Genomic DNA, 57140 nt, shown 5'->3' on the forward strand with positions numbered 1-57140 from the left:
GCGGCGTGCCTCGACCATGGCCTGGTTGTCACCGGGGTCGCGGCTGTTCTTGTGCTGCACCGGCAGCAGGTTCAGGTAACCCTGGCGGGCGCGGTCGAAGCGGTGGCCAGCCGGGCACACCACACCATTGTCGAGCCGGCTCAGCGGCGCCTGGCAAAGCGGGCAGGCAAGCATCAGGCGAGCAACCGGACCAGGGTCTGGTAGTAGATTTCGGTCAGCAGATCGAGGTCGCTGGCAAGGATCCGCTCGTCAACCTGGTGGATGGTGGCGTTGACCGGGCCGAGTTCGACTACCTGGGTGCCCATGGTTGCGATGAAACGGCCATCGGAGGTGCCGCCGCTGGTGGAGGGCTGGGTTTCGCGACCGGTGACGCCCTTGATGCTGGCCGCCACGGCGTCGAGCAGCTCGCCTGGTTCGGTCAGGAATGGCAGGCCCGACAGTGCCCAATCGACCGACCAGTCCAGTTCATGCTTGTCGAGAATCGCCGACACTCGGGCCTGCAGGCCTTCGACGGTGGACTCGGTAGAGAAGCGGAAGTTGAACAGCGCGGTCAGCTCGCCCGGGACCACGTTGGTGGCGCCGGTGCCGGAATTGACGTTGGAGATCTGGAAGCTGGTTGGCGGGAAAAACGCGTTGCCTTCGTCCCAGTGCTCGGCAGCCAGTTCCGCCAGGGCCGGGGCGGCCAGGTGGATCGGGTTGCGCGCCAGGTGCGGATAGGCCACATGGCCCTGCTTGCCGCGTATGGTCAGCTTGGCGCCCAGTGAACCACGGCGGCCGTTCTTGACCACGTCGCCCAGCAAGGTGGTGCTGGACGGTTCGCCGACGATGCACCAGTCCAGGCGCTCGTTGCGCGCTTTCAGGCGCTCGACTACCGCCTTGGTGCCGTGGTGGGCCGGGCCTTCCTCGTCGCTGGTGATCAGAAACGCGACCTTGCCGCGATGGTTCGGGTAGTCCTGCACAAAGCGCTCGCTGGCGATGACCATGGACGCCAGGCTGCCCTTCATGTCGGCGGCGCCACGACCGCAGAGCATGCCGTCGGCGTCGATCAGCGCCTCGAACGGTTCATGCTGCCATTGCTGGACCGGGCCGGTGGGCACCACGTCGGTGTGGCCGGCAAAGCACAGCACCGGGCCTTCCTGGTTGCCGTGGGTGGCCCAGAAGTTGTCGACGTCTTCGATGCGCATCGGCTCCAGCTGGAAACCAACGGCGCCCAGACGGTTCATCATCTGCGCCTGGCAATCGGCATCGACGGGGGTGACCGAGGGACGACGGATCAGGTCGCAGGCCAGTTGAAGGGTAGGCGAGAGCTCGGCAGGGGCCGTCATGGGGGACTCCGGGGCAAGGCAAGGCGGGGAAATCTGAGGGGCGTTATCTTATATCAAATGGTTTCGGGCAGCACGGCCCATTCGCGGGCGTGCCCGCTCCACCAGGTACCGCACAGCTCTGAATGCCTGTGCCAGGCCTGTGGGAGCGGGCGTGCCCGCGAATGGGTTGCACAGGTCAGCCCAGGCAACTTCAAGCCTGCTGCGCTTCGGCAGCCTTTTCTGCGGGCTTGGGCAGCGACGACAAGAATGCCATCACCAGCGCTGCCACATATGGCAACGACTGCACCAGCAACATCGCCACCCAGAAGCGCATGTCCGAGCTCGGCAGCCCCTGCACCAGGTAGATGCCCAGCGCCGCGCCCCACAGCAGCACCATGATGAACAGCTCTTCACGCGCTTCGGAAATTGCCACCAGCAACCCATGGCTGTCAGCATTCTTCGGCGTGCGGAAGAACGGCATGCTGCTGGTGAAGAAGCCATACAGGACCGCCTTGGCGATGGTGTGCGACAGTGCCAGCCCGGCCAGTGCAGCTGCGAAGGCATCCTTGAGGTTCACCCCCACCGCTCGGCGGTACAGGAAGACGATCTTGCCGACTTTGAAGAAGAACAGCGCCAGCGGCGGGATGGCGAAGATCATCAGTGGCGGGTCGACCCGATGCGGCACGATGATCATCGCCGCCGACCACAACAGCGCGCCGATGGTGAAGAAGATGTTCATGCCATCGGCGATCCACGGTAGCCAGCCGGCCAGGAAGTGGTAGCGCTGGCCACGGGTCAGCTGGCTGCCTTTGCCGCGCAGCAGCGCACCGGCGTGGTGCTTGATGATCTGGATGGCGCCGTAGGCCCAGCGGAAGCGTTGCTTCTTGAAGTCGATGAAGGTGTCGGGCATCAGGCCCTTGCCGTAGCTGTTGTGGGCGTAGGCGGCGGACAGGCCTTTCTCGAACACGCGCAGCCCCAGCTCGGCATCCTCGCAGATGCACCATTCGGCCCAGCCCAGTTCTTCCAGCACACTGCGCCGGGTCATGGTCATGGTGCCGTGCTGGATGATCGCGTCACGGTCGTTGCGGGTGACCATGCCGATGTGGAAGAAGCCCTTGTATTCGCTGTAGCACAGCTTCTTGAAGGCACTCTCGTGCTGGTCGCGGTAATCCTGCGGTGACTGCACCACGGCAATTTTCGGATCGGCGAAGTGCGGCACCATGTGCTTGAGCCAGTTGCGGTCGACGCAGTAGTCCGAGTCGATTACCGCGATCACTTCGGCGTCCTTGGCCGTGTGCGGGATCAGGTAATTCAGTGCACCGCCCTTGAAGCCGGCCAGAGGCGCGACGTGGAAGAACTTGAAGCGCTCGCCAAGCTTCTCGCAGTGGGCCATGAGCGGCTCCCACACGGCCGGGTCCTTGGTGTTGTTGTCGATCACCAGTACTTCGTAGTCGGGGTAGTCCAGGGCGGCCAGGGCGTCGAGGGTTTGTTTCACCATCTCAGGTGGCTCGTTGTAGCACGGCACGTGCACCGACACCTTGGGCCGGTAGGCACTGTCGGCCTGCACGGGCAGGAATTCGCGGCGGCGCTTGTGTATCCAGACCGCCTCGGCCAGCTCGTGGGCTTCGGTGAGCAACACGATGAACACGCCCAGCGCGCCGAGGGCCAGCAGCACGCCCACGGTCAGGCTGAACCAGGTGCTGTATTGCTGGCTGTAGTCATAGGCGATCCACACCAGTACCGACCCGCACAGGAAGGTGATGAACGTCAGGAAGGTACGGCCACGCTGGCGCAGGGCCGAGCCATCGATGAACAGCACCATCAGGGCGATCATTGCCAGCACCACCGACGCCACTGCCAGGGCCCGCCACTGCGGGATCGCCACCACGGGGCCGTCGAAGTTGAACTTCTGCTGGCGCTCGGCGTTGTAGACGCCCCAGTAGGCGCCTACCGAGCCTTCGTCGCTGGCCTTCCAGGGTTGGTCATAGGCTTCAATGACAAAGTAGTTGTAGCCACGGCGGTTGAGGGTATTGACCAGGGTGCGCAAGTAGATGGCCTGGTCGGCCTGTGTGGCATCGGCACCACCGCGCATGCGGCCGTTGCTCGGCCAGCCGACTTCCGACAGCAGCAGGGGTTTGCGCGGGAACTGGTGCTTCAGTTCACGGGCGCGGTCGAGGACGAACTCGACCGAGTCCTTCATTGGCACGAACTCCCAGTAGGGCAGGATGTGCGCGGCAATCAGGTCGACGTGCCTGGCCAGCTCAGGATGTTCCTTCCAGATGTGCCATTGTTCACTGGTGGTCACAGGCACCTTCACGGCTGCGCGTACCCGGTCCAGGTATTCGATCAGGTTTTCCGGTGTGACTTCTTCACGGAACAGCGCCTCGTTGCCGACCACCACCCGCACCACGCTGCGCGAGGTATTGGCCAGCTGGATGGCCGTGGCGATCTCGCGCTCGTTGCGCTCCAGGTCCGGGCTGATCCATATCCCCAGCGTCACCCGCAGGCCGAACTCTTCGGCCAGGCGCGGGATGTCGGCCTGAGTGCCCTCCACGGTGTAGATACGGATGCTGTCGGTCAGTTTGCTCAGTTGCTCCAGGTCCTGGCGCAGTTCTTCGTCAGTGGGGTACTGACCCTTCTGCGGGCTTTCGCCCAGGCGGAACGGCGAATACGAAAAGCCAGAAATCTGTTCTGGCCAGGCGGGGGCGAAGACCGGGCGGTTGATCAGTGCCCAGAACCCGGTGAACAGTGCGGCGATGGCCAGCACCACTACCAGGTTCAGGCCGAATTTACGTGAAGACATCGTCGTCCATTCGTGGCGAAGTGGTAGGACATTAAAGCAGTGTTGGTAGTCTCTTTCCTAACGATGCAGGCCTTGGGGCTGCTGGCATATAATGCGTGCCGGTTTTTTGGGGTATGAACATGAGCACAGAAGATCCACGCTTTGCCGGCGTTGCCCGGTTGTATGGCGACCAAGGGCTGCAGCGGCTGGGCCAGGCCCATGTGGGCGTGGTCGGTATCGGCGGGGTGGGCTCGTGGGTGGCCGAAGCGCTGGCCCGCAGCGGCGTGGGCGAAATCACCCTGTTCGACCTGGACGATGTCTGTGTCAGCAACACCAACCGCCAGGCCCATGCGCTGGAAGGGCAGGTGGGGCGGCCCAAGGTCGAGGTCATGGCCGAGCGCCTGCGGGCGATCAACCCCGGGTGCACGGTGCATGCGGTGGCCGACTTCGTCACCCGCGAGACCATGGCCGAATACATCACCGAGCACCTCGACTGCGTGATCGACTGCATCGACAGCGTCATGGCCAAGGCGGCGCTGATCGCCTGGTGTCGGCGGCGCAAGATTGCCATTGTCACTACCGGTGGCGCGGGTGGCCAGATCGACCCGACGCAGATCCAGATCGCCGACCTGAACAAGACCTTCAACGACCCGTTGGCGTCACGGGTGCGTTCCACCCTGCGCCGCGACTACAACTTTTCGCGTAACGTCAGCCGCAACTATGGCGTGCCGTGCGTGTTCTCCAGCGAACAGCTGCGTTACCCCAAGGGTGATGGCAGCGTTTGCTTGCAGAAAAGCTTCGTGGGTGAGGGCGTGCGCCTGGACTGCTCGGGTGGCTTTGGTGCAGTGATGATGGTGACCGCGACCTTTGGCATGGTAGCGGCGAGCAAGGCGATCGAGAAGCTGGTGGCTGGAGCGCGCCGGCCGTCGGAACGGGTCAAGCCTGAATAGACCGCGTGGGCGTCTTCGCGGGCCCGCCCGCTCCCTCAGGTACTGCATCTCTCTCAAGCATGACGCCGTACCTGTGGGAGCGGGCAGGCCCGCGAAGAAACCGGCGCCGATTCAGCGGTTGGACGCCAACTCCGTCATCCGCTGCAACACCGCATGCAGCCCATTGCTGCGCGACGGCGACAATTGGCGTTCCAGCCCGAGCTGGGTAAACCACTCGTGCAGATCAATCCCGGCCAGCTCCTCACTGGCCAGTCCCTGCACCCGCACCAGCAACAGCGCCAGCAGCCCACGCAACAAGCGGGCATCGCTGCTGGCCTTGAACCGCCATACTCCCTCGATCTGCTCGGCCACCAGCCACACCAGGCTCTCGCAGCCATGCACCCGGTTGGCCTCGGTCCTTTCGGCATCAGCCAGCGGCTCCAGGCGGTCACCCCACTGCATCAGCAACCGAGCACGCTGTTCCCAGCCTTTGCCCTGTTGAAAAGCTACCAGCGCTTGATGCGCCTGTTCCGGCAGGCTCATCGCAACAGCTCCAGGCCTTGATCCAGCGCGTCGAAGAAATGTTGCAAGTCATCGCTGTCGTTGTACAAACCCAGCGACACCCGTATCGCGCCCTCTAGCCCCATCCCCTTCAGCAGTGGCATGGCACAGTGGTGACCGGCACGCACGGCAATGCCCTGTTCAGTCAGCAGATGAGCGATATCGGCGTTGTGCACGCCCTCGATGACGAAACTGGCCAGGGCCGTCTGCGGTGCACCCAACACCCGCACACCTTCGCGGTCGCCCAGGCCACGCAGCAGGTGCTGGTGCAGGTTGGCTTCATGCGCTGCGACCGCATGGGCATCGAGGCTGGCCAGGTAGTCCAGTGTTGCGCCCAGGCCTATCACTCCGGCAATGGGCGGCGTACCCGCCTCGAATCCCAGGGGCGCGGGGCGGAAGCTGGCGCTGTGGTATTCGGCCAACTGCACCATCTCGCCACCGAACTGCCAGTGGCGCAACAGCTCCAGGGCCTGGGCGCGACCATAGAGCACGCCGACGCCGTCTGGACCATACAGCTTGTGGCTGGAAAACACATAGAAGTCGCAGCCCAGTTGCTGCATGTCATGGCGACCATGCACCACGCCTTGGGCACCATCGACCACAGTCAGCGCGCCCTGGGCGCGGGCATGGGCCAGTAGCGCTGGTAGCGGCTGCCAGGTACCCAGCACGTTGGACAGCTGGCTGACGGCGAGCACCCGGGTGCGCGGGCCGATCAGTTGCAGTGCCTGTTCCTGGTCGATACGGCCATGGGCATCCAGCGGCAGCACCACCAGGCGCAGGTTGCGCCGGTGCGCCAGCTGTTGCCAGGGCAGCAGGTTGGCATGGTGCTCCAGGGCACTGACGGCAATTTCGTCACCGGCTTCGAGGCGGTGCTCCAGGCCATAGGCCAGCAGGTTCAGCGCCGAGGTAGCACCGTGGGTGAACACGATCTGCCGCGAGTCTGCGGCATTGAGCCAGGCGGCGACCTTGTCGCGGCTGGTTTCGAAGGCCTGGGTCGCCAGCGCGCCGGGCAAATGTTGGGCGCGGTGCACGTTGGCCGCGCCATGGCCGTAGTAATGGCTCAGGGCGTCGAGCAGGGCTTGCGGCTTCTGGGTGGTGGCTGCGCTGTCCAGGTATGTCTGGTGCTGCCGTTGCAGGGCGGCGATGGCGGGAAAGTCGGCACGCCAGGGAGAGGGCTGAAACATGTTTGCGAGGCCTGGAATGAAAATCGGGTCTGGTGCATTGGCGCCAGACCCGATCTTAACACCTCAAACCCGGCAAGGTTCTCAGTTGTGAGCGTGCAGCGCTTCGTTCAGCTCGATGGCCGACTTGTGGGTCTTGCACTCAACTGCGCCGTTGAGCGAGTTGCGACGGAACAGAAGGTCGGTCTGGCCGGCCAGATCGCGGGCCTTGACCACTTTGACCAGCTCGTTGTTCTCGTCCAGCAGGTTCACCTTGGTGCCTGCGGTGATATACAGGCCGGCTTCGACGGTGTTGCGGTCGCCCAGCGGAATACCGATGCCTGCGTTGGCGCCGATCAGGCAGCCCTCGCCAACCTTGATGACGATGTTGCCGCCACCGGACAGGGTGCCCATGGTCGAGCAGCCGCCGCCCAGGTCCGAACCTTTGCCAACGAATACGCCAGCGGAAACGCGGCCTTCGATCATGCCCGGGCCTTCGGTGCCAGCATTAAAGTTGACGAAGCCTTCGTGCATGATGGTGGTGCCTTCGCCGATGTAGGCACCCAGGCGCACACGGGCGGTGTCGGCGATACGCACGCCGGCTGGTACCACGTAGTCGGTCATTTTCGGGAACTTGTCCACCGAGAACACTTCCAGCAGCTCGCCCTTCAGGCGTGCTTCCAGTTGCAGCTCGGCCAGCTCGCCCAGGTCGACTGCGCCCTGGTTGGTCCAGGCCACGTTTGGCAGCAGCGGGAAGATGCCGGCCAGGCTTACGCCATGCGGTTTGACCAGTCGGTGCGACAGCAGGTGCAGCTTGAGGTAGGCCTCTGGAGTCGAGCTCAGAGCGGCGTCTTCGGCCAGCAGGGTGGCGACCAGCGGCTTGTGGCTTTCGGCCAGGCGGGTCAGCAGGGCGGCCTGGGCGGCGTCCACGCCTTTTACGGCTTCGGCCAGTTGCGCGGCCTGGGCGTTGCTGAAGGCGATGGCCTGGTTGCCACCTTCGTAACCGAGAACAGGGGCGACTGCAGCAACCAGTTCGGCGCTCGGGTTGAGCAGCGGTTGTGCGTAGAACACTTCCAGCCAGGCGCCCTGGCGGTTCTGGGAGCCGACACCGAAGGCCAGGCTGAACAGGGTATTGGACATGTGATTACCTCGTGCGAAATAGGGTGGGGGCTCAGGCCAGGGCAGCGGCGTACAGGTCGGGCTTGAACCCGACCAGGGTACGCGCGCCAAGGTCGAGCACCGGGCGTTTGATCATCGACGGCTGGGCCAGCATCAGCTCGACGGCCTTGGCCTGGTCGAGGTCTGCCTTGCTGGCGTCGTCCAGCTTGCGGAAGGTGGTGCCGGCACGATTGAGGATGACTTCCCAGCCGTGTTCGGCGCACCAGCGGTTCAGGCTGTCACGGTCGATGCCTTGGGTTTTGTAATCATGGAATTCGTAGGCGATGGCGTTGTCTTCGAGCCAGGTACGCGCCTTTTTCATGGTGTCACAGGCTTTGATGCCGTAGAGCGTGTAGGTCATTGTGTACATTGGGGTTACAAGTCGCCCCAATCTCTCCGTTTTTCGATGTCAGTCGCGGGATTATGCGGGAACGATCCTCGCGGCGCCACGCCCGTGGCGCCCCTGTTTATTGATCAGGATGTGTTCAAGCGACCAGGCGCTGGACCGACCCGATGATCTCATCGCCGTGTTGCTGTTCGGCTGTGCGCAGGTCGAAGGCCGTCTGCAGGTTGAGCCAGAACTCAGGGGTGGTGTCCAGGCAGATGGACAGACGCAGTGCCATGTCGGCGGATACACCGCCCCGTTCGCGCAGGATGTTGTTGACGGTTGGCGTTGCTACACCCAACGCCCTGGCCAGAGCCGCGGCGCTGAAGCCCATTTCCTTCTGGAAGTCCTCCCGCAGGATTTCACCCGGATGGATTGGACGCATACCGTTCTTGAGCATGATGCACCTCAGTGGTAATCGACAATTTCAACGTTAACTGGCCCGTGTTCTGTCCAGGTGAAGCACAACCGCCATTGGTCATTTACACGGATACTGTGTTGGCCGGCGCGGTTGCCGCTCAGTGACTCGAGGCGATTGCCAGGTGGCGACCTAAGGTCTCGCAACTCTGTTGCGGCATCGAGCATGGCCAGTTTGCGCTCCGCGACTGACTTGATATCTGACCAACGCCGTGTCTTTCCCGTTGTGAAGAGCGCTTCCGTGTCGGCACAGCTAAAGCTTCGAATCATGAGCCTGAATGCTTAACGTTATTCGTTAATGTCGATTATACGACGGGATCGCTGTAGTTCAAGTCTTCAATAACGGGGCACGCGACTCGCAAGCTCCGGTCACATCTGCTGGGTATCATCATGTTACATATTCACCCGTCACCTGCGACTATCGTGCAGCGGCCCCGAACCGTCGGTCGCCGCTAACATATTGTTTCAATGGCGATGCCTCGCCTTGATATAGTTTCTGGTTCACAAAGGAAGCTTTCCCGGATGCAGTCCGCCTACACCGTTCTCATCCTGCTGACGCTGGTCAGCCTGTCGAAGCTGGTCGGCCGTGTGATTCCGCTGCCATTGCCGCTGGTACAGATTGCCGCCGGTGCCTTGCTGGCGTGGCCGACGCTGGGCCTGCATGTAGCCCTTGACCCCGAATTGTTCCTGTTCCTGTTCCTGCCTCCGCTGCTGTTCGCCGACGGCTGGCGCATCCCCAAGCGTGAGTTATGGCGCATTCGTGGCCCGGTAGTGGCGCTGGCCGTGGGGCTGGTGTTGTTCACCGTGGTCGGCGCCGGTTACTTCATCCACTGGTTGTTGCCGAGCATCCCGTTGCCGGTGGCCTTCGCCCTGGCCGCAGTGCTTTCGCCGACCGACGCCGTGGCCGTTTCGGCCATTGCCCAGGACCGCCTGCCCACTCCCCTGATGCACATGCTGCAGGGCGAGGCGCTGATGAACGACGCGTCGGGCCTGGTAACCTTCAAGTTCGCCTTGGCGGCGGCGATCACCGGGGTGTTTTCGTTGGCTGACGCCGGCTTCAGCTTCGTGTTGGTCGCACTGGGCGGCCTTGCGGTGGGCGTGATACTGAGCTGGTTGATCGGTCGCCTGCGCATGTGGATGATCACCCGGGGCTGGGACGATCCGGCTACCCATGTGGTCTTCATGCTGCTGCTGCCGTTCGCCGCCTACGTGCTGGCCGAGCGTGTGGGTGTTTCGGGCATTCTCTCGGCGGTGGCGGCCGGCATGATGCAGAGCTGGCTCGACCTGCTGCCGCGTCAGACCAGTACCCGCCTGCTCAACCGCAGTGTGTGGTCGTTGCTGGAGTTTGCCTTCAATGGCCTGATCTTCCTGTTGTTGGGCTTGCAGTTGCCAAACATCATCAAGGCTGTGGTCAGCCACGAAGCGACCCTCTGGCCGACATTGGCCTACCGCTGCCTGGACGTGGTGGCGATCTTTGCCGCACTGATTCTGTTGCGGTTCATCTGGGTCCAGAGTATCTGGCGCTCGATCGGTGTGGTCCGTCGCTGGCGCGGCAAGCCGGCACTGGTGCTGATGCCTACGGCGCGTTCCTGCTGGTTGCTGACCTTGGGTGGTGTGCGCGGCGCTGTCACCCTGGCGGGTGTCATGTCGATCCCGTTGCTGATAGGGGCTGGTACAGCTTTCCCGGAGCGTGACCTGCTTATCTTCATTGCTGCGGGGGTAATACTGCTGTCGTTGATCAGTGCCTGCCTTGCCCTGCCGCTGTTACTGCGAGGGGTGACCAAGAGCCCTGACGAGCGCTTGCACCAAGAGGTGCAGGAAGCCTGGCGGCGCACAGCCGAGGCGGCGATTCATGCCTTGGAGGCAGAAGAGGTGATCGACAGCAACGCACCGCAGGATGCTGCGCAGGCAACCTTGGCGACCGAGTTGAAGGCGCGCTTGATGGCTGAATACCGGGATGAGCTGGAAAGCTACGACGACAGTGCCGAAGCCAAGGCCCTGGCCGCACAGATGGACTTGCTGGAGCGGCGTTTACGCTTGCGTGCCCTGAGGGCCCAGCGGCTGGAACTGTACAACCTGCATCGTCAGCACCTGGTGGGCGATGAGGTGGTGCGGCAAGTACTGGGTGAGCTGGATATGAGTGAGGCGAACCTGGGTTCAGTCAAGTAGACCCTATCAAGGCCCTTCGCGGGCGCGCCCGCTCCCACAGGTACTGCGCTGCGCTTGAAATCAGCGCAGTACCTGTGGGAGCGGGCGTGCCCGCGAAGGGGTTGATCAGCGGTTTTGCAGGAAGGCGCGAATCCGCTCCGCCGCCTCGATGCATTCGGCCAGTGGCGCAACCAGTGCCATGCGCACGCGCCCGGCACCCGGGTTCACCCCGTCCACTTCACGCGACAGGTACGACCCCGGTACCACGGTCACATGCTGGGCTTCGAACAGGTCACGGGTGAACTCGGCATCGTCGCCCGGTACCTTGGCCCACAGGTAGAAACTGCCGTCCGGGCGTTGCACGTCCAGTACCGGCTGCAGAATATCCAGCACGGCATCGTACTTGGCCCGGTATTGGTCGCGGTTGTCGCGCACATGCGCCTCGTCCTGCCAGGCGGCGATGCTGGCCAGTTGGGTTTGTACCGGCATCGCGCAGCCGTGGTAGGTGCGGTACAGCAGAAACGGCTTGATGATCCGGGCATCGCCGGCGACGAAGCCCGAGCGCAGCCCTGGCAGGTTGGAGCGCTTGGACAGGCTGTGGAACACCACGCAGCGCGCAAAATCGCTACGGCCTAGCTCGGCGCATGCCGTCAACAGGCCTGGCGGTGGCGCGTCTTCGTCGAAGTACAGCTCGCTGTAGCACTCGTCGGCGGCGATCACGAAGTCGTGCTCGTCAGCCAGGGCAATCAGCTTCTTCAGGGTGTTCATCGGCACCAGCGCACCCGTAGGGTTGCCCGGCGAGCACAGGAACAGGATCTGGCAACGCTTCCACACTTCGGCCGGTACGGCGTCGAAGTCCGGGTTGAAACCGTTGTTCTCCAGGCACGGCAGGTAGTGCGGGGTGGCGCCGGCCAGCAGCGCTGCGCCTTCGTAGATCTGGTAGAACGGGTTGGGGCTGATCACCAGGCCGTCATCGGTGCGGTTGACCACGGCCTGGGTGAAGGCGAACAGCGCTTCACGGGTGCCGTTGACCGGCAGGATGTGGCGGTCGGCGTCCAGCCAGCCGGCTGGCACACCAAAGCGTCGTTCGCACCACTGGCCGATGGCCTGGCGCAGGGCTGGCAGACCGATCGTGCTGGGGTAGACCGCCAGCTTGTCGAGGTTGTCGGCCATGGCCTGGGCGACGAACGCCGGCGATTCGTGCTTCGGCTCACCGATCGACAGGGCGATGGCGCGTTTGTCCGCCGCGGGCTTCACGCTGCCCAGCAGGGCACGAAGCTTTTCGAACGGATAGGGCTGAAGCTGGGTCAAGGCATGGTTCATCGGCGCGAGGTCTCGTCAATCGTCTAATCGTTAAATGGTCACGCGGGTCTGGCTGGTGTCGCTACCTTGGCCGGCCTGCAGTTGCTGCACGATGGCTTCCTGCAGGCGGCTGCACAGTTGCGGGTCTGACAGCGGCTGGTTGTCGGCATCGGTAATGAAGAACACGTCTTCAACCCGCTCGCCGAGGGTGGCGATCTTGGCGTTTTGCAGCGACAGGTCGAACTCCAGGAAGATCCGCCCCAGTCGGGCCAGCAGGCCCGGGCGGTCTGGCGCGGTGATTTCGAGGATGGTCACCGGCCGCTGGGCATCGTTGAGGATGGTCACTTGCGGCGGGAAGTCGAAGTGCTTGAGCTGCCGCGGCACCCGGCGCTGGATGATGGTCGGGTAGTCCTCGGGGTTGCGCAGCGCATCGGTCAGGCCGTCGCGAATCTGCTTGACCCTCTGCGGGTTGTCGCCGATCGAACCACCGTCGTTGTCCAGCACAATGTAGGTGTCGAGGGTGAACTGGCTGCTCGACGTGATGATCCGTGCGTCGTGGATGTTCAGGTTCAACTGTGACATGGCCGCCACCGTCACGGCGAAGAAATCGTGCTGGTCGGGGGCATAGATGAAGATCTGCGTGCCGCCTTCGAACTCGCGCTGGGTGGTTTCCTTGATCAGCACCAGCGGCCCGCCGTCGGCCGGTTGCTGCAGGATCGCATCCGTGTGCCAGGCCACGTCGGCGGCTGTGTGCTTGAGGAAATAGTCATCGCCCAGTTGCGCCCATAGCTGCTCGACGTCGTCCGGGTCGGTGCCCTCGCGCACCAGGATATCCAGCGCTGACGACTGGGTCTGGCGAATCTGCTCTTCGCGGTCCAGCGGGTTTTCCAGGCCGCGGCGCAGGGCGCGCTTGGTCTCGGTATACAGCTGGCGCAGCAGGCTGGCCCGCCACGAGTTCCACAGGCTCGGGTTGGTGGCGTTGATGTCGGCCACGGTCAGCACGTACAGGTAGTCAAGGCGCGTCTCGTCGCCCACGTGCAGGGCAAAGTCGTTGATCACCTGTGGGTCGGACAAGTCCTTGCGCTGGGCGGTAGTCGACATCACCAGGTGGTTCTGCACCAGCCAGACGATCAGGCGGCTGTCCCAGGCCGGCAACTGGTGCCGTTCGCAGAACTTCTGCGCGTCCACCGCACCGATTTCCGAGTGGTCGCCCTGGCGACCCTTGCCGATGTCGTGGTACAGGCCGGCCAGGTAGATCAACTCGGGTTTGGGCAGGCGCCCCATGAGCTTGCTGGCCAGCGGGAATTTCTCGGACACCGGCGTGTATTGCAGCTTGCGCAGGTGCTTGATGAGGTTGAGGGTGTGCGCGTCGACCGTATAGATGTGGAACAGGTCATGCTGCATCTGCCCGACGATCAGGCCGAACTCTGGCAGGTAGCGGCCAAGAATGCCGTAGCGGTTCATCCGGCGCAGGTTGCGGTGGATGCCGATTTCGCACTTGAACAGCTCGATGAACAGGCTGGTATTGCGGATATCAGTGCGGAACGTGTCATCGATCAGGTGGCGGTGTTCGCGCAGCAAGCGCACGGTATCGGCACGCACCCCCTTGATCTCGGGGTGTTGGGCCATCAGTACGAAAATTTCCAGCATGGCGAACGGCGTGCGCTTGAACACGTTCGGGTTGGCGGCCTCTATATAGCCGTCATGCAGGCGGAACCGCGCGTTCAGCGGCTGGGTGCTGCCACTCTCCTCGTCGGCGAGGATAACTTCTTCGAAGTGCTGGATGATCAGGTCGCACAGCTGGCTGATGCTCATCACCACCCGGTAGTACTGCTGCATGAACTGTTCGATCGCCCGCTTGGGGTTTTCATCGCTGTAGCCCAGCAGCGTGGCGATGCTGCGCTGGTGGTCGAACAGCAGGCGGTCTTCGGCGCGTCCGGCCAGCATGTGCAGGGCATAACGGACTTTCCAGAGGAAGTCCTGGGACGAAGCCAGCAGTTCATTCTCGCTTTCCAGCAAGAAGCCTTCGCCGGCCAGTGCATGCAGGTTGAGCGTCCCGTACTGGCGGCGGGCCACCCAAAGGACCGTCTGGATGTCACGCAGGCCGCCTGGCGAACCCTTGACGTTGGGTTCGAGGTTGTACTCCGTGTCGTTGTACTTGTGGTGGCGGGCCTTGAGTTCGGCGCGCTTGGCCAGGAAGAATTCCTTGCTCGGCCACATTTGCGCGGTGCTGGTGACTTCCAGCATGCGCTGGCGCAAGGCCTCGGGGCCGGCGATGGTGCGGCTTTCCATCAGGTTGGTGATTACCGTCAGGTCGGCGCGGGCCTGTTCGGCGCACTCGTCGACGGTGCGCACGCTCTGGCCGACTTCCAGGCCAATGTCCCACAGCAAGGTCAGAAAGCGCTCAATGGCGTCGCGGTACTGTTCGTGCTCGGCCGCGCCCAGCAGAATCAGCAGGTCGATGTCCGAGTGCGGGTGCAGTTCACCGCGCCCGTAGCCGCCCACCGCAACCAGGGCAATGCCGCTCTGGTCGCCCCAGTCGAACTGGTTCCACGCCTGTTGCAGGATATTGTCGACGAGCCAGGCGCGGGCCTCGATCAGCGGGCGGATGTCGCTGCCGGCGCTAAAACGTTTGTCGAGCACCTCGCCGGCCAGGCGGATGGCTTTCTTGAAGGCGGCGATGGGGCTCGCCTTGAGGGCCAGTTCCGCCTGGAACTGGCCACGGTCGAACAGCTCGGGGTCCACCTGGGGCATCGCGTCACGTTCCTGTCGTGGGGTGGCCTGTCGGGGTGCGGTCAGGCCGAAGTGCGCGGGATGGTGTCGTCCTTGCGCAGGGTGAAGATCTCGTAGCCGGTCGCGGTCACCACCAGGGTGTGTTCCCACTGGGCCGAGAGCTTGCGGTCCTTGGTGATGGCGGTCCAGCCGTCGCCCAGCACCTTGGTGTCGGCCTTGCCCTGGTTGATCATCGGCTCGATGGTGAAGGTCATGCCTTCCTTCAGTTCCATGCCCGTGCCAGCGCGGCCGTAGTGGAGGATCTGCGGCTCTTCGTGGAACACCTTGCCGATGCCATGACCGCAGAACTCGCGTACCACCGAGAAACCGTTCTTTTCCGCGTGCTTCTGGATCACTTCACCGATGTCGCCCAGGCGGCAGCCCGGCTTGACCAGTTCGATGGCCTTGTACATGCATTCCTGGGTGACCTTGGACAGGCGCTCGGCCCAGACCGGCACGTTACCGACGTGGAACATGCGGCTGGTGTCGCCGTGGTAGCCGTCCTTGATCACGGTGACATCGATATTGAGCGTGTCACCGTCCTTGAGCGGCTTGTCGTTGGGGATGCCGTGGCAGACCACATGGTTGATCGAGGTGCAGATCGACTTCGGGTAGCCCTTGTAGTTGAGCGGTGCCGGAATGGCCTGCTGGACGTTGACGATATAGTCGTGGCACAGGCGGTCGAGCTCTTCGGTGGTGACACCGGGCTTGACGTGCTCTTCGATCATTTCCAGCACTTCGGCGGCCAGGCGGCCAGCGATGCGCATCTTCTCGATGTCTTCTGCGGTCTTGATGGTGACGGTCATTACAGGCTCTCTACGGCGCCGTGCACGGCGCGAACAAACGGGAAAGGCCGGATTCTAGCAGAGCAGGGCGCCGATCGGTCGGGATAAAGGCGGCCATGCTGTTGTCTACAGCTGGCATTCTGGCGCGAAAGCCGGGGTGCTGCAAAAAGTGCTGACAGACGCAACAGTATCCGGGTTCCGTTCGCTCGCGGTCTGTGGTATAAAATGCGCCGCTTTCGGGGACGACCCCGTCAGCACTTAACCCACACACGTGTCGACACGATGACCTGGGTGCCCCGAGTTGCAGAATTCGCGGGTTGGTCATTGGGATACGTGGAGGCCCAACCCGACTTATCAAGGAACTATCATGTCCCAAGTCAATATGCGCGATATGCTGAAGGCCGGTGTGCACTTCGGCCACCAGACCCGTTACTGGAACCCGAAAATGGGCAAGTACATTTTCGGCGCGCGTAACAAGATCCACATCGTCAACCTGGAAAAAACCCTGCCAATGTTCAACGACGCTCTGTCGTTCGTAGAGCGCCTGGCCCAGGGCAAGAACAAGATCCTGTTCGTCGGCACCAAGCGTTCCGCCGGCAAGATCGTTGCCGAGCAAGCAGCTCGTTGCGGTTCGCCGTACGTTGACCACCGTTGGTTGGGCGGCATGCTGACCAACTACAAGACCATCCGCGCTTCGATCAAGCGTCTGCGCGACCTGGAAACCCAGGCCGAAGACGGCACTTTCGCCAAGCTGACCAAGAAAGAAGCCCTGATGCGCTCCCGCGACCTGGAAAAACTGGATCGCAGCCTGGGTGGCATCAAGGACATGGGCGGTCTGCCAGACGCTCTGTTCGTTATCGACGTTGATCACGAGCGCATCGCGATCACCGAAGCCAACAAGCTGGGTATCCCGGTTATCGGCGTTGTCGATACCAACAGCAGCCCGGAAGGTGTTGACTACATCATCCCAGGTAACGATGACGCCATTCGCGCTATCGAGCTGTACATGACTTCGATGGCTGACGCAGTCATCCGCGGCCGCAACAACGTTGCCGGCGGCACCGAAGTTTACGCTGAAGAAGCGGCTGCACCTGCTGCTGAGTAATAGGCGCTAGCGTCTACTTGGCACGCAAAAAGGGGGCTTTGCCCCCTTTTTGCCACCTTGAAATCCTGCTGTCAGCATCGGCCCCGCATCATGGGCCTGCTGAAATGAAAGCAGCGGATTTGCAGAATTGAACGCCCGTGATTGACGGGTGGAATGGTTGAAAAACTTTCCAAGAGGATTTTGAAATGGCAGCAATTACTGCAGCGCTGGTAAAAGAACTGCGCGAGCGTACCGGCGAAGGCATGATGGATTGCAAAAAGGCCCTGGAAAAGGCCGGCGGCGACATCGAGAAAGCCATTGACGACATGCGTGCCTCGGGCGCCATCAAGGCCGCCAAAAAGGCTGGCAACGTCGCTGCTGAAGGCGCTATCGCCGTCAAGACCGACGGTACATCCGCCGTCCTGCTGGAAGTGAACTCGCAGACCGACTTCCTGGCCCTGCAAGACGACTTCAAGAACTTCGTGGCCGAAAGCCTCGAAGAAGCCTTCGCCCAGAAGCTGACCGACGCCGCTCCGCTGATCGCCTCGCGTGAAGCTGCTCGTGAAGCCCTGGTTGCCAAGTGCGGCGAGAACGTCAACATCCGTCGCCTGGTGCGCGTTGAGGGTGACGTTGTCGGTGCCTACCTGCACGGCAACAAGATCGGCGCTGTCGTCGTTCTGAAAGGCGGTGACGTGGAGCTGGCGAAGAACATCGCCATGCACGTCGCAGCTTCGAACCCTGAGTTCCTGGATTCGTCGGAAATCTCCGCCGAGGCCATCGAGCGCGAGAAGAATGTCTTCCTGCAGCTGAACGCCGACAAGATCGCCGGCAAGCCGGAAAACATCGTTGAGAACATGATCAACGGTCGTATCACCAAGTTCAAGGCAGAAGCCTCGCTGAAAGAGCAAGCTTTCGTCATGAACCCGGAAGTCAAGGTTGGCGAGCTGGCCAAGAAAGCCGGTGCTGAAATCGTTTCCTTCACCTACTTCAAGGTAGGCGAAGGCATCGAGAAGCCAGTCGACGACTTCGCTGCTGAAGTTGCCGCTCAGGTAGCTGCTGCCAAGCAGTAAGACAGCCCCGTCTGTCGCCCCAAAGAGGCTGCCCGCTCACGCGCGCAGCCTCTTTGTCAAAACGGGGAGGGGTTTATACGACTCCCTCTTCGCTGGCACCGAAGCGGTGCCACGCTACAGTTAGCAGGCTGCAAACAGCCCGCACGAATTTTCTAAAAGTACGCCGCAGGAGAGACTCGCAATGGCTCAGCAGGTGAGTGGTCGCCAACCTCGCTATAAACGCATTTTGCTCAAACTTAGCGGCGAGGCCCTGATGGGGTCGGAAGACTTCGGGATCGACCCGAAAGTGCTGGATCGCATGGCGCTTGAAGTTGGCCAGCTGGTAGGGATCGGTGTCCAGGTCGGCCTGGTCATCGGTGGCGGCAACCTGTTCCGCGGCGCCGCGCTCAGCGCAGCCGGCATGGACCGCGTCACGGGTGACCACATGGGCATGCTTGCTACCGTGATGAACGGCCTGGCCATGCGCGATGCGCTGGAGCGCTCGAACATCCCGGCGCTGGTCATGTCGGCCATTTCCATGGTGGGTGTCACCGATCATTACGATCGCCGCAAAGCTATTCGTCACCTCAACTCCGGGGATGTGGTAATTTTCTCCGCCGGTACCGGCAACCCGTTCTTCACCACCGACTCCGCGGCCTGCCTGCGCGCCATCGAAATCGATGCCGACGTGGTGCTGAAGGCGACCAAGGTCGATGGCGTGTACACTGCCGATCCATTCAAGGACCCGCATGCCGAGAAATTCGATCACCTGACCTACGATGAGGTTCTGGATCGCAAGCTGGGTGTGATGGACCTGACCGCAATCTGCCTGTGCCGTGACCACAAGATGCCATTGCGGGTATTCAACATGAACAAGCCTGGCGCCCTGCTGAACATCGTGGTGGGTGGCGCTGAAGGCACACTGATCGAGGAAGGCCAAGCATGATCAACGACATCAAGAAAGACGCGCAGGAGCGCATGGGCAAGTCCATCGAAGCCCTGTCCCGCAACCTGGCTGCAATCCGCACCGGTCGCGCTCACCCAAGCATCCTGGACAGCGTCAAGGTTACCGCCTGGGGTAGCGAAATGCCGCTGAACCAGGTCGCCGCGATCACCGTCGAAGATGCGCGCACCCTGAAGATCGTCGCTCACGACAAGAACCTCAGCGCTGCCATCGAAAAGGCCATCCTTACCTCCGATCTGGGCCTTAACCCGTCCAGCGCCGGTACCACCATCCGAGTACCGATGCCGGCCCTGACCGAGGAAACCCGCAAGGGCTACACCAAGCAGGCCAGCGGTGTTGCCGAGGATGCCAAGGTAGCCGTGCGCAACGTGCGCCGCGACGCCCTGGCTGACCTGAAAAAACTGACCAAGGACAAGGAAATCAGCGAAGACGAAGAACGTCGCGCCGCTGACGAGATCCAGAAGCTGACCGACAAGTTCGTCGCCGAAGTGGATGCTGCCTTCAAAGCCAAGGAAAAGGACCTGATGGCCGTTTAAGGCCGGGGTTTTTTAATGGAAAAGACCAAGCCAGCGGCGCCGTCCTCGGTGCCGCGTCATGTCGCGATCATCATGGATGGCAACAACCGCTGGGCGAAAAAACGCCTGCTGCCCGGCGTGGCCGGGCACAAGGCGGGTGTGGATGCCGTTCGCGCGGTCATCGAAGTCTGTGCCAAGTCCGGGGTCGAGGTGCTGACCCTGTTCGCCTTCTCCAGCGAGAACTGGCAGCGCCCTGCCGAAGAGGTCGGGGCGCTGATGGAGCTGTTCTTCTCGGCGCTGCGCCGTGAGGCCAAGCGCCTTGACGAGAACAATATCAGCCTGCGCATCATCGGCGACCGTTCGCGTTTTCATCCTGAGCTGCAGGCCGCCATGCGCGAGGCCGAGGCAGTGACCGCTGGCAACAACCGCTTCATTCTGCAGATAGCAGCCAACTACGGTGGCCAGTGGGACATTGCCCAGGCTGCCCAGCGGTTGGCGCGGGAAGTGCAGGCCGGGCACCTGCGCCCGGAAGACATCACCCCGGGTCTGCTGCAGACCTGTCTGGCAACCGGCGAGCTGCCGTTGCCGGATCTTTGCATTCGCACCGGTGGCGAGCATCGCATCAGCAATTTCCTGCTGTGGCAACTGGCCTATGCCGAGTTGTACTTCTCCGACCTCTACTGGCCGGACTTCAAACACGAGGCCATGCGCAATGCCCTGGCCGATTTCGCTTCGCGCCAGCGCCGCTTCGGTAAGACCAGCGAGCAGGTCGAGGCTGGAGCTCGTGCTTAATGCTTAAACAACGCATCATTACTGCGCTGATCCTGTTGCCGGTCGCGCTGGGCGGTTTCTTCCTGCTCAATGGCGGGGACTTCGCCCTGTTCATCGGCTTCGTAGTGACCCTCGGTGCCTGGGAGTGGGCGCGCCTTGCCGGGCTGATGGCCCAGCCGCTGCGCCTTGCCTATGCGGCGGTGGTCGCTGGGGCACTGATGCTGCTGCACATCCTTCCGGAGCTGGCGCCCTGGGTGCTGGGCGCTGCGGTGATCTGGTGGGGGCTGGCCACTTGGCTGGTGCTTACCTACCCGCGCAGCAGCGACCTGTGGGCCAGTGCTGCCTGTCGGCTGTTGGTCGGCCTGCTGGTGTTGTTGCCGGCCTGGCAGGGGCTGGTGCTGCTCAAGCACTGGCCCCTGGGGAACTGGCTGATCCTGTCCGTCATGGTGCTGGTGTGGGCTGCCGACATCGGTGCGTACTTCTCAGGTCGGGCGTTCGGCAAGCGCAAGCTGGCCCCGCAGGTCAGCCCGGGCAAGAGCTGGGAAGGTGTGTATGGTGGGCTGGCAGTCAGCCTGTTGATCACCCTGGGTGTCGGCATCAGTCGCGACTGGGGCTTTGGTCAGATCCTGCTGGGCCTGCTGGGCGCTGCGTTGCTGGTGATGTCCTCGGTGGTCGGTGACCTGACCGAGAGCATGTTCAAGCGTCGCTCCGGCATCAAGGACAGCAGCAATCTGCTACCTGGGCACGGTGGTGTGCTCGACCGCATCGACAGCCTGACAGCGGCAATTCCGATCTTCGCGGTGCTGTTGTGGGCTGCCGAATGGGGTGTGATGTGAGTCGCCCGCAACGTATTACCGTGCTCGGGGCGACCGGCTCCATCGGCCTGAGCACGCTGGATGTGATTGCGCGCCATCCCGACCGTTATCAAGCGTTTGCCCTCACCGGCTATTCGCGCGTCGACGAACTGTTGGCGCTATGTGTGCGTCATCGTCCGGCATTCGCTGTGGTGCCGAGCACCGAGGCGGCGGTGAGGTTGCGTGCAAGTCTGGCTGCAGTTGGTTGTACCACCGAGGTGCTGGAGGGCGAGGCAGGGCTTTGCCAGGTGGCGTCGGCCGCTGAAGTGGATGCGGTGATGGCAGCCATTGTCGGTGCTGCCGGCTTGCGCCCCACGCTGGCGGCCGTCGAGGCAGGCAAGAAGGTGTTGCTGGCCAACAAGGAAGCACTGGTAATGTCGGGCGCGCTGTTCATGGAGGCGGTGCGGCAAAAGGGTGCCGTGCTGCTGCCGATCGACAGCGAACACAACGCTATCTTCCAGTGCATGCCAGGCGACTACGCCCGTGGCCTGAGCGCCGTCGGTGTGCGTCGGATCCTGCTTACCGCTTCCGGCGGGCCATTCCGCCAGACGCCGGTCGAGGCGCTGCTGGACGTGACCCCGGAGCAAGCCTGTGCGCACCCTAACTGGTCCATGGGGCGCAAGATCTCCGTGGATTCGGCCAGCATGATGAACAAAGGCCTCGAGTTGATCGAGGCCTGCTGGTTGTTCGATGCCGCGCCGTCCAAGGTTGAGGTGGTGGTGCACCCGCAAAGCGTGATCCACTCGCTGGTCGACTACGTGGACGGTTCGGTGCTCGCGCAGTTGGGCAACCCGGACATGCGTACGCCGATCGCCAACGCGTTGGCTTGGCCGGAACGGATCGATTCCGGGGTCGCCCCCCTGGACCTGTTCGCCATCGCCCGTCTGGATTTCCAGGCGCCCGACGAACAACGCTTCCCTTGCCTGCGCCTTGCGCGGCAGGCTGCCGAGGCTGGCAACAGTGCGCCAGCGGTGCTCAATGCAGCCAACGAAGTGGCGGTCCAGGCATTTCTTGAACGGCGCATCCGCTTCCCGGAGATCGCGGGTATGATCGAACAGGTACTCGACCAGGAACCCGTCGTACCGCTGCCGTCGCTGGATGCGGTATTTGCCGCCGATCAGCGTGCCCGGGAGCTTTCCCGAGAGTGGCTGAGGCGTCACGGCCGCTGATGCAGGCCCGCCAAGGTTCGTGAGGGGGCTGGGGGATGCCAGCCCGCTGAACATCATTCGGAGATGGACATGACAGCGCTCTACATGATTATCGGCACCCTCGTGGCTCTGGGTGTGCTGGTCACTTTCCACGAATTCGGTCACTTCTGGGTGGCGCGCCGCTGCGGCGTCAAGGTGCTGCGTTTTTCGGTGGGTTTCGGCACGCCGCTGCTGCGGTGGCATGACCGCCACGGCACCGAGTTCGTTGTTGCGGCCATTCCTCTGGGTGGCTACGTCAAGATGCTCGACGAGCGCGAAGGCGATGTGCCGCCAGCGCTGGCCGGGCAGTCGTTCAACCGCAAGTCGGTGCGCCAGCGTATTGCGATTGTCGCGGCAGGCCCGATCGCCAATTTTCTGCTCGCTATCCTGTTTTTCTGGGTACTGGCGATGCTGGGTACCCAGCAAATCCGCCCGGTTATCGGTGCGGTCGACAGTGGCAGCCTGGCAGCATCGGCCGGGCTGACCGCGGGTCAGGAAATCGTCTCTGTCGACGGTAAGCCGACCAACGGTTGGTCGGCGGTCAACCTGCAGTTGGTTCGTCGTCTGGGTGAGAGCGGTACCTTGCAGATTGGCGTGCGCGATGAGGGTGCCAGCGCCGAGCGCCAGTTGCAGGTCAAGCTGGACAGCTGGCTCAAGGGCGCCGACGAGCCGGACCCGATTCAATCCCTGGGGCTGCGCCCCTGGCGCCCGGCGATCACCCCGGTGCTGGCCGAGATCGATCCGAAGGGGCCGGCTGCCGCTGCTGGCCTGAAAACCGGTGACAAGCTGCTGGCTCTGGATGATGTGGCGGTGACCGAATGGCAGCAGGTTGTCGACCGCGTGCGCGCCCGCCCTGATGCCAAGGTAGTGGTGCGAGTGGAGCGCGATGGAGCTGCCCTGGAGCTGCCGGTGACCCTGGCCCGCAAGGGTGAGGGCAAGGCAGTCGGTGGCTATCTTGGTGCTGGCGTCAAAGGTGGCGAATGGCCTGCCAACATGCTCCGCGAAGTCAGCTACGGCCCGCTGGATGCGGTGGGTGAGAGCTTGTCGCGTACCTGGAGCATGAGCGTCCTGACCCTTGAATCGCTGAAGAAAATGCTGTTCGGGGAGCTCTCGGTAAAAAACTTGAGTGGACCGATAACCATTGCTAAAGTGGCGGGCGCTTCAGCCCAGTCCGGCGTGGGGGATTTCCTGAATTTCCTGGCCTACCTGAGCATAAGCCTGGGGGTTCTTAACCTGCTGCCCATACCCGTACTGGATGGGGGGCATTTGCTGTTTTACCTGGTCGAGTGGGCGCGCGGTCGTCCGCTGTCGGATCGGGTGCAAGGTTGGGGGGTTCAGATCGGTATCAGTTTGGTCATAGGGGTGATGTTGCTCGCCCTGATCAACGATCTGGGTCGACTATAAAGCTTCGCTCAATTGCGAACCTGCCGTTTTGTGACGGCAGGTTGTTTATTGCCAGTTGGAATAAAAGGACTTCATGAAACGTCTGCTGCTAACTGCGGTCATGTCCGCACTGATGATCGCTGAAGTTCACGCCGAGTCCTTCACCATCTCCGATATTCGCGTCAACGGCCTGCAGCGGGTTTCCGCCGGCAGTGTGTTCGGTGCCTTGCCGCTGAACGTTGGTGACCAGGCCGACGACCGCCGCCTGGTGGACTCGACTCGTTCCTTGTTCAAGACCGGGTTCTTCCAGGACATCAGGTTGAGCCGTGATGGCAATGTGCTGATCATCAACGTGGTCGAGCGCCCGTCGGTGTCGAGCATCGAGATTGAAGGCAACAAGGCGATCAGCACCGAAGACCTGATGAAGGGCCTGAAGCAATCGGGCCTGGCCGAAGGCGAGATCTTCCAGCGTGCCACCCTCGAAGGCGTGCGTAACGAGCTGCAGCGCCAGTACGTGGCCCAGGGGCGCTACTCGGCCGAGGTAGACGCCGAAGTGGTGCCGCAGCCGCGCAACCGCGTGGCGCTGAAGATCAAGATCAACGAAGGCACCGTCGCCGCCATCCAGCACATCAACGTCGTTGGCAACAACGTATTCGATGATGAGACCCTGGGGCAGCTGTTCGAGCTGAAGACCACCAACTGGCTGTCGTTCTTCAAGAACGACGACAAGTACGCCCGTGAAAAACTCTCCGGTGACCTGGAGCGTCTGCGTTCCTATTACCTGGACCGCGGCTACATCAACATGGACATCGCCTCCACCCAGGTGTCCATCACGCCGGACAAGAAGCACGTCTACATCACCGTCAACATCAACGAAGGCGAGAAATACACCGTTCGCGACGTGAAGCTGTCCGGCGACCTCAAGGTGCCGGAAGACCAGGTCAAGTCGCTGCTGCTGGTGCAGCCGGGCCAGGTATTCTCGCGCAAGGTGATGACCAGCACATCCGAGCTGATCACCCGTCGCTTGGGTAACGAAGGCTACACCTTTGCCAACGTCAACGGTGTGCCACAGCCGAACGACCAGGACCACACGGTCGACATCATGTTCGTGGTCGACCCGGGCAAGCGTGCCTACGTCAACCGCATCAACTACCGCGGCAACACCAAGACCGAAGACGAAGTGCTGCGCCGCGAAATGCGCCAGATGGAAGGTGGCTGGGCTTCGACCTACCTGATCGACCAGTCCAAGACCCGTCTGGAGCGGCTGGGTTACTTCAAGGAAGTCAACGTCGAGACCCCTCAGGTGCCTGGCACCGACGACCAGGTGGACGTGAACTACAGCGTTGAAGAGCAGGCCTCCGGTTCGATCACCGCCAGCGTCGGTTTCGCCCAGAGCGCCGGCCTGATCCTCGGTGGATCGATCAGCCAGAGCAACTTCCTCGGTACCGGTAACAAAGTGTCCGTCGGCCTGACCCGCTCGGAATACCAGACCCGCTACAACTTCGGCTTCGTTGATCCCTACTTCACTGCCGATGGCGTCAGCCTGGGCTATAACGCCTTCTACCGCAGCACCGATTACGACGACCTCGACGTCGACGTTGCCAGCTATGCGGTGGACAGCTACGGTGCGGGCGTCAGCCTGGGCTATCCGATCAGCGAGACCTCGCGCCTGACCTACGGCCTGAGCGTGCAGCAGGACAAGATCAAGACCGGCAAGTACACCGTTGACGAGATCTTCGACTTCCTCGAGCAGGAAGGTGACAACTTCCTGAACTTCAAGGCCTCGATCGGCTGGTCCGAGTCGACCCTGAACAAAGGCGTGTTGGCCACCCGTGGCCACTCGCAAAGCCTGACCCTGGAGTCCACTGTTCCGGGCAGCGACCTGTCGTTCTTCAAACTTGACTACCGTGGCCAGCTGTTCAAGCCGATCACCAGCGACTACACCCTGCGCCTGCATACCGAGCTGGGCTATGGCGATGGTTACGGCAGCACCTCCGGCCTGCCGTTCTACGAGAACTACTTCGCGGGTGGTTTCAACTCTGTCCGTGGCTTCAAGGACAGCAGTCTGGGCCCGCGCAGTACCCCGAGCATCGGTGAGGCCGCGGGTGGCAAGCCAGGCACCATCGCCGACCCGGATCAGGATCCGTTGCCGTTTGGTGGTAACGTGCTGGTGCAAGGCGGTGCCGAGCTGCTGTTCCCGCTGCCGTTCGTCAAGGACCAGCGTTCACTGCGCACCTCCGTGTTCTGGGACGTGGGTAACGTGTTCGACACCAATTGCGGCAACAAACCTGATTGCGAGAAGGTCGGGTTCTCGGGCATGGCCAGTTCGGTCGGCTTGGGCGTGACCTGGATTACCGCACTGGGCCCGCTGAGCTTCAGCCTGGCAATGCCGGTCAAGAAGCCGGACGATGCCGATACCCAGGTGTTCCAATTCTCTCTGGGCCAGACCTTCTAAGGTCGGCCCTTGCTTAATGACAACGGTTTATCCAGGAGTGCATCGTGCGTAAATTGGCTCAATTGGCCGTAGTGGCCGCGGCGCTGGTCGCCACCCCGGCTTTCGCCGAAATGAAGGTTGCCGTCCTGAACTACCAGATGGCCCTGCTCGAGTCGGATGCCGCCAAGAAGTATGCGGTTGATGCCGAGAAGAAATTCGGTCCGCAACTGACCAAGCTGAAAAACCTGGAAAGCAGTGCCAAGGGCATCCAGGACCGCCTGATCAAGGGCGGCGACAAGATGCAGCAGCAGGAGCGTGAGCGCTTGGAGCTCGAGTTCAAGCAAAAGGCCCGGGACTTCCAGTTCCAGTCCAAGGAATTGAACGAAGCGAAGGCCGTTGCTGATCGCGACATGCTCAAGCAACTGAAGCCGAAGCTGGATGGTGCTGTCGAGGCAGTGATCAAGAAGGGCGGCTACGACCTGGTCCTCGAGCGTGGTGCGGTCATCGATGTCAAACCTCAGTATGACATCACCCGCCAAGTCATCGAGCGCATGAACCAAGCCCGTTGATATGAGTGTGACCATGACGTTAGGCCAGCTGGCCGAGGCACTCGGAGCCACCCTCAAAGGGCCCGAGACGCTGCAGATTACCGGGCTGGCCACCTTGCAGGAGGCTGGCCCCGGTCAGTTGAGCTTCCTCGCCAACCCGCAGTACCGCAAATTCCTGGACGACAGCCAGGCGGCCGCAGTGCTGCTCAAGGCGGCGGATGCCGACGGCTTTGCCGGCAATGCACTGATCGTCGCCGATCCGTACCTGGCCTACGCACGCATTTCCCACCTGTTCGACCCCAAACCCAAGGCTGTGGCGGGTGTTCATCCCAGCGCCGTGGTGGCTGAGGACGCGCAGGTGGATGCCAGTGCCAGCATCGGGCCGTTCGCGGTCATCGAAAGCGGTGCGCGTATCGCGGCCAATGTCACTGTGGGTGCACACTGCGTGGTCGGCGCGCGTTGCGTGATCGGCGAGGGTGGTTGGCTGGCACCGCGGGTCACCCTGTACCATGACGTGACCATCGGCAAGCGCGTGGTCATTCAGTCGGGGGCGGTGATTGGCGGTGAAGGTTTCGGCTTTGCCAACGAGAAGGGTGTGTGGCGCAAGATCGCCCAGATCGGTGGCGTGACCATCGGTGATGACGTGGAAATCGGCGTCAACACTGCTGTCGACCGCGGTGCTTTGTCTGACACGCGGATCGCTGACGGGGTCAAGCTCGACAACCAGATCCAGATCGCCCATAACGTGCAGATCGGCGAGCACACGGCCATGGCCGCTTGCGTCGGGATTTCCGGTAGCACGCGCATTGGCAAGCACTGCACCATTGCCGGCGGTGTCGGCATGGTCGGCCATATCGATGTCTGTGATAACGTTTTCGTGTCCGGGATGACCATGGTAACCCGTTCGATCACCGAACCGGGTGCCTATTCTTCCGGCACTGCCATGCAGCCGCTGGCTGACTGGCGCAAGAGCGCCGCGCGTATCCGCCACCTGGACGACATGGCCAAGCGTCTCCAGCAGCTGGAAAAACGCGTCGATACCGTGACCTCAGGTGGCCTGCCGACATCAGAAGGCTGATACCATTCCCTGAGCAAGAGTGAACAGTCGCTAGCTGGCTCCTCTTTGGATTGCAAAAGGAGCGTGTGGTCAGCACCTGCGCTCCCTATTCTTATTACAGGCTTCCCCACCGAAATGATGGACATCAACGAGATTCGCGAATACCTGCCTCACCGCTACCCGTTCCTGCTGGTAGATCGGGTGACGGATCTGGACTTCGAGGCCCAGAGCATTCGTGCCTACAAGAATGTCAGCATCAACGAGCCGTTTTTCAATGGCCACTTCCCGGCACACCCGATCATGCCGGGTGTCCTGATCATCGAAGCCATGGCCCAGGCGGCCGGCATCCTTGGTTTCAAGATGCTCGATGCCAAGCCGGCCGATGGCACCCTGTACTACTTTGTCGGTTCCGACAAACTGCGTTTCCGTCAGCCGGTTCTGCCGGGTGACCAGCTTGTGCTGGAAGCCAAGTTCCTCAGCCGTAAAAGCATGATCTGGAAGTTCGAGTGCCGCGCCCTGGTCGACGGCAAGCCGGTCTGCTCGGCAGAAATCACCTGCGCGGAACGCTCCCTATGAATTCGATTGATCCTCGGGCCATTATCGATCCGTCGGCCAGGCTGGCCGACGGCGTCGAGGTCGGCCCTTGGTCGATCGTTGGCCCTGATGTAGAAATCGGGGAGGGCACCGTTATCGGCCCGCATGTTGTGCTCAAAGGCCCGACCCGCATCGGCAAGCACAACCGTATCTTCCAGTTCTCTTCCATCGGTGAAGACACCCCGGACCTGAAGTACAAGGGTGAGCCGACGCGCCTGGTGATCGGCGATCACAATGTCATTCGCGAAGGGGTGACCATCCACCGCGGTACTGTTCAGGACCGCGCGGAAACCACCGTGGGTGACCATAACCTGATCATGGCCTATGCCCACATTGGCCACGACAGTGTCATCGGCAACCACTGCATCCTGGTCAACAATACGGCGCTGGCAGGTCATGTGCATGTGGGTGACTGGGCGATCCTGTCCGGTTACACCCTGGTTCACCAGTACTGCCACATTGGCGCCCACGCGTTTTCCGGCATGGGCACGGCGATTGGCAAGGACGTTCCGGCCTTCGTGACCGTGTTCGGCAGCCCGGCCGAAGCCCGCAGCATGAACTTCGAGGGCATGCGCCGCCGCGGTTTCAGCGACGAGGTGATCCATGTGCTGCGTCGTTGCTACAAGATTGTCTACCGTCAGGGCCTGACCGTAGAAGACGCGCTCAAGGAGCTGGCCGAACCCGCTGCGCAACACCCCGAGGTCGAGCTGTTCCGTCAGTCGATCCTGAGCTCCGCTCGCGGCATCACACGCTGATATGGCCCAGCTTTGCGTAGCGCTGGTCGCCGGTGAGGCCAGTGGCGATATTCTTGGTTCAGGCTTGATGCGTGCCCTGAAGGCGCGCCACCCCGACGTACGTTTCATCGGGGTTGGCGGCCCTTTGATGGAGGCCGAAGGCCTGCAATCCTATTTCCCCATGGAACGTCTCGCCGTCATGGGGCTGGTCGAGGTGTTGGGGCGCCTGCGCGAGCTGCTCAAGCGCCGCAAGTTGCTGATCCAGACCCTGATCGAAGAAAAGCCCGACGTATTCATCGGCATCGACGCCCCTGACTTCACCCTCAATATCGAGCTGAAGCTGCGTCAGGCCGGGATCAAGACCGTCCACTATGTCAGCCCGTCAGTGTGGGCCTGGCGGCAGAAGCGCGTGCTGAAGATTCGCGAAGGCTGCGACCTGATGCTGACGCTGCTGCCGTTCGAGGCGCGGTTCTACGAAGAGCAGGGTGTGCCAGTGCGTTTTGTCGGCCACCCGCTGGCAGACACCATCCCGCTTGAAACCGACCGCCCGGCCGCGCGCGCCGCGCTGGGCCTGGGCGAGGGGCCTGTGGTGGCGCTGATGCCGGGCAGCCGGGGTGGCGAAGTAGGGCGCCTGGGTACGCTGTTCCTTGACGCTGCCGAGCGCCTCTGCCAGCAGGTGCCGGGTGTACGCTTCGTATTGCCCTGCGCCAACGCCACGCGACGCGCTCAGGTCGAACAGATGCTTGAAGGGCGCCAACTGCCGCTGACCCTGCTCGATGGCCAGTCGCACCAAGCCCTGGCGGCCTGTGACGCGGTGCTGATCGCCTCGGGCACCGCTACCCTCGAGGCGCTGCTGTACAAGCGGCCGATGGTGGTGGCGTACCGCCTGGCGCCGTTGACCTACTGGATTCTCAAGCGTCTGGTGAAAAGCCCTTACGTGTCATTGCCAAATCTGCTGGCCCAACGAGAACTGGTGCCCGAGCTACTGCAGGACGACGCTACCAGCGAAGCGCTGGCCAACACCTTGGCGCCACTGGTGCGCGATGGAAGCCAGCAGACCGAACGTTTCGACGCAATTCACCGTACCTTGCGCCGTGATGCCTCCAATCAGGCCGCCGAGGCGGTACTGGCCCTGCTCAAGGACCGCTGACATGCAAATTGGACTGGACTTCAACCTGGTAGAAGACCTGGTCGCCGGCGTTGACGAAGTAGGCCGTGGTCCGCTGTGTGGCGCGGTGGTCACGGCGGCGGTGATTCTTGATCCTGCGCGGCCGATTCTCGGTCTGAACGACTCGAAGAAGCTCACCGAAGCCAAGCGTGAGGCGCTGTTCGACGAGATCTGCGAAAAGGCCTTGAGCTTCTGCATCGCCCGCGCCGAAGTCGAGGAGATCGACAGCCTGAACATCCTGCAGGCCACCATGCTGGCCATGCAGCGGGCAGTGGAGGGCCTGCATATTACGCCGAAACTGGCCCTGATCGATGGCAATCGCTGCCCGAAGCTGGCTGTGCCGGCAGCACCGGTGGTCAAGGGGGATAGCCAGGTGCCGGCCATTGCAGCGGCATCGATCCTGGCCAAGGTGACCCGTGATCGGGAGATGAGCGCCTTCGAACTGATCTACCCGGGGTATGGCATTGGCGGGCACAAGGGCTACCCGACCCCGGTGCATCTCGAGGCCTTGGCGCGCCTTGGGCCTACGCCCATTCATCGGCGATCCTTCGCCCCTGTGCGGGCGGCCTGGGAAGCGCGCGAAGGCGTCACCGATTCCCTGATCTGACCTATTGGGGCCGCTTTGCGGCCCTTCGCGGGCACGCCCGCTCCCACAGGATTCATCGGTCTGAGCAGCGGGGCCGTACCTGTGGGAGCGGGCGTGCCCGCGAAGGGCTGCAAAGCAGCCCCAAAAAAAGCCCCTAGTTAGGCTACAATCCCGCCCTTGTCGTTAAGCACTGCTACAGGATCTTCCATGTCGGTTTCCTTCGTTCACCTGCGCGTCCACTCTGAATTCTCGCTGGTTGACGGCCTGGTGCGGATCAAGCCGCTGGCCAAGGCACTGACCGGGATGAACATGCCGGCGGTCGCCATCACCGATCAGAGCAACATGTGCTCGCTGGTGAAGTTCTACAAGACTGCCATGGGCGCCGGTATCAAACCGATCTGCGGTGCCGACCTGTGGCTGGCCGGCGCCGACCCGGAAGCCCCGCTGTCGCGCATCTGCTTCCTGGCCATGGACCCCAAGGGCTATCGCAACCTTACCGAACTGATCTCGCGCGGCTGGACCGATGGCCAGCGCAATGGCCTGGTCATCCTCCAGCGTGAATGGATCGCGCCGGCCAGCGAGGGCCTGATTGCCCTGTCCGCGGGTAAGGAAGGCGACATCGGCATGGCCTTGCTGGCTGGGCGGCAAGATGAAGCCGAAGCGCTACTTCAAGACTGGATGGGCATGTTCCCCGAGCGCTTCTACGTTGAAGTGCAGCGCACCAATCGGGCACGCGACGAAGAATACGTGCACGCGGCGGTGGCGTTGGCCGACAAGCTTGGCGCCCCGCTGGTGGCTACCAACGACGTGCGTTTCATCAAGCAAACGGACTTCGACGCCCACGAAACCCGCGTATGCATTGGCGAGGGATGGACCCTCGACGACCCGCGCCGTCCGCGTTGCTACAGCGACCAGCAGTACCTGAAGTCGGCCGAGGAAATGGCCGAGCTGTTCAGTGACCTGCCCGACGCCATCGCCAACACCGTCGAGATCGCCAAGCGCTGCAACATCCAGGTGCAGCTGGGCAAGTACTTCCTGCCTGACTTCCCCACGCCCAACGGCATGGGCATCGACGACTACCTGCGGCATGTGTCCCACGAAGGCCTGGAAGAGCGCCTGGCGGTGCTGTGGCCGAAAGAGACCACGCCCAATTATGAAGAAAAGCGTCAGGTCTACCTGGATCGCCTGAAGTTTGAACTGGACATCATCATCCAGATGGGCTTCCCCGGTTACTTCCTGATTGTTATGGACTTCATCAAGTGGGCCAAGAACAACGATGTACCGGTTGGCCCGGGCCGCGGCTCGGGTGCTGGCTCGCTGGTGGCCTATGTACTGAAGATCACCGACCTCGACCCGCTGGCCTACGACCTGCTGTTCGAGCGCTTCCTCAACCCTGAACGTGTTTCCATGCCCGACTTCGACGTCGACTTCTGCATGGACGGCCGTGACCGGGTGATCGACTACGTAGCCGAGGCCTACGGCCGTAATGCGGTGAGCCAGATCATCACCTTCGGTACCATGGCCGCCAAGGCGGTGGTGCGTGACGTGGCGCGGGTGCAAGGCAAATCCTATGGCCTGGCCGACCGCCTGTCGAAGATGATCCCCTTCGAAGTGGGCATGACCCTGGAGAAGGCCTACGAGCAGGAAGAGATCCTGCGTGACTTCCTCAAGGGCGACGAAGACGCCCGTGAAATCTGGGACATGGCCCTGAAGCTGGAGGGTGTGACCCGGGGCACCGGCAAGCACGCCGGTGGTGTGGTTATCGCACCGACCAAGCTCACCGACTTTTCGCCGATCGCCTGTGATGAAGAGGGTGGTGGCCTGGTAACCCAGTTCGACAAGGATGACGTCGAGGCCGCCGGCTTGGTGAAGTTCGACTTCCTCGGCCTGCGTACCTTGACCATCATCAAGTGGGCGATGGAGATCATCAACCGCGAGCAGGCCAAGAAGAACCTGCCTGACCTCAATATCGACTTCATTCCGCTGGACGATCGCAAGACCTACGAGCTGCTGCAGAAGGCCGAAACCACGGCGGTGTTCCAGCTTGAATCGCGGGGCATGAAGGAGCTGATCAAGAAGCTCAAGCCCGACTGCCTGGAAGACCTGATCGCACTGGTTGCGCTGTTCCGCCCGGGCCCGCTGCAATCGGGCATGGTGGACGACTTCATCAACCGCAAGCACGGCCGCGCCGAACTGGCCTACCCGCACTCCGACTACCAGTATGAAGGCCTCAAGCCAGTACTGGCGCCGACCTACGGCATCATCCTGTACCAGGAACAGGTGATGCAGATCGCCCAGGTGATGGCAGGTTATACCCTGGGTGGTGCCGACATGCTGCGCCGGGCCATGGGTAAGAAAAAGCCCGAGGAAATGGCCAAGCAGCGCGGTGGTTTCATCGAAGGTTGCGTAGCCAACAATATCGATGCGGACCTCGCCGGTAACATCTTCGACCTGGTAGAAAAGTTCGCCGGCTACGGCTTCAACAAATCCCACTCCGCTGCCTATGGCCTGGTGTCGTACCAGACCGCCTGGCTGAAAACCCACTACCCGGCGCCGTTCATGGCTGCGGTCCTGTCGGCGGATATGCACAACACCGACAAGGTGGTGGTGCTGGTGGAGGAGGTGCGCAGCATGAAGCTGCGCCTCGACGCGCCGGACGTGAACTTCTCGGACTTCAAGTTCACCGTCAACAACGACGGCCGGATCGTCTACGGCCTTGGCGCCATCAAGGGTGTCGGCGAAGGCCCGGTGGAGGCGATTGTCGAAGCCCGTGCCCAAGGCGGTCCGTTCAAGGACCTGTTCGATTTCTGTGAACGCATCGACCTCAAGCGGGTCAACAAGCGTACCCTTGATGCGCTGGTGCGCAGTGGCGCGCTGGACCGCCTTGGCCCGCACTTCCATGACGAGATCAAGGCCTACCACGCCAATATCGACATCAACCGGGCAACCTTGCTGTCGGCGCTGGGCGAGGCCATCAAGGCAGCCGAGCAGGCTGCGCACACCGCTGACAGTGGCCATGTCGACCTGTTCGGCGGCATGTTCGACGCGGCAGATGTCGACGTCTACGCCAACCATCGCAAGGTGCGCGAGCTCACCCTCAAGGAGCGTCTGAAGGGAGAGAAAGACACCCTGGGCCTGTACCTGACCGGCCACCCGATCGACGAGTACGAGGCCGAGATTCGCCGCTTCGCCCGCCAGCGCATCGTCGACCTCAAGCCGTCGCGCGAAACCCAGACCATCGCCGGCATGATCATTGCCCTACGGGTGATGAAGAACAAGAAGGGCGACAAGATGGGCTTCGTCACCCTGGATGACCGTTCCGGGCGGATCGAGGCATCGCTGTTTGCCGATGCCTTCATGGCGGCACAGTCCTTGCTGCAGACCGATGCCATGGTGGTGGTGGAAGGCGAGGTCAGCAATGACGACTTCTCCGGGGGCTTGCGCCTGCGGGTGAAGCAGGTGATGACCATGGAAGACGCGCGCACCAAGCTGGCCGAGAGCCTGCGCCTGAAGGTGGCGCACGACGCACTGAAAGGCGACCGGCTGAAGTGGCTGGGCGAGCTGATCACCCGCCATCGTGGTGCTTGCCCGATCACGCTGGAGTACACCGGCAGCGACGCCAAGGCCATGCTGCAGTTTGGCGAGCAGTGGGCGATCGACCCGGCCGATGGCCTGATTCAGGCGCTGCGTGACCAGTTCGGGCGTGAGAACGTCTTCCTGCAATATCGTTGAACCGACAAAAATTTAATCTCGACCTGAATGCGCCTGATCCCTTAAGGTATGGCGCCAAACGGATCAACCGGCCGGCCGCCTGGCCGTAGACCCAAGACGGATGACTATGAACCCGAATTTCCTCGATTTCGAACAGCCGATTGCCGACCTGCAAGCCAAGATCGAAGGCCTGCGCCTGGTGGGTAACGACAACTCGCTGAACATCAGCGATGAAATTGCCCGTCTGCAAGACAAGAGCAACACCCTGACCGAAAGCATCTTCGGCAACCTGACCAGCTGGCAGATCGCCCGCCTGGCCCGTCACCCGCGTCGTCCTTACACCCTGGACTACCTGGAGCATATCTTCACCGAGTTCGAAGAACTGCACGGGGACCGTCACTTCTCTGACGACGCCGCCATCGTGGGTGGTACTGCGCGTCTGGACGGCAAGCCGGTCATGGTCATTGGCCACCAGAAGGGCCGTGAAGTGCGCGAGAAAGTGCGTCGCAACTTCGGCATGCCGCGCCCGGAAGGCTACCGCAAGGCCTGTCGCCTGATGGAAATGGCCGAACGCTTCAAGATGCCGATCCTGACCTTCATCGACACGCCGGGCGCCTACCCGGGCATCGACGCCGAAGAACGTAACCAGAGTGAAGCCATTGCCTGGAACCTGCGGGTCATGGCACGCCTGAAAACCCCGATCATCGCGACCGTGATTGGTGAGGGTGGTTCCGGTGGGGCACTGGCCATTGGCGTGTGCGACCAACTGAACATGCTGCAGTACTCCACCTACTCGGTTATCTCGCCGGAAGGGTGTGCTTCGATTCTGTGGAAAACCGCCGACAAAGCAGCAGACGCGGCCGAAGCCATGGGTATCACTGCCGAGCGCCTGAAGAGCCTGAACATTGTCGACAAGGTCATCCAGGAGCCGCTGGGCGGCGCCCACCGTGATCCGGCCCAGATGTCCGAAAGCATCCGTGCCGATCTGGTGCAGCAGCTGGACATGCTCGGCAAGTTCGACAACGACGCGCTGCTGGCCCGTCGCTACGAGCGCCTGATGAGCTACGGCCTCTGATTCTGATTTGCCCCGGGGGCCGTTTTGTGGCCCTTGTGATTGACGGCACCGGCTTCGCCGGTGTTCGCGGGTAAACCCGCTCCTACAGGTATTTGCGCTGTCCTTGAGGCTTGCGCCGTGCATGTGGGAGCGGGCATGCCCGCGAATGCTTTCTGGAATCGAGCGAGGGCTAGATGATCAACCTCACTCCTTGGCTCAACGCCCCCACCTGGCACGTCGCCTTCTCCGGCGGCCTCGATTCCACCGTCCTCCTGCACCTGCTGGCCGATTACGCCCGCAATCACGTTTCCCCACCGCTGCGTGCCATTCATGTCCACCATGGCCTGCAGTCCGCTGCTGACGCCTGGCCTGCTCATTGCCAAGCCGTCTGCGACAATCTTGGCATCGAACTCCACGTCATTCACGTCCAGGTCAGCCCCGGCGCCAGCCTGGAGCAGGCGGCCCGAGATGCCCGCTATGCCGCCTTCAGGCAAGTGCTCGGCCCAGGCGACATCCTGTTCACCGGCCAGCACCGCGACGACCAGGCCGAGACTCTGCTGTTCCGCCTGTTGCGCGGCGCCGGCCTGCGCGGCCTGGCAGCCATGCCGGTGCAGCGGGCATTAGGGCAGGGCAGCCTGGTCAGGCCGTTGCTGGGTTGTTCGCGGCAGCAGTTGCAGGACTACGGCAAAGCCCAAGGGTTGGTCTGGATCGAAGACCCGTCAAACGCCGACACACAATTCGCCCGCAACTACCTGCGTGGCGAAGTGATGCCGCACTTGCAGCAACGTTGGCCTCAGGCCAGCCAGAACTTCGCCCGTGCAGCAGAGCATCTGGGTGAGGCGCTGGGTTTGCTGGACGAACTGGCCCAGGAGGATCTGGCGCTTGCGCGTAAGGGGGCGCCCATCGCCTGGCCGGGGCTGGATTCCCTCGGCCTGGCCACCCTGGTAGCGCTATCGCCAGCCCGTCAGCGCAATGCCTTGCAGTACTGGCTAAGCCAGCGCACCCGTTTGCCCGATACCCGGCACTGGGCCGGCTGGGCAGACCTGCGCGATGCCGCCGCCGATGCCCGGCCAGTCTGGCGGCTTGCCGATGGGCGGTTGGTGCGTAGCCACGGGCGCATCTGGTGGTTGAGCGGTGATTGGCTACAGCAACCCGCTGGCTCGCTGGCCTGGCCCGACCCTGATGGGCCGCTGCGGTTGCCGGGCAATGGTTGCGTGCGTCTTGTCGGCGCAGCCGTGCCGGGCGGGTTGCGCATTGCCTACCGTCAGGGTGGTGAAATGCTGGAGGTTCCCGGCCGAGGCCGGCGTGACCTCAAGCGCCTGTTAAACGAGCAGCAAGTGCCGCATTTCCTGCGCTCGCGCCTGCCCTTGCTATATAGCGACGATTGCCTGCTGGCGGTGGCCAACCTGCCCGGGCTGGTGAGGGCGGATTGCCAACTGCACTGGCAGTTACCGACGAACGCGCAAGGTTTGAGCTGAAGGGTACATTCCGGTAGACTACCCTCCCTTCTTGATACAACTTCTGTGGGTTCCGCGAAAACACAGGGGTTGCCGATTACCAAGCAGTTTTTTGCCGAGCTGATTCTGGAAATGACGAGCGAACGCCATGCCGGGTATACCCTGGCTGTACAGACGCGGCAGTTTTTCGAGATGCACTGTGATTGACGCAGGTGATCGGGGGCTTCGGCCTTCCTTCGCTTTCTCCGGCGGCGCTGGCCGCCTTAACGCAGACTTCTAGGGTTTTTCATGACGCGCTACATATTCGTCACGGGCGGTGTTGTTTCTTCATTGGGGAAAGGCATTGCCTCGGCTTCCCTGGCGGCCATCCTGGAAGCGCGGGGCCTGAAGGTCACCATGCTCAAGCTGGATCCGTACATCAACGTCGACCCGGGCACCATGAGCCCGTTCCAGCACGGTGAAGTGTTCGTCACCCACGATGGCGCCGAGACCGACCTCGACCTGGGGCACTACGAGCGGTTCATCCGCACCACCATGACCCAGAACAACAACTTCACCACCGGCCGTATCTACGAGCACGTGCTGCGCAAAGAGCGTCGTGGTGATTATCTGGGCGCGACCATCCAGGTCATCCCGCACATCACCGACGAAATCAAGCGTCGCATCATCAAGGGTGCCGGCGATGCCGACGTGGCCCTGGTGGAGATCGGCGGTACCGTGGGTGATATCGAGTCGCAGCCGTTCCTCGAGGCGATTCGCCAGTTGCGCGTCGAAGTGGGCTCCAAGCGTGCCATGCTGATGCACCTGACCCTGGTCCCGTACATCGCCACCGCTGGCGAAACCAAGACCAAGCCGACCCAGCACTCGGTCAAGGAGCTGCGCTCCATCGGCCTGCAGCCTGACGTGCTGATCTGCCGCTCCGACCACCCGGTCGATGCTTCGTCGCGTCGCAAGATCGCGCTGTTCACCAACGTTGAAGAGCGTGCGGTGATTTCGCTGGAAGACGTCGACACCATCTACAAGATCCCGGGCGTACTGCATGCTCAGGGCCTGGACGACTTCGTCGTCGAGCGCTTCGGCCTGCAGTGCAATGGCGCCGACCTGTCCGAGTGGGACAAGGTGGTCGATGCCAAGCTCAACCCGGAGCACGAAGTGACCATCGCCATGGTCGGCAAGTACATGGAGCTGCTGGATGCGTACAAGTCGCTGATCGAAGCGATGAGCCACGCCGGCATCACCAACCGGACCAAGGTCAACCTGCGTTACATCGACTCGGAAGACATCGAGAACCAGGGCACCAGCCTGCTCGAAGGCGCCGATGCCATCCTGGTACCGGGCGGTTTCGGCCTGCGCGGTGTGGAAGGCAAGATCACTGCGGTGCAATACGCCCGTGAGAACAAGGTGCCGTACCTGGGTATCTGCCTGGGCATGCAGGTGGCCGTCATCGAATTCGCCCGTAACGTGATGGGCTGGAAAGACGCCAACTCCACCGAGTTCGACCGTAACAGCGGCCACCCAGTGGTCGGCCTGATCACCGAGTGGGCCGATGCCACCGGTGCCGTCGAGACCCGCGACGAGGCTTCCGACCTGGGCGGCACCATGCGCCTGGGCGCACAGGACTGCCAGCTGGCTGCCGGTTCCAAGGTGCACGACTGCTACGGCAAGGATGTGATCACCGAGCGTCACCGTCACCGCTACGAAGTGAACAACAACCTGCTGCCACAACTGGTGGAAGCTGGTCTGGTGGTTTCCGGCCGTTCCGAAGACGGCGCGCTGGTGGAAGTGGTCGAGTCCAAGGACCACCCATGGTTCGTCGCTTGCCAGTTCCACCCGGAGTTCACCTCCACCCCGCGTGACGGCCACCCGCTGTTCAGCGGCTTCGTCAAGGCAGCCCTGGCTCAGAAGAACAAGGCCTGATCGATGACCCAGAAGATCATTCGCGTCGGTAACATCGAGATCGCCAACGACAAGCCGTTCGTCCTGTTCGGCGGCATGAACGTTCTGGAATCCCGTGATCTGGCGATGAAGGTCTGCGAAGAGTACGTGCGGGTTACCGAGAAGCTCGGTATCCCGTATGTGTTCAAGGCCAGCTTCGACAAGGCCAACCGTTCGTCGGTGACGTCCTATCGTGGCCCTGGCATGGACGAGGGGCTGAAGATCTTCGAAGAGATCAAGCGCACCTTCAACGTGCCGGTGATCACCGACGTGCACGAGCCTTACCAGGCCGAGCCCGTCGCCAAGGTATGCGACATCATCCAGCTGCCGGCTTTCCTGTCGCGGCAGACTGACCTGGTGGTGGCCATGGCCAAGACCGGCGTGGTGATCAATATCAAGAAGGCTCAGTTCCTCGCACCTCAGGAAATGAAACACATCCTGGCCAAGTGCGAGGAGGCCGGTAACGACCAGTTGATACTCTGCGAGCGTGGTTCGAGCTTCGGCTACAACAACCTGGTGGTCGACATGCTGGGCTTCGGCATCATGAAGCAGTTCGAATACCCGGTGTTCTTCGACGTTACCCACGCCCTGCAGATGCCGGGTGGTCGCGCCGATTCCGCCGGCGGCCGTCGTGCCCAGGTTACCGACCTGGCCAAGGCCGGCATGAGTCAGGGCCTGGCCGGGCTTTTCCTCGAAGCCCACCCCGATCCGGACAACGCCAAGTGCGATGGCCCATGCGCCCTGCGCCTGGATAAACTGGAGCCGTTTCTGGTCCAGCTCAAGCAATTGGACGACCTGGTGAAAAGTTTTCCGACGGTAGAAACCGCGTAAAGCTCATTTCTCGGGTAAAGTACCGCCCGATCCACCCCTGACCAGTCGGTCAGGGGCTCCCTTCATCAGGCCTGCCCAAAGCAAGTTCGCCCGATGAACGGCAAGAATTTCCTAAGCTAAGTTGTTTTCGTCAAATTCTGGAGTGCTTACAACAATGGCAAAAATCGTCGACATCAAAGGTCGTGAAGTTCTCGATTCGCGTGGCAACCCCACTGTGGAAGCCGATGTACTGCTCGACAACGGTATCATCGGCAGCGCTTGCGCGCCGTCCGGTGCTTCTACCGGCTCGCGCGAAGCGCTGGAGCTGCGTGATGGCGACAAGAGCCGTTACATGGGCAAGGGCGTGCTGAAGGCCGTCGCCAACATCAACGGCCCGATCCGCGACCTGCTGCTGGGCAAGGATCCTTCCGACCAGAAGGCTCTGGACCGCGCCATGATCGAACTGGACGGTACCGAGAACAAGGCCAAGCTGGGCGCCAACGCCATCCTGGCTGTTTCCCTGGCTGCCGCCAAAGCTGCTGCCCAGGACCAGGACCTGCCGCTGTACGCGCACATCGCCAACCTGAACGGCACCCCGGGCCAGTACTCGATGCCGGTTCCGATGATGAACATCATCAACGGTGGTGAGCACGCCGACAACAACGTCGACATCCAGGAGTTCATGGTTCAGCCGGTTGGCGCCAAGACCTTCTCTGACGGCCTGCGCATGGGTACCGAAATCTTCCACCACCTCAAGGCCGTACTGAAGGCCCGTGGCCTGAACACCGCCGTAGGTGATGAAGGTGGTTTCGCCCCTAACCTGGCGTCCAACGAAGACGCCCTGGGCGCCATCGCCGAAGCTGTCGAAAAAGCCGGCTACAAGCTGGGCACCGACGTGACCCTGGCCCTGGACTGCGCGGCTTCGGAATTCTACGAAGACGGCAAGTACAACCTGTCCGGCGAAGGCAAGTCGTTCGACGCCGAAGGCTTCGCCGACTACCTGAAAGGCCTGACCGAGCGTTTCCCGATCATTTCGATCGAAGACGGCCTGGACGAGTCCGACTGGGCTGGCTGGAAAATCCTCACTGACAAGATCGGTGAAAAAGTCCAGTTGGTCGGTGACGACCTGTTCGTGACGAACACCAAGATCCTCAAGGAAGGCATCGAGAAGGGCATTGGTAACTCGATCCTGATCAAGTTCAACCAGATCGGCTCGCTGACCGAAACCCTGGAAGCCATCCAGATGGCCAAGGCTGCTGGTTACACTGCAGTGATCTCGCACCGTTCCGGTGAAACCGAGGACTCGACCATCGCCGACCTGGCTGTGGGTACTGCTGCTGGCCAGATCAAGACCGGTTCGCTGTGCCGTTCCGACCGCGTTTCCAAGTACAACCAACTGCTGCGCATCGAAGAGCAACTGGGTGCCAAAGCGGTTTACCGCGGTCGTGCCGAGTTTCGCGGCTAAGCAAGAGATGGTAAAAAGGCAGCAGCCGAAGTTGTAGGAACGTTCGTACTGAACTTTCCTACGTACTAATGGGTTTCTGTCGACGAAGCCTGGCCTCGGCCAGGCTTCGTGCTATTCGAGGCCCCGAAGTGAAAAGTACGCGGCAGCCTTTTTAACCTGGATAACGTGATGCGCAGTCCCTATTGGTTGTTCCTCGTTCTGCTCTTGCTGTTGGGTGGCCTGCAGTACCGCCTGTGGGTGGGTAACGGCAGCCTGGCGCAAGTGACCGAACTGAAGCAGCAGATTGCCGATCAGCATGCCGAAAACGAGCGTTTGCTTGAGCGTAATCGTGTGCTCGATGCTGAAGTGCTAGAGCTGAAAAAAGGCATGGAGACCGTTGAAGAACGGGCCCGCCATGAATTGGGGATGGTCAAAGAGGGCGAAACCCTCTTCCAGTTGCCACAGAAATGATCGATACCTTGCCGGCCTTCTGGGCCGTGATTCCTGCGGCGGGTGTAGGTGCCCGCATGGCTGCCGACCGCCCCAAGCAATACCTGGAGCTGGCTGGGCAGACCCTTCTCGAGCACAGCCTCGACTGTTTTCTAGGCCACCCGGCGCTTAAAGGCGTGGTGGTCAGCATTGCCGAAGATGACCCTTACTGGCCTGGCTTGCGCTACGCCAGCGACCCACGCATCCAGTGTGCGGCGGGCGGGCGTGAACGAGCTGACTCGGTGCTTAACGCCTTGTTGATGCTGCATGCCCAGGGGGCGGCTGAAAGCGACTGGGTACTGGTGCACGATGCCGCGCGGCCGAACCTGGCGCGCGGCGACCTGGACAAGCTGTTGTCGGAGCTGGCGGACGACCCGGTGGGTGGACTGCTGGCGGTGCCGGCGCGCGATACCCTCAAGCGCGCCGACAGCCATGGCCGGGTGAGTGCTACCGTGGACCGCAGCACGATCTGGCAGGCGTACACACCACAGATGTTTCGCCTTGGGGCGTTGCACCGGGCGCTGGCCGAGTGCCTGCTGTCGGATGTGGTGGTGACCGACGAGGCTTCTGCCATCGAATGGTCTGGTCAGGCGCCGCGGCTGGTGGAAGGGCGCAGTGACAACATAAAGGTGACCCGGCCCGAAGATCTCGAATGGTTGCGCCAGCGCTGGGCGGGTAAACGCTGAGCGTTCGCCTGTGCCGGTCTCTTCGCGGGTGAACCCGCTCCTACCACGGTGGTGGACACATATCGGCGGTTGTGCACAGGCCGCCGTAGGAGCGGGTTTACCCGCGAAGAGGCCGGCCCTGCTGGCCAATCTCCACCTGCCGTTCACCGTTACCGCCGCTACCGTATTCGCGGGTAAACCCGCTCCTACCACGGTGGTGGACACACATCGGGCGTTGGACACAGGCCGCCGTAGGAGCGGGTTCACCCGCGAAAGGGCCGGGTCTGCTGGCCAATCTCCACCCGCCATTCACCGTTACCGCCGCTACCGTATTCGCGGGTAAACCCGCTCCTACCACGGTGGTGGACACACATCGGGGGTTGGGCACAGGCCGTCGTAGGAGCGGGTTCACCCGCGAAAGGGCCGGGTCTGCTGGCCAATCTCCACCCGCCGTTCACCGTTACCGCCGCTACCGTATTCGCGGGTAAACCCGCTCCTACCACGGTGGTGGACACACATCGGAGGTTGGACGCAGCCCGTCGTAGGAGCGGGTTTACCCGCGAAGAGGCCGGCCCTGTTGGCCAATCTCCACCCGCCGTTCACCGTTACCGCCGCTACCGTATTCGCGGGTAAACCCGCTCCTACACAGATTGGTGGTGGACACACATCGGCGGTTGGGCACAGGCCGCCGTAGGAGCGGGTTCACCCGCGAAAGGGCCGGGTCTGCTGGCCAATCTCCACCCGCCGTTCACCGTTACCGCCGCTACCGTATTCGCGGGTGAACCCGCTCCTACCACGGTGGTGGACACACATCGGGCGTTGGACACAGGCCGCCGTAGGAGCGGGTTTACCCGCGAAGAGGCCGGCCCTGTTGGCCAATCTCCACCCGCCGTTCACCGTTACCGCCGCTACCGTATTCGCGGGTGAACCCGCTCCTACCACGGTGGTGGACACACATCGGCGGTTGGACGCAGCCCGTCGTAGGAGCGGGTTTACCCGCGAAGAGGCCGGCCCTGCTGGCCAATCTCCACCCGCCGTTCACCGTTACCGCCGCTACCGTATTCGCGGGTGAACCCGCTCCTACCACGGTGGTGGACACACATCGGCGGTTGGGCACAGGCCGTCGTAGGAGCGGGTTCACCCGCGAAGAGGCCAGTACATGCAGCACATCCCGTCAGCCGAAACGATATTCCGGCAACCCTGCCAACCCCTCCTTCAGGTAATCCACCAGCCGCCGTACCTTCGGCGACAGGTGCCTCTGCTGCGGATACAGCGCCCATACCGCCGTATTCGGCGGCTGGTGCGCCTCCAGCAGCGACACCAGCGCACCGCTATTGAGGTGTTCCAGCACGTAGTAATCCGGCAACTGGCATAACCCTATCCCTTGTAACGCCGCATCCAGCACTGCCTGGCCACTGTTGCAGCGCCAGTTGCCCTGTACCCGCTGGCTGATCTCACGGCCATCCTGCTGTAATGCCCACAAGTCCGAACTCCCCACCAGGCAATTGTGCCGCGCCAGCTCCGACAGGCTGTGCGGCCGGCCATAACGCTCAAGATAGGCCGGCGAGGCGCACAGGTACATGCGCCTTGGCGCCAGGCGGGTAGCCACCAAGCGAGAGTCGGCCAGGCGACCCAGGCGGATGGCCAGGTCCATGCCTTCATGCAGCAGGTCGAGGGTGTGGTTGCTCAGCTCCACATCCACGCGCAGCTGCGGGTACAGCGCCATGAATCGCGTCACCAGTGGCACGATGAAGCGCTCGCCGTAGGCCACAGCGCAGGTCATGCGCAGCAAGCCCTTGGGCTCGCTGGCCAGGTCGCCCATGGCGCGCAGCGCTTCCTCACGGCCATCCTGCAAGCGTTGGCAATGCTGCAGGAAGGTCTGCCCAGCTTCGCTCAGGGTGACCCGGCGGGTACTGCGGTACAGCAAGCGCGTTTGCAGGCGTTCTTCCAGCCGGGCGATCTGCCGGCTGATGTGCGATGAGGAAACCCCCAGGCGTTCGGCGGCGGCAGTGAACTGGCCCGATTCGGCCACGGCGACGAATTCGTCGATGCCTTCCCATCGGCTGCTCATCAATTATCCCTGTATGGCAATAATGTTTTGTCTTTGGCCTGATTATTCATCAAAAGGCGCTGAATTACACTGCAAGACTGAATCGACCCACTGTCTGGAGACCTTTGATGATCAAGTCCCGTGCTGCCGTAGCCTTCGAAGCCAAGAAACCCCTGGAAATCGTCGAAGTCGACGTGGCCATGCCAAAGGCCGGTGAAGTGCTGCTGCGCGTGGTCGCCAGCGGTGTCTGCCACACCGATGCCTATACCCTGTCCGGTGCTGACCCGGAGGGTATCTTCCCATCGATCCTCGGCCACGAAGGTGGTGCAATCGTCGAAGCGGTAGGCGAGGGGGTCACCTCGGTCGCTGTAGGTGACCACGTCATCCCGCTGTACACCCCGGAATGCGGCAAGTGCAAGTTCTGCCTCTCGGGCAAGACCAACCTGTGCCAGGCCATCCGCGCCACCCAGGGCAAGGGCCTGATGCCGGACGGCACCACGCGCTTCTCGTACAAGGGCCAGGAGCTGTTCCACTACATGGGTACCTCGACCTTCTCCGAATACACCGTGCTGCCGGAAATTTCCGTGGCCAAGATCCAGAAAGAAGCACCACTGGAGAAGGTCTGCCTGCTGGGCTGCGGCGTCACCACCGGTATCGGCGCGGTGCTCAACACTGCCAAGGTCAAGCCGGGTGATACCGTGGCCATCTTCGGCCTCGGTGGCATCGGCCTGTCGGCCGTGATCGGTGCGGTCAAGGCCAAGGCCTCGCGTATCATCGCCATCGACATCAACCCGGCCAAGTTCGAAATCGCCCGCCAGCTGGGTGCCACCGATTGCGTCAACCCGAAAGACTACGATCGCCCGATCCAGGAAGTGATCGTCGACCTCACCGATGGCGGCGTGGACTTCTCCTTCGAGTGCATCGGCAACGTTCAACTGATGCGCGCCGCCCTGGAATGCTGCCACAAGGGCTGGGGTGAGTCGGTCATCATCGGTGTGGCCGGTGCCGGCCAGGAAATTTCCACGCGTCCGTTCCAGCTGGTGACCGGTCGGGTTTGGCGTGGTTCGGCGTTCGGCGGCGTGCGTGGCCGCAGCGAGCTGCCGAGCTACGTGGAAATGTCCGAGAAAGGTGAGATCCCGCTGGACACCTTCATCACCCACACGATGGGTCTGGAAGACATCAACAAGGCCTTCGACCTGATGCATGAAGGCAAGAGCATCCGTAGCGTGATCCACTTCTGAGGTTTGCCATGAGCCTGGATAACATCTCCTGCCAGAAGAGCTTCGGCGGCTGGCACAAGCGTTACCGGCATCACTCCAAGGTGCTGGGTTGCGACATGGTGTTCGCTGTGTACCTGCCGCCGCAGGCCGAGCAGGGCGAAAAGCTGCCGGTACTGTACTGGCTCAGCGGCCTCACCTGCACCGACGAGAACTTCATGCAGAAGGCCGGCGCCCAGCGTCTGGCCGCCGAGCTGGGGCTGATCATCGTTGCTCCCGACACCAGTCCGCGTGGCGAGCAGGTGCCGGGCGATCCGGACGGCGCCTGGGACTTCGGCCTGGGGGCGGGCTTCTACCTCAACGCTACCCAGCAACCCTGGGCCCAGCACTACCGCATGCATGACTATGTGGTGGAGGAGTTGCCAGCCCTGATCGAGGCACATTTCCCGGCGTCGGGCGAGCGCAGCATCAGCGGCCACTCCATGGGGGGCCATGGCGCGCTGGTGTGCGCCTTGCGCAACCCGGGGCGCTACCGCTCGGTGTCGGCATTCTCGCCGATCAGCAATCCGATGGATTGTCCGTGGGGCGAGAAGGCCTTCAGCCGCTACCTGGGTGAAGACCGTGGGCGCTGGCGTGAGTGGGATGCCAGCGTGCTGCTGGCTGAAACCCCTGCTGGCCAATGCCCGCCGTTGCTGGTGGACCAGGGCGACCGTGACGACTTCCTCGAGAAGCAACTCAAGCCTGAAGCACTGGAACAGGCGGCACGCAAAGGTGGCCATGAAATGACCCTGCGTATGCAGCCGGGCTATGACCATAGCTACTACTTCATTGCCAGCTTCATCGAGGAGCACCTACGCCATCATGCGGTGGCACTGGGGCGCGTGTAACACCCTGGTCCAAAAGCCGCCAAACCCGCTGCAAAGCAGGTAGAATCACGCCCTGACTCTTTCAGGGCGTTTTCTTATGCGTATTGGCCACGGCTACGATGTGCACCGTTTCTGCGACGGTGATTTCATTACCTTGGGCGGGGTGCGCATCCCGCACAAATACGGCCTGCTGGCCCATTCCGACGGTGACGTGCTGCTGCACGCCCTGAGCGATGCCTTGCTTGGCGCTGCGGCACTGGGCGACATCGGCAAGCACTTCCCTGACACTGACCCGCAGTTCAAGGGGGCTGACAGCCGCGCGCTGCTGCGCCATGTAGTCGGCATCGTCAAGGCCAAGGGCTGGAAGGTCGGCAACGTTGACGCCACCATCGTCGCCCAGGCACCGAAAATGGCCCCACACATCGAAACCATGCGCCAGCTGATCGCCGAAGACCTGCAGGTCGAGCTCGACCAGGTCAATGTCAAGGCCACCACCACAGAGAAGCTGGGCTTTACCGGTCGCGAGGAGGGCATTGCCGTGCATTCGGTCGCCCTGCTGCTGCCAGCATGACCGAACTGGAACTGCTGGGCCCGCGCGCATCGGGTGAATCCCTGGGTACCGCCGTCCTCAAAGCGGTTGCCGAAGACTTTCAGGTTGACGAAGTCCTGGATATCCCGCTATCGGGCCAGGGCGAGCACCTGTGGCTGTGGGTCGAGAAGCGTGATCTGAACACTGAAGAAGCTGCCCGGCGCCTCGCCCGCGCCGCTGGCGTGCCGGTGCGCAGCATCAGCTACGCCGGCCTCAAGGACCGCCAGGCGCTGACCCGCCAGTGGTTCAGCCTGCACCTGCCGGGCAAGGCCGACCCGGATCTGTCGCGAGCCGAGGATGCCAGCCTGCGTGTGCTCAAGCAGGTGCGTCACCAGCGCAAACTGCAGCGCGGGGCGCATTCGGCCAACGGTTTCACCTTGCGCCTGACGGCCTTGGCTGCCGATCACCAGGCGGTTGATGCGCGTCTGGAACAGCTCAGGCGGCAAGGTGTGCCCAACTATTTCGGCACCCAGCGCTTCGGGCACGGCGGTGGCAACGTCCATGACGCCCTCGATTGGGCCGTACGCAAGGCTTTGCCTGAACAGCGCAACGTGCGTTCGCGGCTGCTTTCGGCCGGGCGCAGCTACCTGTTCAATCAGGTGCTGGCTGCGCGTGTCGCTGACGGTAGCTGGGCCCGAGCCCAGGTCGGGGACCTGCTGGCGTTCACCGACAGCCGCAGTTTCTTCCCGGCGGGTGAGGCGGAATGTGGCGACCCGCGCCTGGCGATTCTCGACCTGCATCCGACCGGCCCGATGTGGGGGGAGGGCGCTTCGCCTGCTGGCGCTGCGCCTGCCCAGCTGGAAAACGCTATCGGCTCAAGTCAGCCAGCACTTTGCCAGTGGTTGGCCCAGGCGGGCATGGATCACGAACGACGAATTCTGCGGCTCCCTATTGGCGGCCTGACGTGGCATTATCCCGAGCCTGATATCCTGCAACTGGAATTCGTCCTGCCGGCCGGATGCTTCGCCACCGTGGTGGTGCGTGAAGTCGTGGATCTGGTGTCGGCAGGGCAGACGGACAGCCCATGCGTATTCTGATTTCGAATGACGACGGTGTTACCGCACCTGGCATCGCCGCGCTGCATGCTGCGCTGGTGGATTATGCCGAGTGCGCGGTGATCGCCCCGGATCAAGACAAGAGCGGCGCCAGCAGTTCGCTGACGCTGGACCGGCCACTGCATCCGCAGACCCTGGCCAATGGCTTCATCAGCCTCAATGGCACGCCGACCGATTGCGTGCACCTGGGGCTCAATGGGCTGTTGCCGCAGACGCCGGACATGGTCGTATCGGGGATCAACCTCGGTGCCAACCTGGGCGATGACGTGCTGTATTCTGGTACGGTCGCTGCGGCGCTGGAAGGCCGCTTCCTCGGTGGAACCTCGCTGGCGTTCTCGCTGTTGTCGCGCCAGCCGGACAACCTGCCGACCGCGGCCTATATCGCCCGCCGCCTGGTCGAGGCACAGTCGCGCCTGGCGTTGCCGCCACGCACCGTACTCAACATCAATATTCCCAACTTGCCGCTGGAGCACATCCGTGGCATCCAGCTCACCCGTCTCGGTCACCGGGCGCGGGCGGCGGCGCCAACCAAGGTAGTCAACCCGCGTGGCAAGGAAGGCTACTGGATTGCCGTGGCCGGTGATGCCGAGGATGGCGGGCCGGGCACCGACTTCCACGCGGTGATGCAAGGCTACGTATCGATTACCCCGCTGCAACTCGATCGCACCTTCAATGATGCCTTCGAGCAGCTCGATGGTTGGCTGGAGGGCCTGCTCTGATGCGTGAGGACGATATGCTGCGGCGTGGCATCGGCATGACCTCTCAGCGTACCCGGGAGCGGCTGATCCAGCGCTTGTGCGAGGAGGGTGTTTCGAACCCCAAGGTGCTCGACGTGATCCGGCGTACGCCGCGCCACCTGTTCGTTGACGAGGCGCTGGCGCATCGGGCTTACGAAGACACCGCGCTGCCGATCGGCCACAACCAGACCATCTCCCAGCCGTTCATGGTTGCTCACATGAGCGAGCTGTTGCTCGAGGCCGGGCCACTGGACAAGGTGCTGGAGATTGGCACCGGCTCGGGTTACCAGACGGCTATCCTGGCCCAGCTGGTCGAGCGGGTGTTCTCGGTAGAGCGCATCAAGGTACTGCAGGATCGGGCCAAAGAGCGCCTGGTGGAACTGAACCTGCGCAACGTGGTATTCCGCTGGGGCGACGGTTGCGAGGGGTGGCCGGCACTTGCGCCGTACAATGGCATCATCGTCACCGCCGTGGCGCCGGAGGTGCCACAGGCACTGCTCGACCAGCTGGCACCCGGTGGGCGCATGGTCATCCCGGTAGGGCCGGCCGGCGAAACGCAGCAACTGATGCTGATCGTACGCGAGGAGCATGGTTTCTCCCGTCGCGTGCTGGGGGCTGTGCGTTTCGTGCCGCTGCTCAATGGTCCGCTGGCCTGAGGTCTGTTGAACTGAGCTGTGCAGGCATGAGGCGCGGTGTATTTTTGTGCCGGTGGCGAATTCTTGTCGCTTCGCCCTGTCTATCAGGCGGTGCGAAGCGCTAACGCAAAGCGTGCACCGGGGTTTTGCGCTCGTCTTTCGTAGCCGTCTGCCAATACCGGCTGGCTTGGTTATAATTGCAACAATATTGCATTTCTTGTCTTCATATCGATTTTCGGCACCATGAGGGGAGCGCGGGTGGGTCACACAGTCATTCGGCAGCGCAAGGACGGCTCGGGTTTCAAGCTTCTGGTGATTGCATTGGCCATGGGCGCGCTTCTGGTGGGTTGCTCAAGCACCGGCAGCAACAGCGCGCGGGTGGTCGACCGCAACAACACCGTTCCCAAGCGTCCGGCAGTGACTTCCGGGCAATATATCGTCAAGCCAGGCGACACCCTGTTCTCCATCGCCTTCCGTTATGGTTGGGACTACAAGGAGCTGGCTGCACGCAATGGCATCCGGGCGCCTTATACCATTCGCCCGGGCCAGGCGATTCGATTCAGCAGCGGCTCCGGCAGCCGCACCACGGTGGTGTCCAGCCCGTCCTCGTCAAGCCGCACTACGGTCACGCGGCGGCCTGTGGGCACTCCTGCCACGGCGCCTGCCAGCACCCGTAAACCGGTCACGCCGGCCTCTTCGGGCAATGCGCCAGCGGTTGCCAGTGTGCCGGCTGCGGAGCGTGCCGTAGGCGGTTGGGCCTGGCCGGCCAACGGCGTGCTGATTGGAAAATTCGCTTCAAACGGTAGTTTGAATAAAGGCATTGATATCGCCGGTGATTTGGGACAGCCTGTTTTTGCTGCGTCTGATGGTGCAGTGGTCTACGCCGGAAGTGGTTTGAGGGGCTACGGCGAGCTGATCATCATCAAGCACAGCGACACCTACGTCAGTGCCTACGGTCATAACCGCAGGCTGTTGGTTCGGGAGGGGCAGCAGGTCAAGGCAGGGCAGTCGATTGCTGAAATGGGGTCTACGGGCACAGATCGGGTGAAGCTGCATTTCGAGATTCGCCGCCAGGGCAAACCCGTCGATCCGCTCCAGTTCCTGCCACGTCGTTGATCGTTGTACCCAGCCTGTTCCTGTGATGTAGAGGGGACAGGCTCAAGCGCTGCCAGGGATAAAGGTGCCGCTCGAGTCTGAGTTCGAACTCAGCAAAGGATTATAACAATGGCTCTCAGTAAAGAAGTGCCGGAGTTTGACATCGATGATGACGTCCTCCTGATGGAGACGGGTATCGTTTTGGAAACGGATGTGGTGTCAGACGAACCTGCTGTATCTTCGGTTCGGACGAGGGCCAAGTCGGGCTCTTCGCTCAAGCAACACAAGTACATCGATTACAGCCGGGCGCTCGATGCCACCCAGTTGTATCTCAACGAGATCGGTTTCTCGCCGCTGCTTTCGCCGGAAGAAGAAGTGCATTTTGCGCGCTTGTCGCAAAAGGGTGACCCTGCCGGCCGCAAGCGCATGATCGAAAGCAACCTGCGCCTGGTTGTCAAAATTGCCCGTCGTTACGTGAACCGTGGCCTGTCGTTGCTCGACCTGATCGAGGAAGGCAACCTGGGGTTGATCCGTGCGGTCGAAAAGTTCGACCCGGAGCGTGGTTTCCGATTCTCGACCTATGCGACCTGGTGGATTCGCCAGACCATCGAACGGGCGATCATGAACCAGACCCGCACCATTCGCCTGCCGATCCACGTGGTCAAGGAACTGAACGTCTACCTGCGCGCCGCGCGCGAGCTGACCCAGAAACTCGACCACGAACCTTCACCAGAAGAAATCGCCACGCTGCTGGAGAAGCCGGTCACCGAGGTCAAGCGCATGCTGGGCCTGAATGAGCGGGTGTCGTCGGTGGATGTGTCGCTTGGCCCGGACTCGGACAAGACCCTGCTTGATACGCTGACCGACGACCGTCCGACTGATCCGTGCGAATTGCTGCAGGATGACGACCTGTCGCAGAGCATCGATCAGTGGCTGGGTGAGCTGACCGACAAGCAGCGCGAGGTGGTGGTGCGTCGCTTTGGCCTGCGTGGGCATGAAAGCAGTACCCTTGAGGATGTTGGCCTGGAGATAGGCCTGACCCGGGAACGGGTGCGGCAGATTCAGGTAGAGGGGCTCAAGCGTTTGCGCGAGATCCTTGAGAAGAATGGCCTGTCCAGTGAGTCGTTGTTCCAGTAGCGAAGGTCTGTGTCACTCAAAACGCCCCGATGACCTCGGGGCGTTTTCGTCTGTAGCGGAAAAGCTCGAGAGCGGCGGGGCGCACTTCAGGGCAGAACAGATACCCAATGTGTATTCCGCTACCCCGGTAACATTGCATGTAAGCCTTTTCTTACTCGTTTTGTAAGCTATCTATGCAAGCCTCAGTAGACCATTGTCGTTTCCTGGCTCTGTTTTTTTACAACTCATTGAAAATCATGATTTATTCGCCGCTGACCATATGTGTCGTCGGAAATACCCTGTGAGGTCTCGCGCTTGCCCGCCCGGCTCAACCCGCTAGTATTCGAACTGTGCACAGGGACATGCACAGGCTTTCAGGATGAAGGCCAAGGACATCGCAAGAAGCGATTTCATCAGGATGATGTTTGGGACAAGCAGGGACTACGGAAAAAATGTGGGCGGGTCAAACCGCCCCTTTTTTTTGCACGTAGGAAAACAAAAAAGGCCCCGAAGGGCCTTTTTCGCGTCTGGGCGCTATCAGCGCTCCAGGTCGGCAATCTTGCCGGTCTTGCCATCCCATTCTTCAGCGTCCGGCAGGGCATCCTTACGCTCGGTGATATTAGGCCAGATTTCCGCCAGCTCGGCGTTCAGCTCGATGAAGTTTTCCATGCCCGAAGGCACTTCGTCTTCCGAGAAGATGGCTTGCGCTGGGCACTCCGGCTCGCACAGGGCGCAGTCGATGCACTCGTCCGGGTGGATGACCAGGAAGTTCGGGCCTTCGTAGAAGCAGTCCACCGGACAGACTTCCACGCAGTCGGTGTATTTGCATTTGATGCAGTTGTCGGTGACGACGAAGGTCATTTCTAATTCTCTCCTCAGGCGACGGCGGCGGCCCTTCCTCTCAGGGCCGCGCGGTTTACGGGCATGTGGCTGCAGGCCAGGCTAATAACCTGCAGCACCAGCAAACCGCGGCGGATTCTACCAGCTTGTAATGGGCGCCGTTATAACAGGTTCTTTAGTTGATATAGCATTTCGATAGCTTGACGCGGGGTCATGTCGTCCAGTTGCAGCTTGCCCAGCTTCTCGATGGCTGGATGTGGCAGGCTGGCGAACAGGTCGCTCTGGTGCGGTACCTGCGGCGCATCCTTGGCTTTTGCGGCCGGGGGCTGCTCGTGCGGCAGGCTGGTGGTTTCCAGGCGCCCCAGGTGTTCGCGGGCACGCTGGATGACCGCCGTGGGGACGCCGGCCAGTTGCGCCACGGCCAGGCCGTAGCTCTGGCTGGCAGGGCCGGGCAACACATGGTGCAGGAACACGATGCGTTCGTTGTGCTCGGTGGCGTTCAGGTGCACGTTGGCCACCAGCGGCTCGCTCTCCGGCAGCACGGTCAGTTCGAAGTAGTGCGTGGCGAACAGTGTGTAGGCACGCAGTTGGGCCAGGCGCTCGGCGGCGGCCCAGGCCAGCGACAGGCCGTCAAAGGTACTGGTGCCGCGGCCCACTTCGTCCATCAGCACCAGGCTGCGGTCGGTGGCGTTGTGCAGGATGTTGGCGGTTTCGCTCATCTCGACCATGAAGGTCGAGCGCCCGCCTGCCAGGTCGTCACTGGAGCCGATGCGCGTGAAGATGCGGTCGACCAGCGACAGCTCGCAACTCGCCGCAGGGACGAAGCTGCCGATGTGCGCCAGCAGCACGATCAGGGCGGTCTGGCGCATGTAGGTGGACTTACCGCCCATGTTCGGGCCGGTGATGATCAGCATGCGCGTGCTGTTGTCCAGGCCCAGGTCGTTGGCCACGAACGGTGTGGTCAGTACCTGCTCCACCACCGGGTGGCGGCCTTGCTCGATGCGCAGGCACGGTTCGTCGACAAAGCGCGGGCAGTTAAGGTCGAGGTTCAGCGCCCGCTCGGCCAGGTTGCTGAGCACATCCAGTTCGGCCAGCGCGGCTGCGCTGTCCTGCAGGGGTGCCAGGTGGCTGATCAAGGTTTCCAGCAGGGCGTCGTAGAGCATCTTTTCGCGGGCCAGGGCGCGGCTTTTGGCCGACAATGCCTTGTCCTCGAACGCCTTCAGCTCCGGGGTGATGAAGCGCTCGGCGCCTTTGAGTGTCTGGCGGCGGATGTAGTCGCCCGGGGCCTGCTCGGCCTGCTTGGTCGGCAGTTCGATGAAGTAGCCGTGTACACGGTTGTAGCCGACCTTGAGGTTGGCAAGGCCGGTACGGGCCTTTTCCCGGGCTTCCAGGTCGATCAGGAACTGGCCGGCGTTCTCGCTGATTGCCAGCAGCTCGTCCAGTTCGTTGTCATAGCCGGCCTTCAGTACACCGCCGTCGCGGATCACCGCCGGCGGGTTGTCGATGATCGCCCGCTCCAGCAGGCTGGCCAGCTCCGGATAGGTACCGGTAATCGCCGCAAGGCGCGCCAGGTGCGGCGCTTCGAGCTCGGTCATGGCGTTCTGCAACTCTGGCAACGCGCCCAGCGCATCGCGCAGGCGTGCCAGGTCGCGCGGGCGAGCATTGCGCAGGCCAATACGGGCGAGGATCCGCTCGATATCGCCAATTTCCTTCAACTGCGGCTGCAGCTTTTCGAAGCGGTAGCTGTCGAGCAGGCAGCGGATCGAGTCCTGGCGTGCTTGCAGCACCTTGAGGTCGCGCAGTGGGCGGTTCAGCCAGCGGCTCAGCAGGCGGCTGGCCATGGCGGTCTGGCAGCGGTCGATTACCGATTGCAGGGTGTTGTCGCGCCCACCGGCCAGGTTGATGTCCAGCTCCAGGTTGCGCCGGCTGGCACCATCGAGGATGACCGTATCATCCAGGCGCTCGTGGCGCAGGCTGCGCAAGTGCGGCAGGGCGGTGCGCTGGGTTTCCTTGGCGTAGGTCAGCAGGCAGCCGGCGGCACCGATGGCCAGGGTCAGCTTGTCGCAGCCGAAGCCCTTGAGGTCCTTGGTCGCGAACTGCTGGCACAGGGCCTTGCGTGCCGAGTCGCGGTCGAAGTCCCACGGTGCGCGGCGGCGGGCGCCTGGGCGTTTCTCCGCAGGCAGGTCCCGTGGCCAGTCGTCGGGGATCAACAGCTCGACCGGGTTCAGGCGCTCGAGTTCGGCCAGCAGGTTTTCCCAGCCCTTGATCTCCTGCACGCTGAAATTGCCGCTGGTGATGTCCAGTACCGCCAGGCCGAACAGGCGCTCGTCACCGAGCAGTGCGGCAATCAGGTTGTCGCGGCGCTCGTCGAGCAGTGCCTCGTCACTGACCGTGCCTGGGGTGATGATGCGCACCACCTGGCGTTCCACCGGGCCCTTGCTGGTGGCCGGGTCGCCGATCTGCTCACAGATCACCACCGACTCGCCGAGCTTGACCAGCTTGGCCAGGTAACCCTCCAGCGAATGGAACGGAATCCCGCACATGGGGATGGACTGGCCGGCCGACTGACCGCGGGCGGTCAGGGTGATATCCAGCAGTTTCGCGGCCTTTTTCGCATCTTCGTAGAAGATTTCGTAGAAGTCGCCCATGCGGTAGAACATCAGCTGGTCCGGGTGCTGGTTCTTCAGCTTCCAGTACTGCTGCATCATCGGGGTGTGTGCGGAAAGATCTGACATTCAGGGCCTTACAGGGGGGATCTGGTTGGCGATGGTAACCCGTAATGGTACAGGCTTTTTCGTTGCGATGCAGGCGCGTGCTTTGGGGCATGCGCGCAGTCTGGCGGGCAATGGTGGAGCTGCACCGCGTAACCCTCTAGAATGCGCGCCCCTCGATGAATGCCCCTAGCCGTGACCTGCACGATGAATGTGTCCAGCCCTGTCCCTTATGTATCGCAACAGCTGATCTACCTCCTTTATGGCGAGCGCCGGATCTACCAGTTGGAGGCAAAACTCAGCATCCTTACCGCCCTGGCCCGTTGCAGGTCGGCTGAGCTGCCGGTGATCCGTGTGCTTACCGACCAGCCACAGGCTTTTGCCGGCTGGCCGGTGGAAGTGATCGCACTGGACGAGCAGACCCTGCAGGCCTGGGCCGGCTACGGCGGCTACACCCACCGGCGCAAGGCCTGTGCCATTGCCCTGGCCGGTCAGTGGGCGGACAAGACCGTGTTCATCGATACCGATACGGTATTTCTGCAGTCGCCGCAAAAGCTGTTCAGCCAGGTCGATGCCGGGCAGTTCTTGGTCGACGAGGTGGAAATGAGCTGGGCCGAGGCCTCCCGCAGCAGTTATTACCGCAGTTTCACCGAAGGACTTGCGGAGTCGGGCGAAGCACCGGCCGATGACTTGCGGCTGTGTAACAGCGGTGTCATGGGCTTTACCCGCGACAACGTAGGCACCGCCGAGCGCGCCATCTGCCGGATCGACACCTGGACGCCGTATGCCCGTGACCTGCATACGATCGAGCAGATCGCCTTTTCCTTCGAACTGGATGGCGCGCAGATCAACGAGGCGCGCGGCGTGATCAGCCATTACTTTGCGATGAAGCAGTACGTGCATGCCATTCTAGAAATCTTCTTTGCCCGGCATGGCGAGCATTTTCATCCGAAGATGCCAGGTCTGGCCCTGAAGGTGCCGGCGCATCGCCCGGAGCCCTCGTGGTTGACTAGGCTCTCGGTGAAATGGAGCCTCAAGCATGTGCCCCGGGAACTGCGTGGCATCGGCCGCAAGTTGCTCTATGGCAGTGTGATGAGTGGTGATGATTACCAGCGCGCGTGCAAGGTGGTCTGGTGGCGTTCGGCAATTGAGGACATGCGCAAGCTGGGCGGCTTCGACTGTAGCCGGGAGTGGCCTGAGGGGCTGCCGCGGTTGGGGCAGCGTGACGAACTGGCGTTCAGCGAAATCGCCCGGGCCAGCCTGAAAGTTCCTGAGCCAGAGTCCGAAGCAGGGTGATAGGGTAGAGAGCCGCCCTCAAGGAGCACCCTACATGGACCCGATCACCACGCTCGCCACCCGTCTGGGTGAACACCTGCGCCGATTCAATGCGCAGGTGACGACCGCCGAATCATGCACCGGTGGTGGCATTGCCGAAGCCATCACCCGCATACCTGGCAGCTCGGCCTGGTTCGAAGCCGGTTACGTCACCTATTCCAATGCCCAGAAAACCCGCCAGCTGGGGGTACCTGAAGCGTTGTTCGGTCAGGTGGGGGCAGTCAGCCAGGAAGTGGTCGAAGCCATGGTCCGCGGAGCTCAGGCCACCAGTGGCGCACGCTTCGCCGTGGCGGTGAGTGGTGTGGCCGGGCCGGACGGCGGCTCGCCAGCCAAACCGGTGGGCACCGTGTGGCTGGCCTGGGGTGACGGCGACCGGGTGTTCAGCGAACGCCGGCAGTTCGACGGTGACCGCGAGGCGGTGCGCCGACAGACGGTGATCGCCGCGTTAGACGGCTTGTTACAGCTTGGTGCCGAGTAAATCGACGACAGGGGTTTGCGCGGGCGTCTGCCTGTGGAATAATACTGGCTACTTATACAGGTATTCCGGCCGTCAGGGCCAAGTCGAACACGTGAGGATTTCAATGGACGACAACAAGAAGCGCGCCTTGGCTGCGGCCCTGGGTCAGATCGAACGCCAATTCGGTAAAGGCGCGGTCATGCGCATGGGTGACCATGAGCGTCAAGGCATTCCTGCCATT

Annotated in this window: 51 protein-coding genes (2 of these 51 only partly in view); 36 read left to right on the forward strand and 15 right to left on the reverse strand. The window is 62.3% G+C overall.

The genetic code is table 11. The annotated features are described in order from the left end of the window. The 3 genes from J3A98_RS03075 to J3A98_RS03085 all read right to left on the reverse strand — a co-directional run. Positions 1 to 174 carry the start of a putative RNA methyltransferase gene (locus J3A98_RS03075; protein WP_209963944.1) on the reverse strand. It extends 639 nt beyond the left edge of the window, so only the first 174 of its 813 coding nucleotides appear in the window; the start codon lies at positions 172 to 174; its stop codon lies off the left edge, out of view. Continuing rightward, the gene (gene dapE, locus J3A98_RS03080) at positions 174 to 1325 is read right to left on the reverse strand and encodes a succinyl-diaminopimelate desuccinylase (RefSeq protein WP_209963949.1); all 1152 of its coding nucleotides are present in this window, start codon (positions 1323 to 1325) and stop codon (positions 174 to 176) included. The genes J3A98_RS03075 and dapE overlap by 1 nt, the downstream gene beginning before the upstream one ends. A gap of 190 nt (positions 1326 to 1515) precedes the next feature. Next, entirely contained in the window at positions 1516 to 4107 is a 2592-nt protein-coding gene (locus J3A98_RS03085; RefSeq protein ID WP_209963952.1) for a glycosyltransferase, read from the reverse strand. 119 nt (positions 4108 to 4226) lie between these two features. Between J3A98_RS03085 and tcdA the strand changes: the two genes are divergently transcribed. Continuing rightward, the gene (gene tcdA, locus J3A98_RS03090; RefSeq protein ID WP_176682749.1) at positions 4227 to 5036 is read left to right on the forward strand and encodes a tRNA cyclic N6-threonylcarbamoyladenosine(37) synthase TcdA; all 810 of its coding nucleotides are present in this window, start codon (positions 4227 to 4229) and stop codon (positions 5034 to 5036) included. Between the two features lie 111 nt (positions 5037 to 5147). Here tcdA and J3A98_RS03095 read toward each other — a convergent pair whose 3' ends face one another. The 6 genes from J3A98_RS03095 to graT form a co-directional block, all read right to left on the reverse strand. Further along, positions 5148 to 5558: a SufE family protein gene (locus J3A98_RS03095; protein WP_209963957.1), complete on the reverse strand. Its 411-nt coding sequence runs from the start codon at positions 5556 to 5558 to the stop codon at positions 5148 to 5150. Continuing rightward, the gene (locus tag J3A98_RS03100) at positions 5555 to 6760 is read right to left on the reverse strand and encodes a cysteine desulfurase (RefSeq protein WP_176682751.1); all 1206 of its coding nucleotides are present in this window, start codon (positions 6758 to 6760) and stop codon (positions 5555 to 5557) included. The genes J3A98_RS03095 and J3A98_RS03100 overlap by 4 nt, the downstream gene beginning before the upstream one ends. 81 nt (positions 6761 to 6841) lie before the next feature. Then, the gene (dapD, locus tag J3A98_RS03105; RefSeq protein WP_019437665.1) at positions 6842 to 7876 is read right to left on the reverse strand and encodes a 2,3,4,5-tetrahydropyridine-2,6-dicarboxylate N-succinyltransferase; all 1035 of its coding nucleotides are present in this window, start codon (positions 7874 to 7876) and stop codon (positions 6842 to 6844) included. 31 nt (positions 7877 to 7907) lie between these two features. Next, complete coding sequence (locus J3A98_RS03110; protein ID WP_180689362.1) at positions 7908 to 8255, reverse strand: ArsC family reductase; 348 nt, start codon at positions 8253 to 8255, stop codon at positions 7908 to 7910. Positions 8256 to 8379: 124 nt separating this feature from the next. Continuing rightward, the gene (gene graA / locus J3A98_RS03115; protein ID WP_003252274.1) at positions 8380 to 8679 is read right to left on the reverse strand and encodes a type II toxin-antitoxin system antitoxin GraA; all 300 of its coding nucleotides are present in this window, start codon (positions 8677 to 8679) and stop codon (positions 8380 to 8382) included. An 8-nt stretch (positions 8680 to 8687) separates the two neighbouring features. Continuing rightward, positions 8688 to 8966, reverse strand: coding sequence for a type II toxin-antitoxin system toxin GraT (gene graT, locus J3A98_RS03120; RefSeq protein WP_176682753.1), 279 nt, complete (start codon positions 8964 to 8966; stop codon positions 8688 to 8690). 252 nt (positions 8967 to 9218) lie between these two features. Between graT and J3A98_RS03125 the strand changes: the two genes are divergently transcribed. Beyond that, a complete protein-coding gene (locus tag J3A98_RS03125) occupies positions 9219 to 10865 on the forward strand; it encodes a Na+/H+ antiporter (RefSeq protein WP_209963960.1) in 1647 nt (548 codons plus the stop codon). A 105-nt stretch (positions 10866 to 10970) separates the two neighbouring features. Here J3A98_RS03125 and dapC read toward each other — a convergent pair whose 3' ends face one another. The 3 genes from dapC to map are packed head-to-tail and all read right to left on the reverse strand — an operon-like array spanning position 10971 to position 15724. Further along, positions 10971 to 12167 (reverse strand): succinyldiaminopimelate transaminase, encoded by a 1197-nt coding sequence (gene dapC, locus J3A98_RS03130; RefSeq protein ID WP_209963963.1) that lies wholly within the window; start codon positions 12165 to 12167, stop codon positions 10971 to 10973. Between the two features lie 30 nt (positions 12168 to 12197). After that, complete coding sequence (locus J3A98_RS03135; protein ID WP_209963967.1) at positions 12198 to 14900, reverse strand: [protein-PII] uridylyltransferase; 2703 nt, start codon at positions 14898 to 14900, stop codon at positions 12198 to 12200. Positions 14901 to 14941: 41 nt separating this feature from the next. Further along, entirely contained in the window at positions 14942 to 15724 is a 783-nt protein-coding gene (map, locus tag J3A98_RS03140; RefSeq protein WP_003252286.1) for a type I methionyl aminopeptidase, read from the reverse strand. A gap of 346 nt (positions 15725 to 16070) precedes the next feature. Between map and rpsB the strand changes: the two genes are divergently transcribed. The 23 genes from rpsB (at position 16071) to ispD (ending at position 42217) form a co-directional block, all read left to right on the forward strand. Next, positions 16071 to 16808: a 30S ribosomal protein S2 gene (gene rpsB, locus J3A98_RS03145; RefSeq protein ID WP_003252287.1), complete on the forward strand. Its 738-nt coding sequence runs from the start codon at positions 16071 to 16073 to the stop codon at positions 16806 to 16808. Between the two features lie 185 nt (positions 16809 to 16993). Continuing rightward, complete coding sequence (tsf, locus tag J3A98_RS03150) at positions 16994 to 17857, forward strand: translation elongation factor Ts (RefSeq protein ID WP_003252290.1); 864 nt, start codon at positions 16994 to 16996, stop codon at positions 17855 to 17857. Between the two features lie 181 nt (positions 17858 to 18038). After that, positions 18039 to 18782, forward strand: coding sequence for a UMP kinase (pyrH, locus tag J3A98_RS03155; protein WP_003252294.1), 744 nt, complete (start codon positions 18039 to 18041; stop codon positions 18780 to 18782). Next, positions 18779 to 19336: a ribosome recycling factor gene (gene frr, locus J3A98_RS03160; RefSeq protein ID WP_003252296.1), complete on the forward strand. Its 558-nt coding sequence runs from the start codon at positions 18779 to 18781 to the stop codon at positions 19334 to 19336. The genes pyrH and frr overlap by 4 nt, the downstream gene beginning before the upstream one ends. A 15-nt stretch (positions 19337 to 19351) precedes the next feature. Next, complete coding sequence (uppS, locus tag J3A98_RS03165; RefSeq protein ID WP_003252299.1) at positions 19352 to 20107, forward strand: polyprenyl diphosphate synthase; 756 nt, start codon at positions 19352 to 19354, stop codon at positions 20105 to 20107. After that, entirely contained in the window at positions 20107 to 20922 is an 816-nt protein-coding gene (locus J3A98_RS03170; RefSeq protein WP_209963970.1) for a phosphatidate cytidylyltransferase, read from the forward strand. The genes uppS and J3A98_RS03170 overlap by 1 nt, the downstream gene beginning before the upstream one ends. Continuing rightward, a complete protein-coding gene (gene ispC / locus J3A98_RS03175; protein ID WP_209963973.1) occupies positions 20919 to 22109 on the forward strand; it encodes a 1-deoxy-D-xylulose-5-phosphate reductoisomerase in 1191 nt (396 codons plus the stop codon). Before J3A98_RS03170 ends, ispC begins: the two co-directional genes overlap by 4 nt. Positions 22110 to 22178: 69 nt before the next feature. Further along, positions 22179 to 23531 (forward strand): RIP metalloprotease RseP, encoded by a 1353-nt coding sequence (gene rseP, locus J3A98_RS03180; protein ID WP_176682759.1) that lies wholly within the window; start codon positions 22179 to 22181, stop codon positions 23529 to 23531. A gap of 73 nt (positions 23532 to 23604) precedes the next feature. After that, entirely contained in the window at positions 23605 to 25965 is a 2361-nt protein-coding gene (bamA, locus tag J3A98_RS03185; protein ID WP_209963976.1) for an outer membrane protein assembly factor BamA, read from the forward strand. A 44-nt stretch (positions 25966 to 26009) separates the two neighbouring features. Continuing rightward, positions 26010 to 26513 (forward strand): OmpH family outer membrane protein, encoded by a 504-nt coding sequence (locus J3A98_RS03190; RefSeq protein WP_209963978.1) that lies wholly within the window; start codon positions 26010 to 26012, stop codon positions 26511 to 26513. A 1-nt stretch (position 26514) separates the two neighbouring features. Next, a complete protein-coding gene (gene lpxD / locus J3A98_RS03195) occupies positions 26515 to 27570 on the forward strand; it encodes a UDP-3-O-(3-hydroxymyristoyl)glucosamine N-acyltransferase (RefSeq protein WP_209963981.1) in 1056 nt (351 codons plus the stop codon). Positions 27571 to 27684: 114 nt separating this feature from the next. Further along, entirely contained in the window at positions 27685 to 28125 is a 441-nt protein-coding gene (fabZ, locus tag J3A98_RS03200) for a 3-hydroxyacyl-ACP dehydratase FabZ (protein WP_003252314.1), read from the forward strand. Then, positions 28122 to 28898: an acyl-ACP--UDP-N-acetylglucosamine O-acyltransferase gene (lpxA, locus tag J3A98_RS03205; RefSeq protein ID WP_021785907.1), complete on the forward strand. Its 777-nt coding sequence runs from the start codon at positions 28122 to 28124 to the stop codon at positions 28896 to 28898. The genes fabZ and lpxA overlap by 4 nt, the downstream gene beginning before the upstream one ends. A gap of 1 nt (position 28899) precedes the next feature. After that, on the forward strand, positions 28900 to 30027 hold the full coding sequence (gene lpxB, locus J3A98_RS03210; RefSeq protein WP_209963985.1) for a lipid-A-disaccharide synthase: 1128 nt from the start codon (positions 28900 to 28902) through the stop codon (positions 30025 to 30027). A gap of 1 nt (position 30028) precedes the next feature. Continuing rightward, on the forward strand, positions 30029 to 30652 hold the full coding sequence (gene rnhB / locus J3A98_RS03215; RefSeq protein ID WP_176682765.1) for a ribonuclease HII: 624 nt from the start codon (positions 30029 to 30031) through the stop codon (positions 30650 to 30652). A 186-nt stretch (positions 30653 to 30838) separates the two neighbouring features. Next, complete coding sequence (gene dnaE, locus J3A98_RS03220) at positions 30839 to 34363, forward strand: DNA polymerase III subunit alpha (protein ID WP_209963988.1); 3525 nt, start codon at positions 30839 to 30841, stop codon at positions 34361 to 34363. A gap of 106 nt (positions 34364 to 34469) precedes the next feature. Beyond that, on the forward strand, positions 34470 to 35417 hold the full coding sequence (locus tag J3A98_RS03225; protein WP_014754274.1) for an acetyl-CoA carboxylase carboxyltransferase subunit alpha: 948 nt from the start codon (positions 34470 to 34472) through the stop codon (positions 35415 to 35417). A 173-nt stretch (positions 35418 to 35590) separates the two neighbouring features. Continuing rightward, positions 35591 to 36874: a tRNA lysidine(34) synthetase TilS gene (tilS, locus tag J3A98_RS03230; protein WP_209963991.1), complete on the forward strand. Its 1284-nt coding sequence runs from the start codon at positions 35591 to 35593 to the stop codon at positions 36872 to 36874. 267 nt (positions 36875 to 37141) lie between these two features. Then, positions 37142 to 38770 (forward strand): CTP synthase, encoded by a 1629-nt coding sequence (locus J3A98_RS03235; RefSeq protein ID WP_003252329.1) that lies wholly within the window; start codon positions 37142 to 37144, stop codon positions 38768 to 38770. Between the two features lie 3 nt (positions 38771 to 38773). Next, positions 38774 to 39619, forward strand: a complete 846-nt coding sequence (gene kdsA / locus J3A98_RS03240) for a 3-deoxy-8-phosphooctulonate synthase (RefSeq protein WP_176682768.1) — start codon at positions 38774 to 38776, stop codon at positions 39617 to 39619. A 154-nt stretch (positions 39620 to 39773) separates the two neighbouring features. Continuing rightward, positions 39774 to 41063 carry a phosphopyruvate hydratase gene (eno, locus tag J3A98_RS03245; protein ID WP_176682769.1) on the forward strand — a complete coding sequence of 430 codons (1290 nt, stop codon included), beginning with the start codon at positions 39774 to 39776 and terminating at the stop codon, positions 41061 to 41063. Positions 41064 to 41231: 168 nt separating this feature from the next. Next, entirely contained in the window at positions 41232 to 41513 is a 282-nt protein-coding gene (gene ftsB, locus J3A98_RS03250) for a cell division protein FtsB (protein WP_004576849.1), read from the forward strand. Continuing rightward, entirely contained in the window at positions 41510 to 42217 is a 708-nt protein-coding gene (ispD, locus tag J3A98_RS03255) for a 2-C-methyl-D-erythritol 4-phosphate cytidylyltransferase (protein ID WP_209963996.1), read from the forward strand. Before ftsB ends, ispD begins: the two co-directional genes overlap by 4 nt. Before the next feature lie 1153 nt (positions 42218 to 43370). Here ispD and J3A98_RS03260 read toward each other — a convergent pair. Then, positions 43371 to 44267: a LysR substrate-binding domain-containing protein gene (locus J3A98_RS03260; RefSeq protein WP_021785896.1), complete on the reverse strand. Its 897-nt coding sequence runs from the start codon at positions 44265 to 44267 to the stop codon at positions 43371 to 43373. A 107-nt stretch (positions 44268 to 44374) separates the two neighbouring features. Here J3A98_RS03260 and J3A98_RS03265 point away from each other — a divergent pair, with 107 nt between their 5' ends. The 8 genes from J3A98_RS03265 (at position 44375) to rpoS (ending at position 51577) form a co-directional block, all read left to right on the forward strand. Continuing rightward, positions 44375 to 45487: an S-(hydroxymethyl)glutathione dehydrogenase/class III alcohol dehydrogenase gene (locus J3A98_RS03265; RefSeq protein WP_021785895.1), complete on the forward strand. Its 1113-nt coding sequence runs from the start codon at positions 44375 to 44377 to the stop codon at positions 45485 to 45487. A gap of 8 nt (positions 45488 to 45495) precedes the next feature. Beyond that, positions 45496 to 46350: an S-formylglutathione hydrolase gene (fghA, locus tag J3A98_RS03270; protein ID WP_014592130.1), complete on the forward strand. Its 855-nt coding sequence runs from the start codon at positions 45496 to 45498 to the stop codon at positions 46348 to 46350. 76 nt (positions 46351 to 46426) lie between these two features. Then, positions 46427 to 46900, forward strand: a complete 474-nt coding sequence (gene ispF, locus J3A98_RS03275; RefSeq protein WP_003252342.1) for a 2-C-methyl-D-erythritol 2,4-cyclodiphosphate synthase — start codon at positions 46427 to 46429, stop codon at positions 46898 to 46900. Then, the gene (gene truD, locus J3A98_RS03280; RefSeq protein WP_176682771.1) at positions 46897 to 47955 is read left to right on the forward strand and encodes a tRNA pseudouridine(13) synthase TruD; all 1059 of its coding nucleotides are present in this window, start codon (positions 46897 to 46899) and stop codon (positions 47953 to 47955) included. The genes ispF and truD overlap by 4 nt, the downstream gene beginning before the upstream one ends. Then, a complete protein-coding gene (gene surE / locus J3A98_RS03285) occupies positions 47943 to 48692 on the forward strand; it encodes a 5'/3'-nucleotidase SurE (RefSeq protein ID WP_176682772.1) in 750 nt (249 codons plus the stop codon). Before truD ends, surE begins: the two co-directional genes overlap by 13 nt. 35 nt (positions 48693 to 48727) lie before the next feature. Beyond that, entirely contained in the window at positions 48728 to 49366 is a 639-nt protein-coding gene (locus J3A98_RS03290) for a protein-L-isoaspartate(D-aspartate) O-methyltransferase (RefSeq protein WP_176682794.1), read from the forward strand. A gap of 237 nt (positions 49367 to 49603) precedes the next feature. Further along, entirely contained in the window at positions 49604 to 50461 is an 858-nt protein-coding gene (locus J3A98_RS03295; protein WP_209963999.1) for a peptidoglycan DD-metalloendopeptidase family protein, read from the forward strand. 108 nt (positions 50462 to 50569) lie between these two features. Continuing rightward, the gene (rpoS, locus tag J3A98_RS03300) at positions 50570 to 51577 is read left to right on the forward strand and encodes an RNA polymerase sigma factor RpoS (RefSeq protein ID WP_021785876.1); all 1008 of its coding nucleotides are present in this window, start codon (positions 50570 to 50572) and stop codon (positions 51575 to 51577) included. 516 nt (positions 51578 to 52093) lie between these two features. On the opposite strand, the gene fdxA is transcribed toward rpoS, so the two are convergent. Both fdxA and mutS read right to left on the reverse strand, forming a co-directional pair. After that, positions 52094 to 52417, reverse strand: a complete 324-nt coding sequence (gene fdxA / locus J3A98_RS03305) for a ferredoxin FdxA (RefSeq protein WP_027595821.1) — start codon at positions 52415 to 52417, stop codon at positions 52094 to 52096. Positions 52418 to 52557: 140 nt separating this feature from the next. Then, a complete protein-coding gene (gene mutS, locus J3A98_RS03310) occupies positions 52558 to 55131 on the reverse strand; it encodes a DNA mismatch repair protein MutS (protein WP_176682773.1) in 2574 nt (857 codons plus the stop codon). Between the two features lie 183 nt (positions 55132 to 55314). Here mutS and J3A98_RS03315 point away from each other — a divergent pair, with 183 nt between their 5' ends. The 3 genes from J3A98_RS03315 to recA all read left to right on the forward strand — a co-directional run. Further along, positions 55315 to 56403 (forward strand): hypothetical protein, encoded by a 1089-nt coding sequence (locus tag J3A98_RS03315; RefSeq protein ID WP_209964002.1) that lies wholly within the window; start codon positions 55315 to 55317, stop codon positions 56401 to 56403. Between the two features lie 34 nt (positions 56404 to 56437). Beyond that, positions 56438 to 56920 (forward strand): CinA family protein, encoded by a 483-nt coding sequence (locus J3A98_RS03320; protein WP_209964005.1) that lies wholly within the window; start codon positions 56438 to 56440, stop codon positions 56918 to 56920. Between the two features lie 103 nt (positions 56921 to 57023). Beyond that, on the forward strand, positions 57024 to 57140 hold the start of the coding sequence (gene recA / locus J3A98_RS03325) for a recombinase RecA (RefSeq protein WP_176682775.1). 951 nt of this gene lie beyond the right edge of the window; the window shows 117 of its 1068 coding nt (coding positions 1-117); the start codon lies at positions 57024 to 57026; its stop codon lies beyond the right edge, outside the window.

Origin of the sequence: Pseudomonas sp. BP6 (assembly GCF_017875935.1) — a bacterium.
GTDB lineage: Bacteria > Pseudomonadota > Gammaproteobacteria > Pseudomonadales > Pseudomonadaceae > Aquipseudomonas > Aquipseudomonas putida_Y.

Excerpts from the sequence above, each read along its gene's own strand:
- bamA (WP_209963976.1), top strand. The coding sequence starts at position 23,605 with ATGAAACGTCTGCTGCTAACTGCGGTCATGTCCGCACTGATGATCGCT.
- tsf (WP_003252290.1), top strand. The coding sequence starts at position 16,994 with ATGGCAGCAATTACTGCAGCGCTGGTAAAAGAACTGCGCGAGCGTACC.
- J3A98_RS03265 (WP_021785895.1), top strand. The coding sequence starts at position 44,375 with ATGATCAAGTCCCGTGCTGCCGTAGCCTTCGAAGCCAAGAAACCCCTG.
- J3A98_RS03235 (WP_003252329.1), top strand. The coding sequence starts at position 37,142 with ATGACGCGCTACATATTCGTCACGGGCGGTGTTGTTTCTTCATTGGGG.
- mutS (WP_176682773.1), bottom strand. The coding sequence starts at position 55,131 with ATGTCAGATCTTTCCGCACACACCCCGATGATGCAGCAGTACTGGAAG.
- map (WP_003252286.1), bottom strand. The coding sequence starts at position 15,724 with ATGACCGTCACCATCAAGACCGCAGAAGACATCGAGAAGATGCGCATC.
- tcdA (WP_176682749.1), top strand. The coding sequence starts at position 4,227 with ATGAGCACAGAAGATCCACGCTTTGCCGGCGTTGCCCGGTTGTATGGC.
- J3A98_RS03170 (WP_209963970.1), top strand. The coding sequence starts at position 20,107 with ATGCTTAAACAACGCATCATTACTGCGCTGATCCTGTTGCCGGTCGCG.
- frr (WP_003252296.1), top strand. The coding sequence starts at position 18,779 with ATGATCAACGACATCAAGAAAGACGCGCAGGAGCGCATGGGCAAGTCC.
- fabZ (WP_003252314.1), top strand. The coding sequence starts at position 27,685 with ATGATGGACATCAACGAGATTCGCGAATACCTGCCTCACCGCTACCCG.
- dnaE (WP_209963988.1), top strand. The coding sequence starts at position 30,839 with ATGTCGGTTTCCTTCGTTCACCTGCGCGTCCACTCTGAATTCTCGCTG.
- uppS (WP_003252299.1), top strand. The coding sequence starts at position 19,352 with ATGGAAAAGACCAAGCCAGCGGCGCCGTCCTCGGTGCCGCGTCATGTC.
- J3A98_RS03320 (WP_209964005.1), top strand. The coding sequence starts at position 56,438 with ATGGACCCGATCACCACGCTCGCCACCCGTCTGGGTGAACACCTGCGC.
- rpsB (WP_003252287.1), top strand. The coding sequence starts at position 16,071 with ATGTCCCAAGTCAATATGCGCGATATGCTGAAGGCCGGTGTGCACTTC.
- rnhB (WP_176682765.1), top strand. The coding sequence starts at position 30,029 with ATGCAAATTGGACTGGACTTCAACCTGGTAGAAGACCTGGTCGCCGGC.
- tilS (WP_209963991.1), top strand. The coding sequence starts at position 35,591 with ATGATCAACCTCACTCCTTGGCTCAACGCCCCCACCTGGCACGTCGCC.
- rpoS (WP_021785876.1), top strand. The coding sequence starts at position 50,570 with ATGGCTCTCAGTAAAGAAGTGCCGGAGTTTGACATCGATGATGACGTC.
- J3A98_RS03260 (WP_021785896.1), bottom strand. The coding sequence starts at position 44,267 with ATGAGCAGCCGATGGGAAGGCATCGACGAATTCGTCGCCGTGGCCGAA.
- J3A98_RS03100 (WP_176682751.1), bottom strand. The coding sequence starts at position 6,760 with ATGTTTCAGCCCTCTCCCTGGCGTGCCGACTTTCCCGCCATCGCCGCC.
- J3A98_RS03110 (WP_180689362.1), bottom strand. The coding sequence starts at position 8,255 with ATGACCTACACGCTCTACGGCATCAAAGCCTGTGACACCATGAAAAAG.
- J3A98_RS03135 (WP_209963967.1), bottom strand. The coding sequence starts at position 14,900 with ATGCCCCAGGTGGACCCCGAGCTGTTCGACCGTGGCCAGTTCCAGGCG.
- kdsA (WP_176682768.1), top strand. The coding sequence starts at position 38,774 with ATGACCCAGAAGATCATTCGCGTCGGTAACATCGAGATCGCCAACGAC.
- J3A98_RS03085 (WP_209963952.1), bottom strand. The coding sequence starts at position 4,107 with ATGTCTTCACGTAAATTCGGCCTGAACCTGGTAGTGGTGCTGGCCATC.
- J3A98_RS03315 (WP_209964002.1), top strand. The coding sequence starts at position 55,315 with ATGAATGTGTCCAGCCCTGTCCCTTATGTATCGCAACAGCTGATCTAC.
- lpxB (WP_209963985.1), top strand. The coding sequence starts at position 28,900 with ATGGCCCAGCTTTGCGTAGCGCTGGTCGCCGGTGAGGCCAGTGGCGAT.
- rseP (WP_176682759.1), top strand. The coding sequence starts at position 22,179 with ATGACAGCGCTCTACATGATTATCGGCACCCTCGTGGCTCTGGGTGTG.
- graT (WP_176682753.1), bottom strand. The coding sequence starts at position 8,966 with ATGATTCGAAGCTTTAGCTGTGCCGACACGGAAGCGCTCTTCACAACG.
- dapE (WP_209963949.1), bottom strand. The coding sequence starts at position 1,325 with ATGACGGCCCCTGCCGAGCTCTCGCCTACCCTTCAACTGGCCTGCGAC.
- surE (WP_176682772.1), top strand. The coding sequence starts at position 47,943 with ATGCGTATTCTGATTTCGAATGACGACGGTGTTACCGCACCTGGCATC.
- J3A98_RS03225 (WP_014754274.1), top strand. The coding sequence starts at position 34,470 with ATGAACCCGAATTTCCTCGATTTCGAACAGCCGATTGCCGACCTGCAA.
- lpxD (WP_209963981.1), top strand. The coding sequence starts at position 26,515 with ATGAGTGTGACCATGACGTTAGGCCAGCTGGCCGAGGCACTCGGAGCC.
- eno (WP_176682769.1), top strand. The coding sequence starts at position 39,774 with ATGGCAAAAATCGTCGACATCAAAGGTCGTGAAGTTCTCGATTCGCGT.
- lpxA (WP_021785907.1), top strand. The coding sequence starts at position 28,122 with ATGAATTCGATTGATCCTCGGGCCATTATCGATCCGTCGGCCAGGCTG.
- ispF (WP_003252342.1), top strand. The coding sequence starts at position 46,427 with ATGCGTATTGGCCACGGCTACGATGTGCACCGTTTCTGCGACGGTGAT.
- J3A98_RS03290 (WP_176682794.1), top strand. The coding sequence starts at position 48,728 with ATGACCTCTCAGCGTACCCGGGAGCGGCTGATCCAGCGCTTGTGCGAG.
- dapD (WP_019437665.1), bottom strand. The coding sequence starts at position 7,876 with ATGTCCAATACCCTGTTCAGCCTGGCCTTCGGTGTCGGCTCCCAGAAC.
- J3A98_RS03095 (WP_209963957.1), bottom strand. The coding sequence starts at position 5,558 with ATGAGCCTGCCGGAACAGGCGCATCAAGCGCTGGTAGCTTTTCAACAG.
- truD (WP_176682771.1), top strand. The coding sequence starts at position 46,897 with ATGACCGAACTGGAACTGCTGGGCCCGCGCGCATCGGGTGAATCCCTG.
- dapC (WP_209963963.1), bottom strand. The coding sequence starts at position 12,167 with ATGAACCATGCCTTGACCCAGCTTCAGCCCTATCCGTTCGAAAAGCTT.
- J3A98_RS03125 (WP_209963960.1), top strand. The coding sequence starts at position 9,219 with ATGCAGTCCGCCTACACCGTTCTCATCCTGCTGACGCTGGTCAGCCTG.
- fghA (WP_014592130.1), top strand. The coding sequence starts at position 45,496 with ATGAGCCTGGATAACATCTCCTGCCAGAAGAGCTTCGGCGGCTGGCAC.
- pyrH (WP_003252294.1), top strand. The coding sequence starts at position 18,039 with ATGGCTCAGCAGGTGAGTGGTCGCCAACCTCGCTATAAACGCATTTTG.
- fdxA (WP_027595821.1), bottom strand. The coding sequence starts at position 52,417 with ATGACCTTCGTCGTCACCGACAACTGCATCAAATGCAAATACACCGAC.
- graA (WP_003252274.1), bottom strand. The coding sequence starts at position 8,679 with ATGCTCAAGAACGGTATGCGTCCAATCCATCCGGGTGAAATCCTGCGG.
- ftsB (WP_004576849.1), top strand. The coding sequence starts at position 41,232 with ATGCGCAGTCCCTATTGGTTGTTCCTCGTTCTGCTCTTGCTGTTGGGT.
- ispD (WP_209963996.1), top strand. The coding sequence starts at position 41,510 with ATGATCGATACCTTGCCGGCCTTCTGGGCCGTGATTCCTGCGGCGGGT.